The following is a 50,586-nucleotide window of genomic DNA, read 5'->3' on the forward strand; positions in this document are numbered from 1 at the left end:
CTTGGATACTCTCTGGTACTACCTTGTACTACCATGCACTTCCTCAGACTCTTATAGTTTGGCAAAGGCATTTTACCCTGACAAGTCGCCGACTGTTTTTACGCTTACGGATGTTCATGGGTTTCTCCTTCCTGGTGCTCTTTGCCTGATTTCTGTATCAATCAAAAAGGAAAGCGCATTACAACAATGCGAGAGTGTTTATATTTTGACTGCAACAGTTTCTGGATGAAATTATTCTTCAGCAAGATTTTGAAGCTATAAAAGTAAATTTTACTGTGAGCCGTTTTATTGCTTATCAATTGTTGTCCCTGACCAATCCCGGAGTTGATCCAACACAACTTGACAGTGTCCAGGATCCCATTGTTCTATAAATTGCTCCAGCGGACGAAGGTTTACCACATCAATTCTATCTTCGTTCCTTTGAACATCAACCACAAACAGTTCATTTATCAAGCTGGATAACGCCTTCCTCATCCCACTCGCCAGAAAACAGGTTCATAATGGCAGACTCGGTAAGACTATGATCTTTCCAGTAAGGAAACAGCTTCTCATATGTATCCTCGCCAGTGCGTTGAACCACGATGTCAAACCAAGTTCCCACCTGGGGTTTGCCTGTCTGCCAGATCCCATCAAACAGTTTATGGTGATGGAGCGAGGAGTAACTGCACCCATGCCCATTTCGCAGGCCATTTTGATACTCTCCCTCGTAGTCTGGCAGTCGAGCCCACCCCTCTTCCAACCCGACAGATCGACGTTGTTATCGTTCAAAACAGCATCACACAGCAACATTCCTTTTTCATCCCAGATCCGGGTTCGGCCGTTATCCATGACTTCTACGAGAGGATTTCCCTTTGTGTCCAGAAGCCGTTCCCCATCCACCGGCGGAAGAGATGTTTCCTTGGATGCCAACGTAGTCAGGACCGTCTGGGTCTCCTCGTTCAATGCTGTGCGGAAATCGCCGATCCGGAAGAACACATCTGAAAAGGGGCTACCCATAGCAGGAAGAAATGCTTCCCGAACCAGGAAACACAGATGACTTTGAAGGTAGTCAGCCGCCTCACCACTATCCTGCTCCACGGCTTGATGGGCCATTGTGATTAGGATATCAGTGATTTTAATCAAATGATGCAGCTGATTTGGTAGAAGATCCTTTTGAATGTCCGGAAGATAAGCAATCAGTAAATCGGAGAGAAGGCTGCTGATGCCGGCGGTGTTTCCTGCTTTGGGTTGGCGGACAATGTACTCTAGGCCAGATTCCAGTTCAGTTAGTAGGATACGCTTTGCATTTCGGCTCCGAGCTTTATGATCCCGGCGTTCCGAAGAAACTTGGAGGGAGTAGATTAGTAGTGCAATGAGTAGTGCAGCTTCCAAGTTAAAAGCAGCGACATACAAATTGACCATGACATCGGGGGAAAATAATGCTCCGCCGTTGATCCAGCACACCAATTGGGGCAGAAAGTGCAGTGTGGCTAAAACAAGAAAAACAATAAAGGTGATCCAAAGAATGACGGGGGCCATATGCGTTCCCTCCTAGTCACGCAAAAAAGTTTTTTAAAACAAGTTTTGAAAGCAGTTGCTTTCCAGGTCAGCCACGTCCTCCAGAGGAATACTCGTACCATCCAGCAAAATCAGGACCCGATTCATCTCATTAATCTTTTTTAGCCGCCCGGTAGTAGTGAAATAGGCCCCGCCGTCCTTCCGCTCATCCGGCTGGAACCAGGTAACCGTGACCTCTGGTTGCTCCGCGATGTGCTCCAGCAGAACCGCCTGTCGCCGGTCCAGCTCCGCCTTGGTGTCCTCGTCCAGCTCCATCTTCTGGTCCGTCAGCCGGGCGGTCTCCGCGATAGCCCCTGCGTGGCCGCTGAGAGCGGCGAAGGGGCTGAAGATGGCGGCCCGCTCTGCAATAGGCATTCGCGGGTGCCGGGCCGAGGTGGGATGGGGCAGATGGAGCATATCGTCATACTTCCCGCTCATGCCTGATGCCCTCCAATCGTCTGATTCCGCTCCCGGGCTGTGGCGCCCTCCTCCAGATTCATCCCCTTGAGGATGGCGTTCTTACCATACCGCTTTTTGATCCCCAGCATGGCCTCCTGGAGCTTCCGCTCTCTGGCGTGGGCGGCTTTATCTGCCTGCTCCTGCTGCTCCTTGGCGGCGTAGTCGGTAAATAGGTCCAGCTGCTCCGCCGGCTCCTCCTTAGAGGCACTGGCCTCGTCCAGCAGCTTGTTGGCGCTGATGCTCAGGCGGCGGATCAGCAGGTTTTTGTCTACAATGCGGTCATAGAGGGCCGTTACAGCTTTCAGCAGATCATTGGCGGAGGAGGTGTAGGAAAAATTCTCTGTCCCCACCGCGTGCTTGGGGATCTTCCGCCCATATCGGTCGGCGGTGACAGGGCCCTTGTACCGGGTAGCGCGGCTGGGATCGTCCAGGTTTTCCCGGTCATAGCCCACGGTGAGGACCAGCTGATTGGTCACCAGCCCCTTGTCCACCAGGTCCAGGGCCAGGGCGTCCGCCATCTCCCGCGCCACTAGGCGGGCTTTCTGAAAGTCGTACGGGCACTGGAGCACCTGGCCAGAGACGATGCTCTTGTTCTCCGGCTTGTACGCCTTCGCGTCCGCGATAGTGCAGGGTTCCCAGCCCCAGGCGTGGTCGATCAAAATTTCCGCGTTGATGCCAAACAGTTTATAGAGCAGCTCCTCATTGTGGTATTCTCCGGGTGTCCCGATGGAGCACCGGGCCACGTCCCCCATGGTGTACATCCCATGGGCCTCCAGTTTGCTCGCGTAGCCCTTGCCCACCCGCCAGAAGTCGGTGAGGGGCCGGTGGTCCCGGAGCAGCCGCCGGTAGGTCATTTCATTCAGCTTGGCGATGCGCACCCCGTCCTTGTCCGGGTGGACGTGCTTGGCCACGATATCCATGGCCACCTTGGCCAGGAACAGATTGGTACCCATGCCCGCCGCGGCGGTGATGCCAGTGGTTTTCAAAATGTCCAGGATGATGGTCCGGGTCAGCTCCCGGGCGGTCATCTGATAGGTGTCCAGGTAGTTGGTCAGGTCCATGAACACCTCGTCGATGGAGTAGGGGTAGATATCCTCCGGTGCCACATATTTCAAATAGACACTGTAGATCTTGGTGCTCCAGTCGATATAGTGGGCCATCCGGGGCGGGGCCACGATATAGTCCAGGGCCAGAGCGGGATCCTTCTGCACCTCCGGATCGTGCCAGGAGGAGCCGGTGAGCTGATGGCCGGGGGCATTCCACTTCCGCCGGGTGTTCACCTCTGCCACCTTCTGCACCACCTCAAAGAGCCGGGCTCGGCCTGCGATTCCATATGCTTTCAGGGAGGGGGAGACGGCCAGGCAGATGGTCTTGCCCGTGCGGCGTTTGTCCGCCACAACCAGATTGGTGGTCATGGGGTCCAGACCCCGCTCCACGCATTCCACACTGGCGTAAAACGATTTCAGGTCACAGCAGACATAGGTCCGCTCCTTCATGTTTCCCTCACCCCCCTTGATTTTAGTATATCACGGATGCAGTCCTGTTATTGGGGCCATCCCAGCACGGCGTCCAGCGTCTCCGGCGCAGCCTCCGGAAAGTTCTTTTGTATCTGCTCATAGACCGGCGCTTTGGACTCCCCTGGGGCCACGGAGTAGGCGGAGGCGATGTGGTCGTATCCCCACAAGGCCTCCGGGGTAGTGTAGACGGAGATGGGCCAGCCATAGGGCACGCTCTTCTTATTGATCCGCTGGCGGAAGTCCCGGATGAGCAGATAGCCTCCCATCTGGAGGTCTGTGACCGTGCCCTCAAAATTTTTCTCTCCGCCTTTTCCGAATCCGGCCTGCCGCTTCAAATCGGAAGAAAACCACTCCTCCTGCTCCAGGAAACGGTCCATGATCCGCTTCTGACGCATGGTGGCCCGCTCGTCCTCCCACCGGCTGTCGAAGTCATAGCCGTCCCGACGCCAGTTGGCGAAGTGTGGAAACCAGGCTTTGGAGATGAAACCGGCCCGTTTGCCGAAAAACTTGCCGTATGCCACCCGGCCGCTGCGGGCAATGAGTGCGCGCCACTCCCAGGGGTCCTGGTCCGGGTCTCCGGTCCACCAAGCGAGAGCCGCGGTGTTTTCCTCCACGGAGAAGCCGTCTATCTCGTTTGGGAACAGGGGCAGAAAGCCGATCTCATCGATCCAGCGGATAAGCTCCTCCCAGCTCCGGATGCGGGCAGGATTGTCCCAGTCCATGCCCCGCATGATCCATTCGCCGTTTTCCATGGCCATAGCGCAGTCCTTTCTTGATACGAAACATATTTTTGCTTCTAACAAGTTACATTATAGCACATTTGTTCGGTGACATCTACTAATTTCTGATCTCTATGCCTTCTAGACGGCACTCTGCATACTTAAAACAAATCACCAGCTTGCCTATACCGAAAAGCTGGTGATTGAAAATCCGTTATTTATTTAGTGCGCCTCGGACAGCACTTTTAATCCCAGTCAAGGCAACGATGTCTTTCTTCAGCCATATTCCAGGTTCTGGACAATACCAAAATTGATCCTTGCGCTTCTTAAAAATACGGTAGGGAGCGGTCAACGAGTTATCATAGATGTGACACACATCACAGACGGGGACCAGCTCTTTTACTAAATCAAGCGCTCTGTCATATCTGGAAATAATTTTTTCAACGGGCACATCATGGCCGCCAGCTGATACTCTGGAAGCAACCCGCGCTACATTGATTTGGGCATCTGCAGTGAGAACATAGTAACAGCGAATAAAGAAGTCTTCTTGCTTTGCACGTCTTAACAAGTTCAAATTGCGCGGAGTAGATAAAACAGTCTCAAAACAGAAGCTCTCATGCTTTTTTAAATGAAGTTCTCGACGTTCCTCCGCTAGTTGAGCCGCTTCAATATTTTCACATCCGAGCACACGTTGAATTTCATCCGCATTGATATATGACATTCCAGTCGGACGAAGTAAATCTGTGATGGTACTTTTCCCTGAGCCATTGGGACCTGCGAAAACAACAACCTCCGGTTTTTTAAGGGTTTCGTTCACTGTATCGTCCCTTTCTGGCCTCGCCGACTACCTCACTGGTGCCGTCGCTGTGAACCATATAGACTTTCCCTGTTTTGGGATCAAATTTAGCAATCGGCTGCTTGAGGAGCTTTTTCTTTTTCAAATCTGCTGCGACAGCCTGTCTTGCATACTGGACGACGATGCTGTCATCCGGCAATTTATTTTCTACCATCGTAAAGTTCACCTCCATAAAAACAGGCATACTTTCAGTGGTTGAGTAAGTTCACAAAATCATTATAGCCTCTTCTCTGGATAATGTCCAGTGCGAACGCTTTCCAATGCCAGCAAGCGGTATAAAATAATATATTTTGTTCTGAGGTATTTTCTCTCGTGAAGAACCAGAGAGGAAAAGTCAGCCCTTGGGCTGTCTTTTCCTCTCTGACCTTTCTCACAAGATCTGTACGATCTGCTCCCAGAGCAGGATGTGTTTCTGGTCCACCGAGCGGTTGTCATGGAAGTGTCCAAAGAACCAGTATTCGTATTCCAGTCGCCGGTCTACCATCTCCAGAAATTCCGTGAGATGGTCTGCCTCGTTGTGACGGTCCATAGACAGGGCGATGCTGGTGGAGGCACAGTGGGTGATCACATAGTCCACCTGCCAATTTGTTCGCTCCAATGTTTTCAATGCGGTATAGTATTCTTCATCGGAGGGCAGCTCCTCCGGCCACCAGGATTGGCCTAGTACCCGGAACCTGTTCCTGCCACTGCGCTTCAGGGCGTTCTGCTGGGCGCGGAAGTTCGGATCTGCTGGATCCAGGATGCCGTCCTCCACATCGTGGCTCTTGGCCCCGCCCATAGTGAAGAAGGTCTTTCCCATGATTTCATAGAGCTGACCGCGCATCAAATGTCAGGATCCACTTACCCCTGATGTTTCAACTGGGTCAGTAAGCGATCCTGACGGGTGATGTCTGCGATTTGATTGTTGAGTTCCACGATATCTGCACTCCAGAGCATCTTACCATTTTGGGCAGCCTGGAGATCGGCAGTCATTTTATCTAGAACAGATTTCCCACACTGTAATTTGTGGTATATACGAAGAAATGCTTCCTTGATGTCAATTTCACAAAGAGGTCGCATTTCGCATCTCTCTTTATTACGCTCGTGTACTCTGCACACCCAATACATGTTTCCTCGCACCCTCTTTTTCCTGAAAATGGTGCCACAAATTCCGCATACTATGTTTCGATTCAATGGAGAATCCTGTTCTCTACCGGGGAAATATTCCTCCCCTCTTCTTTTCAGTAGAGTTTGAACCGTCTCAAATATCTCGGGTGCTATGATGGGCACAGGTGTACTTTTTAAGTAATATTGCGTCACTTCTCCGTGATTATTTTTCTGTTTTGTAGGAAACCCTTTTGTATGATATGTTTTTTGCCATAATGAATTTCCTGCATATTTCTCATTTTTAAGAATTCGTGAAACTGCATGTGGAGTCCACCTCTGATGTGTCGGCAAACTATCCGTGGTATTACATTTATTGAGATTTGCTGCGATCTCAGCAATGCCAATTCCCATAAGGTAGTCAGAGAAAAATTTTTTTACAACGTTTGCCTCCTGCTCCACCACTACATAAGGCCGCTCTTTTTTTGTATAGCCGTATGGCATGGTAGCAGGAACAAACGTTCCTCGCCTCATCCGAATTTGGTAGCTCCACCGCATGTTCTGCGAAATGGATTCGCTCTCCTTCTGATCCATCATGGCAAAGATAGCCGTCAGCAGTTCCCCGGAAAGCTCCGCCGTGTCGATATTTTGTTCTTCAAAGCAGATACCAATGTTCAGGGCTTTCAATTCTCGAATCGTCTCCAGGCACTCCTTTGCATTCCTTGCAAATCGAGAGGAAGATTTAACTAGTATTTTATCGATCCGCCCCCGCCGACAGTCCGCCAGGAGCCGCTGGAAATCTTCTCGTTTCTCGGCGGAGGTACCTGTGATCCCCTTATCCGCATAGATGTCCACAAATTCCCACTCCGGATTGCTGGTGATGAGTTCCGTGTAGTGAGCATTCTGAGCTGCGTAAGAGTTCAGCTGATCCTCTGAGTTAGAACTCACTCGGGCGTATGCGGCTACCCGGAGCTTTCTGGTCTGCTCCGGGGCGTTGGCCGGAATCACCACAATGCAGGGACTTTTTAGGGCCAGGGAGCCGTTTATCTTTTTCTGCTCCTGCTGCTTCACAATACTTTCACCTCTTTTTGCAACACACAATACCAGAAACCGTTTAAAATATCTATATCCAAAGGACACAAAAATCAAAGAGAAACAATGACGTCCGCGCCAGTCTCCGCATTGAGACGAGCAGCAATCTTTCGGGCCTCCTTCCGGCTCACCAGGCCGGCGGCCTGGTGCGACCGGAGCAGATTTACCATTCCTAAGTAGTTGATATTTTCTTTTCTTGAGTATGTGTGAGAGGGGCGGAAAGTATGATCCCTCCGCCCCTCTCGTTCCGTTGACACAAGACAGCTCCGCAAATCAGTTACGTTTCTATTCTAAAATAGCCAGATGCGGAACATATCTTGCCGTCATCTTGTTGATTCTGCCGGCTCTATTTGACACTACTTCCCGAGCCCTGGGCGGCAACTGACGGACCGTGCTGGCGCACGTCACGGGAATCTCACCCCTCCGAGGATCTCTCCGAGCTGCCCCCATTGCTTGATCCCGATTTCACTCAGGGCTGTGGCTGGGCAGGAGTATCATGATAGGTTGACGGGGTCGTCGCGCTTCGAGTTGCCAGACTCGAACGCCGAAAATGGATTCACGCTCGCCGCCTTATTTAGCCGTCTTTTTATGGAGCTTTGCTCCACAGGCAGGTCTTGGCGCATTTTCGGCTTCGCTGTCCCCTCCTCGGGGCCCGTCAACTAACGTATCCCGTTGCCGGATATTCAGTTTTCAAAGTACCGTCGAGCGGCAGAACATTTTTCGGCCCTCACTTTCTATTGCAGAATTTCGGATGATTTAATAACCACTTTTTTAAATTTTTCAGTATTTTCTTTTTCTGCTTATGTACCGCAGATTGCGAAACCTCAAGTTTCTCCGCTATCTGGCTTTCCGTTTTATGCTCTTCCGCTAAATAGTAAGAGTAGATAATCTGATAGCTGGCGGGGTCCAGTTGGGATAATGCAGCGTGAAGATCATGGATTTCCGAGGACAGAATTGCATCTTCTTCTACATGGACTGTCTCGTCTGAAATCACATCCTCTCCCCTTCCCCTTTCTGAAATCTCATCGCTGTTCAGAGGCAAAATCTTGACTCCAATTTGTGACGCCTGATTCTGATGATAATTCTTCCAAGACTGCTCTCTACGCCATTCCTCATAAACTTCCTTTGGGGCCTCAATCACAACGTCTTCCATATCAATAAAAAAACACCCCCGGCCTGCGGGGGAAGTAATAAACTGATAGAATTCCTGGCCGCTCATCTCAATCCATTCTGGATTCGATTCCTGAGCTGCCAGGTCTTTTTTCTAAAATACCGTCTTGCCACAAGATAGCCTCCGTTTCTTCTGAAATTTGAAAATAAAATTTCAGAAGTCGGAGGAGAGCGGCAGTTTGGCAGTTGCCATTCAATAAACTTCTTGCATTTTCGGACCGCAAACAAGCAGATGGCTACAATTTTGTACCCACCGCATTGGTGATTTTTTTGCAGCCCACTTCCAATGTCCTTTTGTCACCCATATAGCAGAGCGACGTCCCCTATGGAGTTACGGGCTGGAGCGTCGCATATATCTGTATAGGTGACTCATAGTCTATTTTTTTGAAACAACATATTTTCTGCTTCAATTACTGGTACTTGTGATTATACTTTTATGGGTTAAGCCTCATATTAAATTAAAATATTCTGAATTTTAAGGAACTGAAATGTTCAATACGCTATCAACATTTTTATTAGCTGCTTGAAGACGCGTATTTTACACTTCTTTAGCAGAATACCAGAAAAAGCAGCAGAATAATATAGACTGTTTTCATACCCCAATCGGACCAGATATCTCCAGCATAATGAAAAATATTGGCACCAGGTTGCACTTCTACCAGAACTTTTGATGGATTCCCTTTGTATAAAAAGCCAGACGGCCACAATGACGTGGCCGTCTGGCTTTTCCGCTTTATTGATTGTATCAACGGCTTACCGTGAGGCGGCAGGTACCGGGAGTGCTGCTATCGGTGCTCATATAGATTTCGACGAGCTTGCCCTCAGTGCCCGCAGGAACATCAAACTCAACATCGTCGCCGCTGCGCATCCCAAAGGACCCCGCCACATACTGATTGTTGATCCGAATGGCAACGTTGACCGTAGACATGCCGTTCGTAAAATTGGTAACTCTCGCGCGGAAAGTTTCTCCAACGTCCGAAGCGGCAACGCCGGTCTTCCATACAACGATGGAATCAGCCCCCGTCATATTGCGCGGAAGGACAGGAGTAGTGGTGGAACCGCCCAGACGAGGGGATGCATCCATAGCAACAACCTGTCCATCAATCTCAGGTGCTGCTTCAGCAGCCAACGCCGCGGGGACAAGCGACACGGCCATCACACACGCCAAAAAGGCGCCAGCCACACGCTTAAATCCGTTGTTCATTTTCAACACTCCTTTAAGCTTTTTCTGTTTGTTTTATGTGCCGGCCAGCCATTAACAACCAGTTCATCTTATTAGACATATAAAATTACAAAACGCAACACATAATTCATCAATATTTCGACATGATTTTTCTAAAAAATTTGTTGCGCTTTTGCAAAAATATTGTCTTTTAATAAAAGAGGTGAATTTTATGAAAGCCACTAGGCATTCACTTATTTCGTCAATGATTTTTCCTTTCATACGACAAGCAACATCATACGCAATAATTGGTATGTTTTCTGCTGGTATAGATACGTTTATATTTATAGGATTATTTAAATGTCTTCTATGGAATCAATATTGGGCTAATGCAATAAGTGTAAGTTTCGGGATTATATGCAGCTTTTTCTTAAATCGTCGGCTTACATTTAAGGCCACTGATCACACATTAAAACGATTTTTTCTTTTTTATGGTACTGGATTGTTTGGGCTCTCAATTTCTCAATTAATCTTATGGTTAGGTAATATTTTGAGCCTAAATACACTTTTAGTTAAAATTTTTTCCGTATTTTTTGTTGCAGCAATCCAATTTTTTATCAACCGAGGAATCGCATTTAGAAAAAAGGTTTAAAGACACACACAGTTTAGGAGGAGTGCTTTATGTCTGATCAGTTGTATATTGTCATGCCCGCATATAATGAGGAATCCACTATTGAGGGTGTGGCTCGAGCTTGGCATGAAATTGTTAGCCAAGTCAGCTGTAACAGCAGACTTCTTATCGTTAATGATGGCAGTAAAGATCGTACACTCAAAATACTCACTGACCTTCAAAATGAGCTTTCTCAATTGCAAGTGTTAACAAAAGATAATGGCGGGCATGGTAGCGCTCTATTCTTTGGATATGAATATGCATTAGAACATAAAGCAGATTATATTTTTCAGACAGATTCTGATGGACAAACAGTTCCTCAAGAGTTTTGGGAATTCTGGAACAGCCGAAAACAATATGATTTTCAAATTGGTTATCGTAGACACCGCCAAGATGGGATTCAGCGCATAATTGTTACAAAAGTATTGCCATTTTCCTGTACTCCAGCGGGAGCAGGCCGGTGCTTCTTCGAAACAGTTCCGCAAACCGGCTGGATGTAGAATATCCTATCGTTTGAGCAATCTGACCAATTTGCAGATCGGTATGAGCCAGCAGATATTCTGCCTGACTCATGCGGCGCTGCTGTATATACTCTGTGATCGTGCAGCCATAGACCTTCTTGAAGCTGCTTTTGAGTTTTGTCGTACCCATGCAGGCGATTTGTGCCAGACGTTCTATGGGTACTTCACCAGCATAATGATCACTCAAATAGGCCGCTACGGTTTGAATCCGTTCCAAATCCTGAGAAACCAGTTTGTGATCTGAAACTGAACGCTTTTTTTGATATTCAACCACCAGAGAGAGCGCCTCGGCTACCTTGCTCTCATAATAGAGTTTAGCTGCAATTCCGGTTCCACGGTAGCTCTGTAGTTCTGATAGAAGCCGGTACATTTCCGGGAAATCTGTTGTTTGGTCGATTTCCCGAAAAGCCTCGATGGGATTCCGATATTCTTCCGGATACTGTTTTTTCAAATAATCCTCATAATATGCGGGGGTGATTTCGATGCCTATGGATCGAACCGGTATATTTTTGTGGACGATTACTTGATATGGCTTGTATCCGCCCACATAGGTCTTGATACATCCGGCTGACAACCGGCGATACGGAGACAACTCTTCACCGGAGATGGAATCGTAACGGGTAATACTGAGACATTCCGGGAGATCAAATTCCAGCATAAAATCCTTATTGAAAGAGAAGTTGTGTATCTTGATGTCGAACAGATCCCTTTGCCCGTAGGTCCAATAGGAACCTTCGCCAACTTCCGGAGATAGCTTCCAGCAAAGCCCCAGAGGACCATACTGATCATTATCTGGTTCCGGTACAAAACCGTGCTTTTTCAGTAATGGCGCATAGTATTGCTCAATGATACCGGTCATTACAATAGATACGCCTCCCTTGTTTTGCAATGATTAGACGAATTTTTGAAATGATAGGACGAACCTCGCTCCAAACGATTGAAAGTAGGTTGTGCATGGTGTAATTATATATAACGGTTAGCCATATCTAACCAAAGGATAGCATACCTATCTCATAAAGTCAACGCATTGCAAAATAGGAGGATCAACATGAGCAATCAAATCAATCCCGCAAAAAAGAGTCTCACTATCAAGGATCTTGTGACAACCGGCATTTTCAGCGCAATTTTCTTGGTGTTTACCATGATCGGCGGTATTTTCTTTGCACCAAACCCGGTTTTGACATTCTATATGCCGATGGGTGCAGCATTGCTGTGCGGCCCTGTATATCTTCTGATGATCGCCAAGGTGCAGAAGCGGTGGAGCGTCACCATTCTTGGTATCATTATGGGGATCATCTGGTTCGTTACCGGAATGCACTGGGCTTTTTCTTTAGGCTATATCGGAATGGGAATTATCGCCGATCTGGTAGCTGGCGCGGGAGATTACCGCAATAAGGCGGTCAATCTGCTGTCCTATATACTGATGTCGCTGGGCGGCGTTTACACCTATGTGGTGTTTTTTATTGATCCGCAAGGCTGGGCCAGCACGATGCTGGAAAACGGCACGGAACAGTCCTATATTGACACAATGAGCGCGTCTGCTCCCTCCTGGCTGTTGGCTGTCATCATTATCGGAACGCTGGCGATTGCTGCGTTCAGTGGTTGGATTGGTGGAAAGCTGCTGAAAAAGCAGTTTGAAAAGGCTGGGATCACCGCATGATTGGCGGAGCGTTATCCACGCGCGGACTGTGGCTGGACCCCAGAACGAAGATATTACTGCTTCTGTTGTGTATCTTTTCTGCCATGATGGCTCCATCCTTACTCTACGAACTGGGCCTTGTGGTGCTGATCGGGCTGCTCGGCATTTGCTTCGGAAAGTGGAAGTATGCCTGGAAGGGAGTACTGTTCTATGCGCTGATCGTTCTGCTCACCATCTGGATCATGGATACCATGACCGGAACTTGGCGCACCATGTTTATCGCTTTTTTAGGGTTATTCCATAAGGTCTATCCCTGCGGGATGCTGTCTGGCATTGTCATTTCCACTACAAAGGTCAGCGAATTCCTCTCGGCGATGAATCGCATCCATGCCCCGCAAAAGCTGGTAATCCCCTTGGCGGTCATGCTGCGTTATATCCCTACCATTCAGGAGGATTGGCGGTTTATCAAGGACGCAATGCGGATGCGGGACGTCTCGCCCTCGCTTAAGGGGTTCCTGACACATCCCGGAATAACGGTGGAGTGTATCTATGTTCCGTTGATGATGGCGGCATCCAAAGCGGCGGATGAACTGTCCATCGCTTCTATCACCCGCGGCATTGAAAACCCAAAGCCTCGAACTTGTCTGGTGCAGATCCATATCGGGTTGATGGATATTGCGGCAGTCTTTTGCTTTGCAGGCGCACTGGCTGTCGGGCTTTATGGAAAGGGGATGCTGGGATGATCGAGCTAAAGCATGTATCATTTACTTATCAAGGACAAACAGGAGACGGGCTGCATGACATCAACCTGACCATAGAGGACGGAGAATGTGTTCTGTTCTGTGGTCGGAGCGGCTGCGGAAAGACCACCATCACGAGGCTTGCAAACGGCTTGATCCCACAATTTTACGCAGGAGAGCTGGCGGGCAGCGTACTGGTGGATGGTCAGGAAGTCCGTGATTTTCCTATGCACCAGATTGCCGCAAAGGTTGGATCGGTGTTTCAAAACCCAAGGACACAGTTTTTTAATGTGGATACAGACAGCGAGATCGCTTTTGGTATTGAAAATCAAGCACTTCCAGTTTGCCAGCTGAGAGAACGCGTGGATCGGACATCGGCAGAACTTCACATTGAAAATCTCCGTAATCGCAACATTTTCGAGTTATCCGGTGGAGAAAAGCAAAAGATAGCGTTTGCCTCGGTCTATGCGATGAATCCTCAAATATATCTTTTGGATGAACCGTCCTCTAATTTGGATATGCGTTCCATTCAAGAATTGGGAGAACATCTCAGGCTGATCAAATCACAGGGAAAAACCATATTGATTGCAGAACATAAGTTATACTATTTGATGGATCTGGTGGACCGGATTGTGTATTTGGAACACGGGAAAATCATGCAGGTCTTTACGCCGGAAGCATTTCGACAGCTGTCGGAGGATACCCGGGAACAAATGGGCCTTCGAGCGATCGATTTGCATCGTGTTCTCCCACTGCAGAATCATTCCCTTGCGCCTGTTTCAGATCCTATCTTGGAACTTAACAATGTAGCCCTTCACTATAAGAAGAGGACCATTTTGCACGACATCAGCCTTACAGCAGCAAAGGGAGAGGTAATTGGCGTCGTTGGCCACAATGGGGCCGGAAAAACGACCTTTTCCCGTGCTTTGTGCGGGCTTCACAAGGCCTGTGATGGTCAATTCTTTTGGAACGGTCTGTCCATGGATCACAAAGATCGCCTGCGGCATTCCTATATGGTCATGCAGGATGTGAACTACGAGCTTTTTGCGGATAGTGTGGAGTCAGAATGTACATTCGGTATCCGCAATCCGAAACAGACGCTCGTTGACGCAACACTGGAAGAGTTGGCCCTGGCCCCATTCAGAGACCGCCACCCCAATACCCTGTCCGGAGGTCAAAAGCAGCGGGTGGCGGTAGCGGTTAGCATGATTTGTGGGAAAGACCTGCTGGTGTTTGACGAACCGACCAGCGGGCTGGATTTTGATAGCATGACACAGGTTGCGGGTCTGATCCGGCGGCTGTCTGATATGGGAAAAGTCATCTTTATTGTCACACATGATTTTGAATTTGTCAGTCGTACCTGTTCCCGCATCCTCCACTTTGATGAAGGAGAAATGCCTGACGATGTGCCTGTTACCATGGACACTCTCCCTACATTGAGAGAATTGTTCTCCATTTCAGAAAGCAGGCCGGAAGGACAGAACACAGGAAAAGCCGATTCTGTTCTGCCGATTGCTGACGATTGAAAAAGCCGCATGGCGGGATGTTCCCCATGCGGCCTCTTGGGTTCTATTAAGAATCTTTCCTTTCCATATCGTTTACCTCCGTGAAGGAACTCCAGCATGCTCTGCGGTATTCCGCCGGGGAGCGTCCGGTGTTTCGCCGGAAGATCTCCGCGAAACGGCTGGGATTCTGATACCCAACAATGGCCGCCACCTGACTCACCGGCAGGTCAGTTTCCCGCAGCAGCCGCCCAGCCTGCTCCGTGCGCTGCCCCTGAATGTACTGGGTAATCGTGCAGCCATATCGGACATGGAAGGCATCCTTCAGCTTGGAAATGCTCATGCAGCCAATACGGCTGAGCCGTTCCAGCGGCAGTTCATCCGCACAGTGGGCCGTGATGAAGGCTGCCACATCGGCCAGCCGTACCATATCCTCCGCACTGACAGAACGGCGGTTCTTGCGTTTCAGGTGCCGCTCTGCCACCAGCGCCACCGCCTCCGCCACCTTCCCATCATAAAACAAACGGGCGGGAAGCCCCTCCCCCCGGTAGTCGCGCACCTGTTTCAAGAGCTGCACCATTTCTGGGAAGTGTTCTGTCTGATCCAGCGTTTGAAAAGACTCCAGCAGGCTTTGATACTCCTGGGGAAACTGGCGGCGCAGATAATCCCGGTAGTAAGCCGGGGTGATCTCCACGCCAATGGAAACGATGGGGATCTGCCTGTGGATGAGCGCCCGGTATGGTTCCCGACCTCCGATAAAACTTTTGACACAGCCTGGAACAAGACGGCGACAGGGGGAGAACTCCTCCCCGGAAATGGATTCATACCAGGTGACACTGAGACTCTCCGGCCAATGGAACTCCAGCAGCTGCTCCTCATGGAAAAAGAAATCATGGATCTTGATGGTATAGAGATCCTGCTGCCCGTAGGTCCAGAAAAAACCGCCGCCCTGCTGGGAGGTGTGCCGCCAGCACAGCCCCATGGAGCCGTAACGCCGGTTCTCCGGATCTGGAAGAAACCCGTGTTCCTCCATCGCCCGACCATATTGCTGCTCCAAGTCTTTATTTACCGCCATAACCTGTCACCACCTCGATCAGCCATATCTCCACCCCAATCAGCCGGAACCGCGCCCAAAGCCTTGCGATACCGCTGTTTTGCCGGTAGGATGGATGTTGATTAGTATCTGCTAGCTAAAATATCACTTCCCGGCGCTCTCGTCAAGCCGGGGGAAGGAGGAACAGACGATGAAAGAAAAACGGCCATCACCGGTGATGCGGCTGCTGCAGTGGGCCGGGCCGGAACGGAAATGGCTGATCCTGTCCGTTTTGTGTGCCTTTGGCAGCGGTATTCTGGTCATCACATCGTATATCGGCATTTACCGGCTGATGGATGCGGTGCTCTCCGGCGCCTGTACCAAAGCAGTTATCGCCGACTGCGCTTTGCTGGTCACGGCGGGCACCGTGGGGAGACTGGTGCTGCTGGGTACTTCGGGTGTGCTGTCTCACAAGGGAGCCTACCTCCATATAAAACTCCAGCAGATTGTCGTTCTGAATGATCTCGTCAGCGAAGGAGTTGTCCTCGGCGCAGAGCCGCCGACTGCCGGAGAGGCATTCCGATTCCGGCTCCTGGTTGAGCGTCCTCTCCTCCAGCCGGTCCAGGAAGATCCGCCACCTTTCGTCCGGCGCAGCGATGCCTTTCTTCATAGCGAAGTAGGCGGCGGTGCTCACATCCCGGATTCTGAACCGCTTCCAGCCATCCATGATGCTGACGGCCCCCATATCGCCGCTGTCGAGGTCGATGTGGTAGGCACCCACCACCCGGCCGGTGTTGTCCAGCCGCTCCGACACATAGGGGTTGAACTCCTCCTGAGAGATCCGCTGGGTGCGCAGCAGCGTTTCGACAAAGCGGTGGGGCGCTTCGTCGGGTGGCTTGCGGATGTAGCTGCGCAGACGGCGGGCGGTCGGGAGCAACTCAAGTTTTTCCTCGGCCAGAATATAATCGGAGCTGCCGTTCTCCGTGACATGAAAGACGGCGAAGCGCCGTGCGGCCTCCCGAGCCTCCTTCTCCGCCTGCCGCTCTGCCCAGAGCTCATGGCTGATGCGCTCGTACTCCCGCTGAGGAAGCTGGTTGCACATTTCATCAAGGATATTCTCCAGATGCTCCTCCAGCGTTTCCCCCTTCAGTTGTTTGCTCAGAGCGTCGTACCACCGCTCGTCGAGCCAGAGTGTGACCTCACGGCCCCTCATTGCATTCCTCCCATTTCCGGCCCACACTGCTTCATCTCAGGGTACTCGGTCAGGAGGTACCACACGCCGTTTGCGTAGTTGGCGCTGTTGACCGTCTGACCAAGAAGATCGTCGGCAGAGAGCGACATCGTGATGCCGGGCACGCCGGGATGCGCCGCGGCACTCTGGCCGCTCATCAGTCCTTCCGCCTGGGCTGCGGTCAGGGGCAAAAAGCCGCACGGGGTCATCAGGGAAAAGACGCCGCCAACATGGGTGGCCAGGAAATCACGAACCGTGCGTGGGCCTGCGTCATCAGTCAGATCCTCCCGAAGTGTCCAGACGCAGTGGAGCAGCTCCTCACCATGGGAGGCATCCAGACCATTCTCCGCAATCCAGCGGTCTGCCAGCTCATCCAGCGGCTCGTCCAGCCCCAGCAGAAATCTGGCGTCCTCCTCATTGATGGCGTCCTCGATATTGTCACGGATCAACCGTGCGGCGGTGATCTCCTCAGCGGCATCGATCAGCTGAGAGGGATCGGCCGCCATCCACTGCTTGACCCGGCGCTCATAGTCGGCGCTGATCCGCTTCTTCAGCTCCTTCTTGTAATCCATGACGATCTCATCTTTGTTCACTGGATCACCTCCGGTTCCTGGTCGGGCTTCGGTGCGGCGGCTCTCGGGCTGCGCCGGGGCTTGCTCGGAGCGGCGGCGCTTACATCGCTCTCATCGATATACTCCCGCACAGGGGCGGGCATATATTTTTCATAGAGCTTCACCAGCGCATCCGTCATCTCACGGTCCAGGTCAAGCTCCTTCTTGCCCATATAGCGTTTGAGCGCAGAGAGCTTCTCCTCGTCGAAGGTGATGGTCAGGTTCACTTGCTTCATTGGCACTTCCTTTCTCAGTCGTAGTTGATGTATTCAATCTGCAGCCAGTGTGTCCAGCCCCGACCCTCCAGCTTTGTTTTTACCACACCTTTTTTGGTATTCATAGACCCAGGTGACATTCTTGCTATTCTCCGGTTCCTGCCGAGAGGATATCCCGACAGCAGTCATATCGGCCTCATAGTGGTAGCAGGGCAGGTGTTTTCCATCATAGAGCTGTGAAAGCTGCATGCCGTTGTCATAGACCACTCCGTAGCGGGTGATAGTCCCCTCATTGTCCTCAATCAACAGGACAGCGGTTTCCACTCCGTCCAGCTGTTCCAGTTCTTCCATGCTGGCACACCCGCCATGGATGTTCATGTAGTGATCACGGCCAACCTCTTTCAAATTTGTGAAGTCCGTGATCACCGTCGCCTGCTGGCAGCAGAAGGTCAGGTTGATGAGATCCTTCATGCTGGTGAGATTCAGCTTTTCAGCCATCGCCTGAAATTGCGAAAACTCGCCCACAGTAAAGCTGTCCAGCCGCTTTGCCAGATAGTCCAACTCATCAAGGTTGACCTTGGTGCATACCAGCCGATTCAGCACAGGCCAGGCACTGTCGAGCGAGTCCAAGCGGCAGTCGGCTTCAGAGGCATCGCCGATCTCCAGTGCCTCCAACAGCGAAACGCAGTGGTCGTACTGATTTCTGGGAATGGGAAGAGGGATCGTCGCAACACCGTATTCCGGGTGGTCGGCGTTGCTCAGAACTGCTTCCATCATCACATTGCATCACCTTACTTTCCTTCAAAATTCAAAATCGCATCTCCGTACTTGGCCAGAAGCAGAGCGCAGACAATCAGGTGGAACGCCTCATCTGTGACCAATTCGGGGGATGCGAGATCGGCAAGAGTGATATTGGGGCTGCCGGTGGAGATGGCTTTGGCCGCCTGATAAACACTGTACAGCTCCGGTTGGATGCCGGCGAGCTGGACAGATTGAAAGTCAAACCCACTGGCATCAAATTTCCAGATCATCCTGCGCCAGATATCCTCATACGCCGTGAGAAGAAACAGTGCGGCCAGGTTACGGTTCGGCATTCGAAAACAGCGCTCACGCCAGTGCTGCCAACGCTCCCGATGACTATCGCTCAGGAAAAATCCAATGGAGCAGCCATTGAAACTCCTCTCTAAGCGGGCCTGAAGCTGCACTCCCGCTTCAGGGAAGAAGCAATCCCTGACAAACTCGTTGAGGTCAATTGCACCGGCCACGATCCGTTCATCCAGACAGACGCACTGCTCCAAAGGGCAGGGATGATTGCGTCTGAAGTTCATGCAGTATGGGCACTCCATGTCATCTCTGCTATATTGAAAACCGGGATAGTATCGGCCATGGCCTCTGGGCTTGAAATAGGGCGGGGTCATCATCTGCTGTTCCATCTGGCACAGCGGTGTATCCTGCATGAAGTAGCGTGTCATTGGTGGTGTGCTCCTTTCAGTAAAGCAAAAAAGCGCCGGAGTCTTATTTCTAAAACTCCGGCGCCTGAATATTACATGATCGGTTCCTGGTTGTAGGGTTCCATGGGGTGCTGCTCCTGCTCCCTTATGCGCTCCAGAGCATCGGGAGCTGCAATGGCAATCTGCTCCTGAACGCCCCGGATGCACTTTTCCTGCTCGGCAGTCAAGTCATAACCAGCGTCTAAGGTGTCAGAGCAGCACCGGTAGATTTCGATAAGCTGCTCCTGCTTGAAGATTTGCTGTTTGGAAATGAGGCCGGCGCGGATGGCGAAGTCCTGCTTGGCACCTGCATAGTTTTCCTGAAAGTAATTGCCCTGATTGAGACCTGTGCGGTCGAAGCTCCAGTCCCATGTGACGAATTGGACGCCAAGCCGGGTGGGATGGGCAGCCAACACGGCTCCGTTGAAGTCAGCCAGCAGACGGTAGTCACCGGTCAGACTTTGGGCTTGCAGGAGCGGAGCCTGTTCCAGCAGCGTCATGTACTTCCGCACGGTGCAGGCCAGATCGGTGGCTCGCTCACAGGCTCGTTCCCGTTCCGGCGTCGCTACATCCTCTTGCCAGTAGCGAACGCCTCCGTCCGCTGTGATCCGGCAAAGGGGGAGACCATCCCACTCCACAGGAAGCAATTCATCCTGTTCCGGCTGCGGAGTGAACCCCTCACGGTGGAGAGCGGTGCGAAGCTCCTGAAAAAACTGTTCTCGGTTCATTTACTACCTCCTGACATTCAGTGCCCTTTTTGAATTTATCTGAAAACAAAAAGGGCGCCAATTCGATGGCCCGTCGTGACCAACAAATTGACGCCTCAAACTTTGTGTATTCTATTGATAGAAAAATAGCGCCCTTTTTGAAAATAACCGCTTCAAAAAGGGCGCCACATGGTTTCGGATTTGCCAATCACCGAAAAAAGGGGGTTCGAATCCCACCAGTTAGGGGGAAACAGCGGTTGGCATCTATGGAATCATCCGTGAATTTTTGAGCTGAAAAAGCCCGGAAACGGTTGATGCCACTGGCTTTTCGCCAGTGGCATCTATACCGTTTTGATTTTATGGTGACCCAGCGGAGATTCGAACTCCGGACACCCTGCTTAAAAGGCAGGTGCTCTGCCAACTGAGCTACTGGGTCATAAAAAATTGGCAGGGATGGCTGGACTCGAACCAGCGAGTGAGGGAGTCAAAGTCCCTTGCCTTACCACTTGGCTACACCCCTATCTCGCAAGGGAAAAATGGCGAGGGCCGGAGCCGAAGCTCCGGCCCTTCCGCCTTGTGTGGGGTGGGTAAAGGGACTCGAACCCTCGACACCCGGAACCACAATCCGGTGCTCTAACCAACTGAGCTACACCCACCATATCTGACTGTCCATGAGGGAAACCAGCGGCAGCCACACAGAAAAAAGTGGCACGCCTGAAGGGATTCGAACCCCTGACCCACTGCTTAGAAGGCAGTTGCTCTATCCACCTGAGCTACAGGCGCATATGGAGCGGGTGATGGGAATCGAACCCACGCGACCAGCTTGGAAGGCTGGGATTCTACCATTGAACTACACCCGCATGGATGGCTTGTTCCTCTCACGTCAGCCATGAAATAATACCACATTTTACAGGGAGTTGTCAATCCCTTTTTTCACATTTTCTATTTTGGCCGCCCCTGAAATAGGGGCGGCCATGAAAAGCCTATCAGGCGCTCTCCTGCTCCTCAGTATCGTCGGGCAGCTTACGGACCAGGACGGAGCGAATCCGGTGGTCCTCCACCTTCTCCGCCTGGAGCTCCAGGCCGTGGACCTGGACCAGGGGGCGGCTGCCGTCCTCGGGGATGGTGCGCAGGCAGCTGAGCAGCATGCCGCCCACCGTGTCATAGTCCTCGTCCTCGGGCAGCTCCATATCCAGCTCCTCGGCCAGATCCTCCACGCTGAGGGAGCCGCTCACCCGCCACAGGTTTTCGCCCAGCTGCTCCAGCTCCTGGGGCTCGGCGGGGTCGAACTCGTCGTAGATGTTGCCCACGATCTCCTCCAGCAGGTCCTCCACCGTGATGACGCCGGCCAGCTCGCCGTACTCGTCCAGCACCACGGCCAGATGGATCTTCTTGATCTGCATATCCCGCAGCAGATCGTCGGCGGACAGGCTCTCCGGCACCAGATAGGCCGGGCGCATCAGATCCCGCACAGATTTGGTCCCGTCGGAGACCCAATCCACCAGGAAGTCCCGGGTGTTGAGCACGCCCAGAATGTCGCTCTCATCCTCCCCGTACACCGGGAAGCGGGACAGGCCGGTGGAGCGGATGGTGTCCAGAACCTCCTCCCGGGTGGCGTCCACGGAGATGGACTCCACGTCCGCCGCGTGGGTCATCACATCGCTGACGGTCTGGTCCGAGAAGTCGAACACGTTGTGCAGCAACTCCTTCTCGTCCTCATTGATAGAGCCGCTCTCGTTGCCCAGGTCGATCATCATGCGGATCTCATCCTCTGTGACCTGCTCTTCCTCCACATCGGTCCGCATGCGCAGCAGGCGGAGCACCCCATTGGTGGACAGGGACAGCAGCTTTACCACCGGCTTGGCGATGGTGGCGATGGCAGAGACCACGCGGCAGGACAGCCGGGCCATCTCCATGGACTTCTGCATGGCGATCCGCTTGGGGACCAGCTCGCCGAATACCAGGGTGAAATAGGACAGGATGATGGTTACCACCACCAGAGAGATGGTGTCCAGCACCGACGCGGGAATGCCCACCCCCAGGCTCAGGAGCCAGGCGGTTAAGTACTCGGCGAAGGCGTCCCCGGCGAAGGCGGCGCCCAGGAAGCCCGACAGAGTGATGGCAATTTGGATGGTGGATAAAAAGCCGGAGCTGTCCTCCACCATGTGCAGCAGTTTGGGCGCCAGCTTGTCGCCCTCTTCTTCCAGTTTTCGCAGTTTATTGGCGTTCAGCGAGATCACCGCGATCTCCGTCGCGGCGAAAAATGCATTGATCAAGATCAGAATGATCTGGACCAGCAGCTGAAACACAATGGTTTGCACGGTACTCGTTCCTCCTAATAAAATCCGTTACCTGAAAAAAAGCGCAAAAAAGCACGGCCTGCCCCGGCCGGATCGGTCGGGCAGACTATGCTTTTTCAAAACAGTTCTATTGTCTCCAGCAGTCGTTTCGTCGCTGTCGGAATCCATAAAACAGGCGTCTCCTTCTCAAGCGGCGGGACCTTTCCCGCCTTCTTCCACACGGCACTTTACAGCCGCTTTCCTATAACTATACCTGTGATCCAGCTTTCTGTCAAGATGTAATTTTATTCCTTAACACAACATTGACAGGAATCCTGCATTTCAGAGCCTCACTCCAGGGGGGCGTCACAGAAGCCGCAGCAGTCCGCTCCGCCGATCTTTTTGATCAGGGGGGGGAGGTAGCGTTCCATCTGGGTGATGCAGCGGGGGTTGCGGCAGATGGGCTTGGTGCCGATCTCCACCGGAGCGGGGTGCTCGTCCCGGGGCTGGAGGGCCAGATGCTCCAGCAGGGCCATGCGGGCGAACATGCCGTAGCGGGCCTGCTGGAAGTACACCGCCCGGGGGTCGTCGTCCACGTCCACGGCGATCTCATCCACCCGGGGCAGGGGGTGCATCACCAGCATGTCCTTCTTGGCCCGCTCCAGTTTCCGGCGGGTGAGCACATAGATGCCCTTGTTCCGCTCGTACTCCAGGGGGTCCACAAAGCGCTCCTTCTGGATGCGGGTCATGTACAGCACATCCAGCTGGGGGATGACCGCCTCCAGGCCGGTGACCTCGGTGAACCACATGTTGTGCTCCCGCATAAAGACCCGCATGTAGTCGGGGACCGCCAGCTCCCGGGGGGAGATGAGGAAGAATTTAATGTCCCGGAACTTGGCCATGGCCTTGATGAGGGAGTGGACGGTGCGGCCGTTCTTCAAATCGCCGCACAGCCCCAGGCACAGCCCGTCCACCCCGCCCCGCAGGCGGGTGATGGTGGTCAGGTCGGCCATGGTCTGGGTGGGGTGCATGTGGCCGCCGTCCCCGGCGTTCACCACCGGCACATGGGAGTACAGGGAGGCCGCCTTGGCCGAGCCCTCCCAGGGGGTGCGCATGACCACCACGTCGGCGTAGTTGGACACCATCCGCACCGTGTCCTTCATGCTCTCCCCCTTGGCCACCGAGGAGGAGTTGGGGTCGGCAAAGCCGAACACCGACCCGCCCAGCCGCATCATGGCGGTCTGGAAGGAGAAGTTGGTGCGGGTGGACGGCTCGTAAAACAGGTTGCAGGACACCTTGCCGTGGCACACGTCCACAAAGCGCTCCGGCGCGTCCATGATCTCACTGGCCCGGGCGTACAGGGCCTCCCACTCCTCACGGGTCATATCTCCAAAGTCGATCAGATGTCGCATCACGGACCTTCCTTTCCCCGGTACAGCTCTAAAATTCCCGGCGGAGCACGCCGGGAGAATCTCTTGTCATTTCACATCATTGTATCACAACGAGAGGGGTCCCTTCAACACTAAAAAACAGATTTTTCTCCACACGGTTGCAGCCCTTGGCAGGAGGAGAAACAGGTGGACAAGATCGGAGTTTTTTTGTAGAATATACCTATCCACAGGGCCCAGGCAGCAGTTTTAGTTGGAAAGGGGACGTTTTCGTGGACGGAAGACTGAGAAAATTTTCCGCAGTGCTTCTTTGCGGGCTGCTTGCCGGCTGTGCCGGGGAGGGGGCGGCTCCGTCGTGGGCGGACCTGCCCTCGGACTATGAGTTGACATGCGTATCAACCGCATCCCCCTTGTCCCTGCGTATTTCCACCGATTCCCCGGAGGAACTGGAGGGGCAGGTGGTGTTTCAGGAGGACGGATGCAGCATCACCGTCGGCCAGGTCTCCAGTTCCGGTGAGGGGGAATATACCATCCGATTTCAGGCCGCCGGGGGCAGCGACGATTCCGGCCGCCGTTCCCTGATCTCGGCCGCAGTTCCCGGCCAGGGGGAGTACAGCGGGGTAATCCGGAGCGCCGATCTGTCGGTAGAGCCCGCCGATCTCTATACGGCCTATTACTCGTATCAGACCAGCGAGTTTACAGAGACCGGAAATGAATTTGAGGTCACCGTGCTTCAAATGCAGGATGCCCCGTCCAGCGGGACCCCTCAGGACATCTCCCTGACCATTCCAGAATTATACCGCATTGACGCGGTTCCCGGCGATGTGAAATAACAGGTCCCCCGGCTTTTGCCGGGGGACTGCTGTATAGCTTCGCTAGTTTTCGCGCACCTGCGCCAGGCACAGGTCCAGGTCTCCGCGCATTTTTTCCTGCACCTCATACAGATAGTCGCTGACCGCGTATAGTCCCTCTCCATAGGCGTGGTCCTGGGAAATGGCTGCCGAAACGGCCCTGGCCGCCTGGACGCCCCAGGTGAGCCGCTCCAGGTCCTCATCCAGGTCCAGCAGCTTCGTGCGCAGATCAAACATGATAAAACCTCCTTGTATTTTCCCGGGAGGTGTGGCATAATCAGATTTACCAGACCTTCGGGTTATGGGAAGAGAGAACGCTCATAGTGTCTTGCTGGGACGGTGGGCGTTCTCTTATTTCACCTTTTCGTAGACCTCTCGGATTCCCTGACGGATTACCTCTGCTTTTGTCATGCCAGTCTTTTGGCAACAGATTTCCAGAAGGCGTATATCCTCATCTGACATACGGATGCGGGTTTCGTGGGTCTTGGGGTCCGATGTTGGCCTCCCACGCGGCGGCAATAGACTCACCTCCTTTTGTGTCACCAAAAACATTATAAATTATGGTGACACAAAAGTCAAGATCATATTGTGTAAAAAACATCCCCCGGCGGCTGCCGGGGGATGTTTGATCTGCAAGGTGAAAATTAGTTGGAAGCGGTGTCCAGGTCGGTGTCGTCGCCCCAGAGCATGTTCTTCCGCAGCTCGGCGCCCACGGTCTCCATCTGGTGCTTGGCCAGCTGGGCCCGCTTGGAGTTGAAGAAGGTGCGGCCGTTCTTGTTCTCGGCGATCCACTTGCCGGCGAAGGTGCCGTCCTGGATGTCGGAGAGGACCGCGCGCATATTCTTCTTGGTCTCCTCATAGGGCAGGACACGGGGGCCGGAGACGTACTCGCCGAACTCCGCGGTGTCGGAGATGGAGTAGTTCATGGCAGCCACGCCGCCCTTGTTGATCAGGTCGATGATCAGCTTCATCTCGTGGATACACTCGAAGTAGGCGTTCTCGGGCTCGTAGCCGGCCTCCACCAGGGTCTCGAAGCCGCAGCGCATCAGGTCCACCACGCCGCCGCACAGAACGGCCTGCTCGCCGAACAGGTCGGTCTCGGTCTCGTCGTGGAAAGTGGTCTCCATGATGCCGGCGCGGGCGCCGCCGATGCCGGCGATGTAGGCCAGGGCGATCTTCAGCGCATCACCCGTGGCGTTCTGCTCCACGGCCACCAGGCAGGGCACGCCCTTGCCGTTCACATAGGTGGAGCGGACAGTGTGGCCGGGGCCCTTGGGGGCAGCCATGAACACGTCCACGCCCTTGGGGGGCACGATCTGCTGATAGCGGATGTTGAAGCCGTGGGCAAAGGCCAGGGCGTTGCCATCCTCCAGGTTGGGGGCAATGTCCTTCTTGTACACATCAGCCTGGACCTCGTCGTTGATAAGCATCATCACGATGTCGCCCCACTTGGCGGCCTCAGCGATGGTCATCACCTTCAGGCCGGCCTCCTCGGCATTCTTCCAGTTCTTGGAGCCGGCGCGCAGGCCCACGCACACGTCGCAGCCAGAATCCTTCAGGTTCAGGGCGTGGGCGTGGCCCTGGGAGCCGTAGCCGATGATGGCGATCTTCTTCCCGTTGAGGTAGTTGATATCGCAGTCCTTCGCGTAGTACATCTTTGCCATGATAATACACTCCTTTTTGCTGATGGCATTAAGATTTCAAATTCAAAACCCCAGGAGGCCGATTCTCGGTCCTCTTGGCGGATTGACAGGGTAAACTGGCTCTCCCTTTGCGAGAAAGCCCGGCGTGCAGGGGCGGATATGATCCGCCCGAACAAGATAGCAGAATCCTGCGGGCGGCTGATAGCCGCCCCTACGGGCATTTTGCAGGGGCAACCCTCGCGGCCGCCCGCCTCTGTTACAGCACGTTCTTGCCGTAGTTGTACTCCTCCCGGAGCTTGCTGTCGTCGTAGATGGAGCTGCGGCCCCGCTCGATGGCCAGGGTGCCCGTCTTGGCCATCTCCAGAATGCCGAAGTCGGACAGCAGGTTGATAAGGGCGCCGGTCTTGCTCTTGTCCCCGAAGATGGCCACGGTGAGGGTCTCCCGGCTCACGTCGATGATGTTGGCCCGGAAGATGTTGGCCATCTGGATGATCTCATCCCGGGTGGTGCGGTCCACCGCCATGACCTTGATCATGGCGAACTCCCGCTGGATGGAGGTCTCCTCGTCCAGGATCTTCACCACCTGCACCGGAATCAGCTTCCGGCACTGGGCGGCGATCTGGTTGACCATCAGCTCGTCCCCCAGGATCACGATGGTGATGCGGGTGAGGCCGGGCTGGCTGGTCTCGCCGGAGACGATGGACTCGATGTTGTACCCCTTGCGGGAGAACAGCCGGGCCACCTGGCTGAGCACGCCGGGAATGTCCTGGACCAGCAGGGAGAGGGTGTAGAGCTTCTTTTCCGTGTCAAAGGTCTTTTTCATCGCTTCACGCCCTCCTTACTTCAGCAGAAAATCGGTGATGTGGGCGCCGCCGGCCACCATGGGCCGGACCATCTCGTCCATGTCCACCTGGCAGTCGATGACATAGCCGCAGCCGCAGGACAGGGCCTCCTGAAGGGCCTGCTCCATCTCGGCCCGGTTGGTGACCCGCTTGCCCTTCAGACCGTAGGCCTCAGCCAGCTTCACAAAGTCGGGGCCCCGGTCCAGGGTGGTCTGGGAGTAGTGCTCGTGGTAAATGAGGTGCTGCCACTGGCGCACCATGCCCAGGGTGCCGTTGTTGAACACCACCGTGATAATGGGCAGATGGTAGTGTTCCACCGTGGCCAGCTCGTGGCAGTTCATGCGGAAGCAGCCGTCGCCGGTGGTGTGGACCACCACCTTGTCCGGGTTGCCGATTTTGGCCCCAATGGCCGCCCCCAGGCCGAAGCCCATGGTGCCGAAGCCGCCGCTGGTGAGCAGCTGGCCGGGGTAGTTGAAGTGGAAGTGCTGGATGGACCACATCTGGTGCTGGCCCACGTCGGTGGCCACGATGGCGTCCCGGGGGACCGCCTTCTCAATGGCGTCCAGAATCTGGCCGGGGGTCAGCTTGTCCCCCTCCTCCACCACCTGGGGCTCCCGCAGGGGGAGGATATGTTCCTTCCAAGACTGGTGGTGATACTGGGGCAGGCGCTCGTTGAGCAGCTCCAGCACCCGCTTGGCCGACCCAATGATGTGGTGGTCGGTGAGCACGTTCTTGTCGATCTCCGAGCGGTCGATGTCGATGTGGACGATCTTGGCCTGGCTGGCGAAGGTGTCCGGCTGGAGGGCCACCCGGTCGGAGAACCGGCAGCCCACGGCAATCAGTAAATCACACTCGTTGCAGGCCACGTTGCTGGCCTGGGAGCCGTGCATGCCGATCATGCCGGTGGTGAGGGGGTGGGCCCCCGGGAAGCCGCCGCCGCCCATGACCGTGATGGCCACCGGGGCGTCCAGCTTCTCGGCAAATTCCCGGAACTGCTTGTCCGCCCGGCCCCGGACCACGCCGCCGCCGCAGATGAGCAGGGGGCGCTCCGACTGGGCGATCATCTCCACCAGCTTGTCCACGTCGCCCAGGTCGGGCTCGGGGGCCTTCAGGCCGTGGCTCACCGCCAGCTGACGGATGCTGTTGGTCTCCCGGTTCTGGGTCCAGGGGATGAACTCGTAGTCGATCTCCACGCTGGGGGCGGTGACGTTCTTCAAAAAGTCGATGAGCACTGGGCCGGGCCGGCCGGTGGCCGCCACGGCGAAGGCCTGGCGCATCACGTCGGGGATGGTCTTGGGGTCCCGGACCAGATAGGTGGCCTTGGTGATGGGCATGGCGATGCCGGTGATGTCCACCTCCTGGAAGGCGTCCTTGCCCAGGGTCTCCTCGGTGACGTTGCAGGTGATGAACACCACGGGGGAGGAGTCCATGTAGGCGGTGGCGATGCCGGTGGTCAGGTTGGTGGCCCCGGGGCCGGAGGTGGCGAAGCACACCCCCACCTTGCCGGTGGAGCGGGCATAGCCGTCGGCGGCGTGGGAGGCACCCTGTTCATGGGCGGTCAATACGTGGTGGATTTTATCTTGATAATTATACAGTTCATCATAGAGATTCAGGATGGTTCCGCCGGGATAGCCGAAGACGGTATCCACCTCCTGCTCCAGCAGGCACTCCAGGATGGCTTGGGTCGCTCTTACTTTCAAACTGCTGCCTCCTTTGGTTCAGATAGGAGTGATGAGATAGGAGATAGGAGTTATGGTGTCCGGCTGCGCCGGACTTTTTCAATCGCGCGCCTCTGGCGCGCACCTTCACTCCTATCTTCTATCTCCTATCTCCTAACTCAAAATCAAATCTTCCCTCCGCCCTTCTGCACGGCGATGACGCCGGTGCGGGCCACCTCCAGGATGGAGAAGGGGCGCATCATGGACTGGAAGGTGTCCAGACGCTCCGGGGTGTCGGAGAGCTCCATGGTCATGGAGCTGGGGGAGATGTCGTCCACCTTGGCCCCCATGATCTCACAGATGGTCATAATGTCCTGGCGGGTCTTGTTGTTGGCGTTTACCTTTAAAATCATCAGCTCCCGGCCGATGAGGTTGTTCTCCTCCAGGGTGCGGACCTTGATTACGTCCACCAGCTTGTTGAGCTGCTTCTCCACCTGCTCCACCACGCTGTTGCCGCTGTCCACGATGATGGTGATGCGGGAGATGGTGGGGTCGTCGGTGACCCCCACCGCCAGGGAGTCGATGTTGAAGGCCCGGCGGGAGAACAGCCCGGTGATGCGGTTGAGCACGCCGGCCTGGTTTTCCACCAGAATGGAAATGGTCTGCTTCATAAAATCTCCTCCCCTCCTTTAGTCGTTGGTGCCCACGTCCGGGTGGACCTTGACGATGAGCAGGCAGCAGCCCTTGGTATGCAGGAACTGGTCCAGCACCTCGTCCACCTTGTCCTCGTCGTCCACAGTCAGGCTGGGGATGCCGTAGGCGCCGGCCACGGCGGAAAAGTCCGGGGAGCCGTCCAGCGCCACGCCGAAGGGGCCGTGGTAGGGGGCGGTCTTCTGGATCTGGTGGACCAGGCCCAGGGTGTTGTTCTGGAACAGAACGATCTTCACGTCCAGGTCCGCCGCCTTGATGGCGGCAAGCTCGTTCATGGCCATCTGGAAGGAGCCGTCGCCGCACACCACGATGTTCTGGCGCTCCGGCGCCGCAACCTTGGCCCCGATGCCCGCGGGCAGGGCGTAGCCCATGGTGCCCAGGCCGCCGCTGGTGAGCAGCCGCCCATGCTTCTGGGGCAGGTACTTACAGGTGAAAATCTGGTTCTGGCCCACGTCCACGCTGACCACCGCGTCGTCGTCCAGCTTGGCCCCCAGCTTCCGCAGGAGGGTGCCGGGGAACACGGAGCCCTCCCGCCGGGGGAAGACCCGGTTCAGCTCCGCCCGCCGGTAGTCCTTCAGCTGGTCCAGCCAGGCGGTGGAGTCGGTGACCGGCACGCCCCGGTCCAGAATCTGTCTCAAAATGACCTTCACGTCGCCCACCAGGGGGATGGCGGCCTCCATGTTCTTGCCGATTTCCGCCGGGTCCACGTCGATGTGGATGGTGGCCATGCGCCGCTGGATCTCCTTGGGGTCCACCATGGCCCGGTCGGCGGCCCGGGTGCCCACCATGATGAGCAGGTCCGCCTTGGCCAGCGCCTGGTTGGCGCAGTGGTTGCCGTGGGCTCCGATCATGCCCATGTTCAGGGGGTGGTCGGTGGCCATCAGGGAGATGCCCATCATGGTCTTGACCACCGGGATGGCGCAGCTCTCCGCCAGCTCCAGCAGCTCGTCCCGGGCGTTGGCCAGCCACACGCCGCCGCCGGCGCAGATGAGGGGCTGCTTGGCCCGGGCGATGGCCTCCACCACCCGCTTGATCTGAAGGTCGTTGCCCTTGACGCTGGGCTTATAGCCCCGGATGTTCACCGTCTCCGGGTACTGGAACTTTTTCAAGGTCTGCTCCTGCACGTCGATGGGGATGTCGATGAGCACCGGGCCGGGGCGGCCGGTGGAGGCGATGTGGAAGGCCTCCTTCACCACCCGGGGGATGTCGTTGGCGTCCTTCACCAGATAGCTGTGCTTGGAGAAGGGGGCCACGGCCCCGGTGATGTCCACCTCCTGGAAGATGTCCCGGCCCAGCAGGTTGCTGGGCACCTGGCCGGTGATGGCCACCATGGGAATGGAGTCCATGTAGGCGGTGGCGATGCCGGTGATCAGGTTGGTGGCCCCCGGGCCGCTGGTCACCATGCACACTCCCACTTTTCCGCTCATGCGGGCGTAGCCCGAGGCCATGTGCCCCGCGTTCTGCTCGGTCCGCACCAGGGTATACGCGATCTCCGGGTGCTCCTTCAGGGCGTCCACCGCCGGGCAGATGGTCGCCCCCGCGTATCCAAACATGTGCTCTACATTCTCTCGCTTCAAGCTCTCGATCAAAGCCTGCGCTCCATTCATCACACCGTCACCTCCGCAAATCACAAAACAAACCGGCCTCTTTCTCTGTGCCCCCGTCCGGCGCCGGACCCGGCGGGGAAAAAACAAAAACGGCCTCGTCCCATCTCATTTGATAGGACGAAGCCGTACGTTTACTCCGTGGTACCACCTAACTTCACAGGCAGGGCCTGTGCGCTCATTGCCCCGATAACGGTGGGCCTCCGTCCCCGCCTACTCAGGACTCGAAAACGTCCCGTTCAGTGGGGCGGCTCACGGGCGATCTTCAGACTTGGGTCCTTTCCTGGAGCTTTCACCAGCCGCTCCTTCTCTGTGCGTCCAGACCCGCTTACTTCCCGGTCATTGCCGTGGTATCTGATTGAACCGCCGGACGGTACCGGCAAAATGTAACTTGCAACTATCTTACTCCCAACCTCGGGGAATTGTCAATTCTTTTTTTCAAACCAGATCTTCTGATGTGGTAAAATATTTTTTAACATAGCGCGCAACATTTTGTCCCCCTGCGGGGTGTTTGGGGTGAAAGGAGGAGAGAACATGGACCCAACTCAGGACAGAGACAGCCCGGAGGCGGTCATCCGGCGTTACTCGGACATGGTCTACCGCCTGGCCTTCGCCCGGACGGGGAACCGGAGCGACGCGGAGGACCTGTACCAGGAGGTCTTTCTCCGGTATCTCACCCGCGCCCCCGCATTCACCTCGGAGGAGCACCGAAAGGCCTGGCTGCTGCGGGTGGCGGTGAACTGCGCCAACCGCTTCCACACCGCCCCGTGGCGAAAGCGCACCGAGCCCCTCAGCGAGGCCCTGTCCGTCCCCGCGCCGGAGGGGGAGGACCTGTGGGAGGAGCTGCGGCGGCTGCCGGAGCGGGACCGCACCGTTCTGCACCTCTACTACTACGAGGACATGACCACCGAGGAGATCGCCCAAATGCTCGGCCGGAACCCGGCCACGGTGCGCTCCCAACTGCTGCGGGCGAGGGCGAAACTGAAAAAGCTGCTGGTGGAGGAGGGATGACCCATGCGTAAGGAGTATAAGCAGATGATGGACCAGCTCTCCCCCCGGGAGGAGCTGGTGGAGCAGGTGCTGGCCCAGGCCGGTGTCGGCGCGGAACTGAGACAGAAAAGGAGGAGACCCATGCATAAAAAGAAATTGATTCTGGCCCTGGCCGCCGCCCTGGTGGTGCTCACCGGGTCGGCCATGGCGGTGGGGAGTCAGCTGGGCCTGCTGAATGTGTTTTTCCAGGGGGACACCAGCGGCTTGGAGCCCTACGTCCAAACGGAGGTGGGCAGCGCGGAAAACGAGGATTACCGCTTTACGGTGAACAGCGCCTATTACGACGGCATGACCGTCTATGCCACCGTTACCGTGGAAGGTCTGAATGAACAGGCGGTGGAGGATTTAAAGAGCAACAAGGTCATCGCGGAGTACCATCTGGAGAACTGGGGGCAGGAGATGGTGGACGGACTGATGACCAGTGGGAGCACCGGACCGGATACGTTCCAGGCAAATCAGGGGGAGATCACCGAGAAGGCTGGATATGAATACACCGGGTCAGCTGGAGGCGGCGGCTATGAATTGTCCGCGCCCTCAGATGCCAGCCGCTCCTGGTCGATAAGCCTGGTCTTTCAGCGGTGGCTGGGGCCGATGGACACCCCCATGGAGCTGTGGGTGGGTTTCATGGGACGGGAATGTTCCGTGGAAATTCCACTGGATACCGTAGTGGGTTCCGCCCACTTGGAACCGGACCAGGAGTTTTTGTTCAATCCCCTGAATGGCCAGCGTGCCATTCTGACAGAGGCCACCCTTACCCCCACTCAGCTGTACTATGAGATCCAGACCATAGGAGAAAGAAAACAGGACATGGGCTGGGATGCCGTTGATTACAGGTTTATCTTGAAGATGAAGGATGGCTCTCTCATTACCTCGGAACAGTTGGGGGTATCTGGAGGTACAGGTGCTGATAGAGACAACGATCTTATTACGTTCCGAGTAAATTTTGCGGAGGTAAAATTTACCGATGTAAATGAGGTGGCGTCTATTATCTTTGGGGATACTGAATTCCCACTGGATGGCTCCGAACCCACCCTAGCGGAGGAGGATGAGCGCCTCTACCCCTTCTTTGTCCCTCGCTATGGCGAGGAGGGGCCGTTCTACACCAATATGGAGGCCCTGTGTCAGGGACTGGGGGCGGAGTACATCTGGGATGCGGATACTCAGACAGCCACTGCCACCTACCGGGACGTGACCGTAGAGATGACCGTGGGCAGCAGCCAGGTCCTGGTGAATGGGGAGCCTATGGAGTTGATTGGCGATCTGTGGGACGAGATGAATCAGGAGATCGTGGAGGATGTTCCCCTATTTATTAAGTTAAAGGACGGGGTGCTCATTGCCCCAACGTACCTATTTTCCAATGGGAGTACGACCGGCGGTGTGTGGGACATTGGTATCAGCATGGTCCATTTGGCCGGCGGTATGGAACAGGACCCCGACCATCTGGTGGTCCTGGCCTAGAGCAGAGACGAAACGAGCCCCTGGGCCGCATGAACAGGCTCGGGAGAACGGACAGTGACAGAGCTTCCCCTCTGGTGCGGAAAAAGAAGCTGCATCAGGGGGGGATTTTATATGCCGGGAAGATATCAAAACGTGCAGAGGTTTCAATACGCTTTCGGAAAGCCGCGGAAGGGCGTGCTGGGCCGTCCGGGCCTGGGCGGCTGTCGAAGCGCTCACAAAGCCGCTGTTTGAGAACCTTCCGCCCATGTTTCGGAGGAGAGGCCCGCCTCTCACGCCATTTTCATGCCTGCCGCCTGAACAGCGGAAAAATAAACGGGTCCCGCTTTTAAAATCAAGCGGGACCCGCATAAAACCAAATACGATAAAGAAAGAAAATCGACGATTTTCCAAGAGGCGAAATGAAGTTTCGCATAAAGTTCTTTTGCCTACTTTTCTTTCAAGAAAAGTAGGTCAGCCTTTGAGGGTCTCGGCCCAGGCGGCGTACTTGGCCACCTTCTCGTCGCAGGCGGCCTTGCTTTCGCCGTTGGCCAGGATGTAGACCTTCACCTTGGGCTCGGTGCCGGAGGGGCGGACGATGAGGCTGGTGCCGTCGGCCATCTCGTACCGCAGCACGTTGGAGCCGGAGAGCTCCATGGTGCTCTTGGCGCCGTCGGCCACATTCACCACGCTGCCGTCCTGATAGTCCTTCTGCTGCTTCACCGCCACGCCGGCAATCTCCGTGGGAGGATTCTGGCGCAGGCCCGCCATCAGGTCGGCCATCTTCTTCAGACCGTCCAGGCCGGGCATGACCAGGTTCATGGTCTTCTCCCCGTAATAGCCGTACTTCTCAAACAAAGCCTGGAGGGCGTCGTACAGGGTCATGCCCTGGGAGGCGTACCAGGCGGCCATTTCAGAGAGCTCCACGCTGGCGGACACGGCGTCCTTGTCCCGGACGTAGTCGCCCAGCATATAGCCGTAGGACTCCTCGTAGGAGAAGATGACCTTGTCCTCGCCGGAGTTCTCCAGCTTGTCCTTCTTCTCCGCCAGGAACTTGAAGCCGGTGAAGGTGTCGTAGCACTGCAGGCCGTTCACCTCGGCCACCTTCCGGGCCATCTCGGTGGTGACGATGGTCTTCAGAGCCACCGGCTTCTCGGGCATCTTGCCGGTGCGGCGCTTGGCCCCGATCAGATAGTCCAGCAGGAGCACGCCGGTCTGGTTGCCGGAGATGACCACAAAGTCGTCGTCCTTGGTGCGCACCATGATGCCCACCCGGTCGGCGTCCGGGTCGGAGCCCAGGATAAAGTCGGCGTTGTTCTTTTTGGCCAGGTCCACCGCCAGATAGAACCCCTCGGGGTTCTCCGGGTTGGGGGAGACCACGGTGGGGAAGTTGCCGTCAATGACCATCTGCTCGGGGACGCAGATCACATGCTTCATGCCCAGGCGCTTCAGGGCCTCGGGGATGAGCTTGTAGCCGGTGCCGTGGAAGGGGGTGTACACCATGGTGAAGGTGTCGGCCATCTTCTCCACCACAGCCTTGTCGTTGACCTGCTCCATCACGTTGGCCAGGAACTTCTCGTCGGTCTCCTCCCCCATAAGGGTGATGAGCCCCTTGGAGACGGCCTCGTCGTAGTCCATGGTCTTGACGCAGCCGAACACGTCCAGCTCCTTCATCTTCTTGGCCACCTCGTCGGCGTGCTTGGGGGGCAGCTGGGCGCCGTCCTCCCAGTACACCTTGTAGCCGTTATATTCCTTGGGGTTGTGGCTGGCGGTGACGTTGATGCCGGCGATGCAGTGATACTCCCGCACGGCGAAGGACAGCTCCGGGGTGGGGCGCAGGGACTCAAACAGGCGGGCGGGGATGCCGTTGGCGGCCATGACGCAGGCGGCCTCCCGGGCAAAGACGTCCGAGTTGTTCCGGCAGTCGAAGCACACGGCTACCCCCCGGGCGGCGGCCTCGGCCCCCTCCTCCAGGATGACCTGGGCAAAGGCCTGGGTGGCGTGCCGGACCACATGGACGTTCATCCGGTACAGGCCCACCCCCATGGTGCCCCGCAGGCCGGCGGTGCCGAAGGACAACTGGTCAAAGAAGCGGCTCTCGATCTCCTTCTCGTCCCCCTGGATGGACTCCAGCTCCGCCTTTTCCGCCGCGGAGAGGGCGGGACTGTGCAACCATTTCTCGTAATTCTCCCGATAAGACATACTGAATGACCTCCTGTGTACTGTACATGAAGATTCGCTGGAGCTTTGCTGTTGGGGTAAGTGTACCACAGACGGCCGAAAATTTCCAGCGGATTTCCGTCATTTTTACGAAAAAAGCGGGGCGCGGTGAAGTGAGGAGGCAATAAAGACCGGCTTTCCAAAACGGGAGGAGTGTGCTATACTACTCTTTACGCAGAAAAGGAAGTGGTATCCTGTGGAACAGACCCGTCACAGCGATGAGATCCTGGCCACCGCCCCCATTGGGAAATTGATTTTGAAGCTGGCGGTGCCCTCTGTCGCGGCTCAGATCATCAACATGCTCTATAACATTGTGCACCGCATCTATATCGGCCATATCCCGGAGATCGGGGACGTGGCCCTCACCGGCGTGGGAGTCACCTTCCCCATCATCACCCTGATCTCCGCCTTTGCCGCCTTTGCGGGGCAGGGAGGCGCGCCCCTGGCCGCCATCCAGCTGGGGGCGAAGCGGAGGGTGGAGGCGCAGCGCATTCTGGGCAACTCCCTCACCATGCTGTTGGGCGCAGCGGTGGTCTTGACCGTGGGATTCAGTCTCTTTCAGGAGCCTATTCTGTACGCCTTTGGGGCGTCCGACGCCACCATCGGCTACGCCAAGGAGTATATCGGCATCTATCTGCTGGGCACCGTCTTTGTTCAGCTGGCCCTGGGCCTCAACCCCTTCATCAGCGCCCAGGGGAGGGCCACCACCGCCATGCTCAGCGTGCTCATCGGGGCCATTTTGAACATCGTCCTGGACCCCATCTTCATCTTTGTCCTGGGCATGGGCGTCCGGGGCGCCGCCCTGGCCACCATTCTGTCTCAGGCGGTGAGCGCCGCCTGGGTGGTGAGTTTCCTGTGCAGCCGCCGCAGCAGCCTGCGCCTGCACCGGGTTTTCCTGATTCCCAACAAGCGCATCATCGGCCGCATCGCCGGTCTGGGCGTGGCCCCCTTCATTATGCAGTCCACCGAGAGCCTGGTAACCGTGGTGCTCAACACAGGGATGCAGACCTACGGCGGAGACCTGTATGTGGGCTCCATCACCATCATGCAGTCCATCATGCAGATGATCGTCATGCCCGTCCAGGGGATCACGCAGGGCACCCAGCCCATTATGAGCTACAACTACGGAGCCCAGAACTTCCGGCGGGTGCGCCAGACCTTCAAGCGGCTGCTCACCATCACCTTGTCTGTGACCTGCGCCGCCTTTCTGTTCATTGCCCTGTTCCCCGGCCTGCTGGCCCGGATCTTTACTCCCCAGCCCCAGCTGATCGATCTGGTCTCCCGGGTGATGCCTCTGTTTTTCGGCGGCATCTGGGCTTTTGGGGCGCAGATGGCCTGTCAGACCACCTTTATGGCCCTGGGGCAGGCCCGGACCAGCCTGTTCCTGGCCCTGCTGCGGAAGGTGATCCTGCTGGTGCCCCTGGCGCTGATCCTGCCCCGGGTCACCGGGAGCGTCTTCGGCATCTACGCCGCCGAGCCCATTGCGGACATTCTGGCCAGCGCCACCACCCTGACCCTGTTCCTCACCCGGCGGAAGAAGCTGCTGCCGGTGGAGGAGTAAACGGCAGCCTTCTGGGGCGGCTGAGTCTGCCAGACGGGCGGCACCAGTGAGACCGTGAAGAAAAGCTCCGTCCCGCACAGCGGAACGGAGCTTTTGCGCATCAACAGGCCTCTGTGGAACAAAATTCGCCTGAGTTCGGAGAAAACCTTCTTTACGGCGTTTGCCCAAAGACCGCGTGGAGCATCTGGACGGTCTCCTCCCGGGTGGCAAAGGCCCGGTACCGCTTTGTTCCGTCGGGGCTGCCGGCCACGATGCCGGCCCCCTCCGCCCAGGTTCTGGCCGCCTGGGACCAGCCGCTGGGGGGCAGCTGCTCCCGCTGTCTCAGGGCCTCCTCCAGCATGGCGTTGAACTGTTCCTGTGTCACGGCGTCCTCCTCCTTCTCTTCCAGCCGGTCCCGTATTGCCCGGCGAAAGTCATCCATGTCCACCCCGTGCCTGGGCCACCAGTGGAGCACGTCGGCGTGGTTGCTGGCGATTCCCTGCTGGAAGCCCTCCGCGTGGCAGAGCACTACCCCCGGTTCCAGGGGGTCCAGGGCGTAGTCCCGGCACAGCCTGGCGCACAGGTCCACGGCGTTTTCATAGATTTTCTTAAAATACCCCTGATTTTTTTCCGGGTCGTACCCCACCATGGTCCCGCCCTGATAGGTGTGGCCCGCCGGTTCGCAGCATTCAAAAGAGATGTGGGTGTTATTGGCGCTCCCCAGCGTCCCCCTGCCCGCGTGCCAGCCCCGCCAGTTCCAGGGCAGGGTCTGGACGATCCGGTCCTCCGCCACAAAGGCGTGGACGCAGGCGTCCACCCCTGGGCGATCCCACTGGCGGCAGAACGCCTCCGGGTCGGGCTGCGCCACGCCGGTGGAGTGGACCATAATCCCCTGGGGGACGATGGTCCGGCCAGCCTGATAACAGTCGCTTTTTGTCAAAATCCACCTCTCGATGGGTACCAAAGCAGCGCCTCCTCTCTGCGGCCTGTGCCCTGTTACAGACTATGCGGCGGACCTGGTTCCGGTTCACGGTCTGTTTTTTCCAGGAAAAGCTGGTTTTTCATTGACACCGGGAACTATTTTTCGTATGATAAAAGGTACTGCGTGGGCCTATTTTATGTTGAGAGAGGAAGGATTTCGGGATGGACGAAAACCAGCGCTCCGTTCGGAGCAATCCCATTGCCCTGCTCCCCATCATCGTCTTTTTGGTGCTTTACCTGGGGTGCGGGCTTTTGTTTGAGTATGGACTGAAAATTGAACAGGGGTTCTATCAGACCCCGGCCATCGTGATCTTTTTGATTGCCCTGGCGGTGGCCAGCTTCCAGAACCGGAAGCTGGACTTCAATGCCAAGCTGAAGGTGATGGCCAACGGGGTGGCCGACGAGAACATCCTGACCATGTGCCTGGTGTTCCTGGCCGCCGGCGCCTTCTCCGGGGCCATCTCCGCCGCCGGAGGCGCGGACAGTACCGTGTTCCTGTTCCTGGATTTTCTTCCCAGCCAGTTTGCCGTGGCCGGCCTGTTTCTCATTGCATGCTTCGTGTCCGTGTCCATGGGCACCTCGGTAGGCACTGTGTCCGCCCTGGCCCCCTTTGCCGTGTCTATGAGTGAGGCCACCGGCTTTGACATTGTGCTGTGCATCGCCGCCGTGGTATGCGGGGCCATGTTCGGGGACAACCTGTCCATGATCTCCGACACCACCATCGCCGCCGTGCGCACCCAGGGGTGTGAGATGAAGGACAAGTTCCGCATGAACTTCCTCATCGTCCTCCCCGCCGCCATCATCACCCTGCTGATCTTCGTGGCCCTCACCTGGGGCGGCAGCGGCCAGGTGGAGGTAGGGGAGTACAGCTTCTGGAAGGTGCTGCCCTATCTGGTGGTGCTGGTGGGCGCCCTCATCGGGGTGAACGTGTTCGTCATCCTCATGCTGGGCGCCGCCCTGAGCCTGGTGGTGGGCGTGGCCTCCGGGGCCTTTGCCTGGACCCAGGTGTTTGCCGTCATGGGAGACGGCGTCACCGCCATGTACGATATCACCGTCATCTCCATCATTGTGGCCTGTATCGGGGCCCTGGTGAAGGAGCACGGGGGTATCCAGTGGCTCATAGAGTTCATCCATCGCCGGGTCAAGTCCAAGAAGGGGGCCCAGCTGGGCATCGCCGGCCTGGTGGCCGCCGTGGACGTGGCCACCGCCAACAACACCGTGGCCATTGTCATGTCCGGCTCCATCGCCAAGGAGATCAGCGAGGAGTACCATATCGACCCCCGCCGGTCCGCCTCTCTGCTGGACATCTTCGCCTCGGTGATGCAGGGCATCCTGCCCTACGGGGCCCAGCTGCTGTACGCCTCCGCCGGGACCGGGGTGGCCGCGCTGGCAATCGTGCCCTATATGTTCTACTGCTATCTCATGGCGGTGTGTGCCATCGTGTTCATCCTGTTTTTCTCCGGGCGGGAGAAATAACCGCATCTGTCAAACAGCGCCGGATGGTTCCTGAGAAGGAGCCGTCCGGCGTTTTAGCTTCTTTGGAAAAGACGTGGGGCTGGTGCGCCCCGGAGGAAGCCATGATCCGCCAGGAAGTGTACAATGGCGCCTTCCGTGGAAAGGCATGGCGGGAGGGCTGCGCTTCAGGCGAGACCGTTCGCCCAAAAGAGGCATGAAGTCCCGCCTCCTTCTTTACCTGCAAGACAAAGAAGGAGGCGGAGACCATTCGGCCTCCGCCCCAATTGGGTTTGCTTGTATCCAGAACACTCAGCACATCTTCGCGCCGGCGGGAATTTTATCGTCGATCATCAGCAGGTTCAGGCGCTCCTCGCCCTTCTCGGTGTGGACGGCGGAGATGAGCATGCCGTTGGACTCCAGCCCCATCATCTTCCGGGGGGGCAGGTTGACGATGGCCACCAGGGTCTTGCCCACCAGCTCCTCGGGCTTATAGTACATGGCGATGCCGGAGAGGATCTGCCGGTCGGTGCCGGTGCCGTCGTCCAGGGTGAAGCGCAGCAGCTTGTTGGACTTCTTCACCGGCTGGCAGTCCTTCACCTTGACGGCCCGGAAGTCGCTCTTGCAGAAGGTGTTGAAGTCCACCTGCTCGGTGAGCTGGGGCTCCACCTCCAGGTCGGGGAGGGCGGCCTTCTTGGCCTCCTCAGCGGCCTTGTCCAGCTCCTCCAGGGCCTTGGCGGCGTCGACGCGGGGGAACAGGTTGTCGCCCCGGACCACGGTGACGTCCCCACGGAGGGAGCCGTACTGGGCGGCGCTCTCCCAGGTGGAGCAGGCCTCGCAGGCGCCGATCTGCCGCAGAATTTCCTTCGCGGAGCCGGGCATGAAGGGGGTGAGGAGGACGGCGGAGATGCGCAGCACCTCCAACAGGTTGTACATGACGGTGGCCAGGCGGGTGCCGTTGGCCTCCATGTCCTTGGCCAGCACCCAGGGGGCGTTCTCGTCAATGTACTTGTTGGCCCGGCCGATGACCTTGAAGACCTCCGCCAGGGCGTTCTGGAAGGCGTAGTGCTCCATCTGCTCCTCATAGCGGCCCCGCAGTCCGGAGGCCAGGGAGATCAGCTCCTCGTCCAAAGCGTCCGCCTGACGCGCCTCAGGCAGGGTGCCGCCGAAGTACTTGCCCACCATGGACACGGTGCGGCTGAGCAGGTTGCCCAGGTCGTTGGCCAGGTCCACATTGATGGTGTTGATGAGGGACTCGTTGGAGAAATTGCCGTCGGAGCCGAAGGGGAAGGTGCGCAGCAGGAAGAAGCGCAGGGCGTCCACCCCGAACTTCTCCGCCAGGATATAGGGGTCCACCACATTGCCCTTGGACTTGGACATCTTGCCGCCGTCCAGGAGCAGCCAGCCGTGGCCGAACACCTTCTTGGGCAGGGGCATGTCCATGCTCATGAGCATGGCGGGCCAGATGATGGAGTGGAAGCGGACGATCTCCTTGCCCACGAAGTGCACGTCGGCGGGCCAGTACTTGTCGTAGTCGTCGTACTGGTCGTTGAGGAAGCCCAGGGCGGTGGTGTAGTTGAACAGGGCGTCCACCCACACATAGACCACATGGCCCGGGTCGAAGTCCACCGGCACGCCCCAGGTAAAGGAGGTGCGGGAGACGCACAGGTCCTCCAGACCGGGCTTGATGAAGTTGTTCACCATCTCATTCACCCGGCTGCGGGGCTCCAGGAAGTCGGTGTCCTCCAGCAGGTGCTGGATCTTGTCCGCGTACTTGGACAGACGGAAGAAGTAGGCCTCCTCCTCCGCGTTCTGAACCTCCCGGCCGCAGTCGGGGCACTTGCCGTCCACCAGCTGGGACTCGGTCCAGAAGGACTCGCAGGGCTTGCAGTACTTGCCCACATAACGGCCCTTGTAGATGTCCCCCTTCTCGTACATCTTCTTGAAAATCTTCTGAATGGCGGACACGTGGTAGCCGTCGGTGGTGCGGATGAAGCGGTCGTTGGAAATGTTCATCAGCTTCCACAGGTCCTTGACCCCCCGGGGGCCCTCCACGATGCGGTCCACAAACTCCTTGGGGGTAACGCCGGCCTCCTTGGCCTTGTCCTCGATCTTCTGGCCGTGCTCGTCGGTGCCGGTGAGAAACAGCACGTCGCAGCCGGTGAGCCGCTTGTACCGGGCCATGGCGTCGGTGGCTACGGTACAGTAGGTGTGGCCGATGTGCAGCTTGTCGCTGGGGTAGTAGATGGGGGTGGTGATATAAAACTTTTTATTTTCCATGGGTGATGCTCCTCCCAAATTCAATTCCAAATTATTCTTCCGCAGGGCCGGACTCCGGCTGGGGCATTCGCGGGCCGTCCGGCGTCTGGACCGGCCGGGCCGGTCCAAAGCGGTTCCGGGACAGGGCCATCAGAGCTCCCAGGGTGCACAGCACAAAGGACAGAGTGCTGAGGATCTGGAACAGGCCGGGGCGGTCCGCCAGGGATGCAAGCCCCAGAGAGATGCCCATCACGGCAAAGAAGGTGAAGCGGACGGGGTGAGGGCGGCGGTAGAAGAAGGCCGCCTGCTGATACAGGGCCAGCAGCAGGAACACCGCCGCAAGCAGGGGAATGAATACCCGGATCAGAATGGGGTCCCGGGAGTCCTCCTGATAGAGAGCCATCAGCCAGGGCAGGGCCGCGTAAGCGGGCAGGGCGGCGGGAGCCCGGACCTGGAGCCCGGTGACGCCGCGGTAGTTGTTCCGCCCGGAGACCAGAGCTCCGATGGAGCCCGCCAGGCAGAACAGCACCGACAGCCCGAAGGCCACGGGGAGCATGTTGTGCTGGGGGTCGATCTGCCAGGCCTGGTACTGGTACATCAGCTCAGGCACGCCGGCTGCGGCGGAGAGCAGGAAACACATGCCGCCGGCGGTCATCACCGTCATGTAGCCGGTGCCGGGGCAGAGAAAGGACTCCTCCGGCTTCTCCGCCGCCGCGCCGCCCCGGCCCAGCAGCAGGGCCAGCGCACCCATCAGCACCGTCCAGACCACCAGGGCCAGAGAGGCGGGGGCGCCGTGGGCAAAGAGCTCGGTGGCCGGATCATAGGCGGAGGCATACTGCCACAGCCGCAGCAGGAATCCCACCGCCCCGCCGGCCAGAGCCAGGACGGGCAGGAAAATGTCTTTTCGCATGGTTCAGAAACCTCCTCGGGGAAAACGGGGCCGCGTGCGGCCCAACAGGCGTTTATCATAATGGGTGCGGAACAAAGCCGAAAGCCGAAGCGTTCAAGGCGTCCGGCTTTGTTTAAGTGAAAAGTCGCGCAGCCGTGCCGCGCGGATCAACCGCAAAGCGGTTGATTCAGCAGACATTATCATAGCCTATTTTCCCCAAAAACGCAAGAATAAAAGGAGAAAGATCCCAGCGGCCGCCGGGATCTTCCTCTGCCGCGCAAGTTCTGCCCAGATTATCTCAGCCGGGGGGCGTTGACGCCGGACTGTCCGCCGCCGGTGGGGTCCCGGAACTGGAACCACAGGGCCAGGATCAGCAGAATGATGCCCACCAGAGAGAGAATGTTTGCCAGAGCCTGTCCCATGATGTCCATGTTGACCAGGAGATTGACCGCCGCCACCAGGACCAGGGACAGGAGCAGGAGGTTTCGGGAGGTGCGGTTCATGCGCTTGCGGCGGCCGTCGGAGGCGAACTCCGACTCCATGGCCGGGGCGCTGGCCGCGTTTCTTTTCTGCTGGGGATGGCGCTTTTTATGTTTCTTCTGACTCATGGAATGTCTGCTCCTTATCTAAAATCAATCTCAATTTCTTTCAGGAATCCAAGGCTTCCTGGATGACGGCTCCGCCCACCACCAGATCGCCGTCGTAAAAGACCACCGACTGTCCCGGGGTGATGGCCCGCTGGGGCTGCTCAAAGGTGACCCGGGCGGTGTCCGGGCCGGTCTGCTCCAGCACGGCGGGCTGGGGGGCCATGCGGTAGCGCACCTTGGCCCATACCTTCAAGGGGGCGTCCAGCCGGTCCACGGGGATCAGGTTCAGCTCCCGGGCGGTGAGGGTTTTGTGAAAGAGGGAGACGTTGTCCCCCAGCACCACGGCGTTGTCCTCCGGCCGGACCTGCTGCACATACAGCCGCCCCTGGCTGGAGGACACCCCCAGCCCCCGGCGCTGGCCCACCGTGTAGTGGATGATCCCCTGGTGGGTCCCCAGCACGTTCCCACTCGTATCCAGGAAGGGGCCGGAGGGGTACTCCCGGCCGGTGTGGTGCTGGAGAAAGGCGGCGTAGTCCCCGTCGGGGACGAAACAGATGTCCTGGCTGTCCCGCTTCCGGGCGCTGACCAGCCCCTGCTCCTGGGCGATGCTCCGGATCTCCTCCTTGGAAAGCCGCCCCAGGGGGAGGCGCACCCGGGCGAGCTGCGCCTGGGTGAGGGACCAGAGGACATAGCTCTGGTCCTTCTCCGGGTGGAGGGCCTTTTTCAGCAGGAAACGGCCGGAGCTCTCGTCCCGCTCCGCCTGGGCGTAGTGGCCGGTGGCCAGAAGGGGATAGCCAAGCTTGTCCGCCTCCTCCAGAAGGGCGCCGAATTTGATGGTCCGGTTGCACACCACACAGGGGTTGGGGGTGCGGCCCGCCTCATACTCCGCCGCGAAGGGGTCCATAACGCATTGGGCAAAGCGGGCCGACAGGTCCAGGGTGTAGTGGGGGATGCCCAACTGGGCGGCCACCGCCCGGGCGTCCTCCGCATCCTGAAGGGCGTGGCAGGCTTCTCCCCGGCCCGGGGGCAGGTCCTCCGGCTGAAACAGGCGCAGGGTGACGCCGGCGGTTTCCCAGCCCTCCTGCCGGAGCAGCCAGGCGGCCACGGAGCTGTCTACTCCGCCGCTCATGGCTACGGCAATGGTGTTGTGCAAAGGGGGTCCTCCTTTCCGGCAAGGCCGAACGCGATTAACTGAAAGTATACCACACTTTACGATCCGGCGCAACCGCCGGAGCCCCTTGGCTTTTCCCGCCCTCTGCGGCGGAGGGCGGCCGGGAGGTGGATATACATTTAGTATTGAATGAAAACTTGCACCGAAAAAAACACAAGATATAGTGGACAAGGGGGGCGGCATGTGCTATAATCAGGACCCGTGAACTGCGGCCGGCCCCGCCGGCTTGATCATAAGACCGAGAGAAGGAGAGAGCGACCAATGAAAGTGATCAAACGGGACGGCTCTGTTGTGGATTATGACCGCAGCAAGATTGCCACTGCCATTGGAAAGGCCAACGCCGAGGTCCCCGAGGAGGACCGCCTGTCCCAGGAGGGCATCGACGCCATCATCGACCGCATCGAGGGATTGAAGCGCCCCCGCATGCTGGTGGAGGACATCCAGGACCTGGTGGAGCAGGGCCTGGTGGCGGAAAACAAGTTCCACTTGGCCAAGACCTACATCATCTACCGCTATAACCGGGCCCTGGTGCGCAAGGCCAACACCACCGACGAGTCCATCCTCTCCCTGCTGCGCAACGAGAACAAGGAGCTGGCGGAGGAGAACTCCAACAAGAACACCATGATCGCCGCCACCCAGCGGGACTACATCGCCGGCGAGGTGAGCCGGGACCTGACCCGCCGCATCCTCCTGCCCGAGTACATCTCCAAGGCCCACGACGAGGGGGCCATCCACTTCCACGACGCGGACTACTTCATCCAGCCCATCTTCAACTGCTGCCTCATCAACATCGGGGACATGCTGGACAACGGAACCGTCATGAACGGCAAGCTCATCGAGTCCCCCAAGAGCTTCCAGGTGGCCTGCACCGTCATGACCCAGATCATCGCCTGTGTGGCCTCCAACCAGTACGGCGGCCAGAGCGTGGACCTGCGTCACCTGGGTAAGTACCTGCGCCGCAGCCGGGAGAAGTTCCGCAAGCACATGTCCTATGAGTGCGCCGGCCAGGTGGACGAGGCCACCCTGGAGCGGCTGGTCAATGACCGGCTGAAGGATGAGTTGAAGAGCGGCGTGCAGACCATCCAGTACCAGATCAACACCCTGATGACCACCAACGGCCAGTCCCCCTTCGTGACCCTGTTCCTGAACCTCCAGGAGGACGACCCCTATCTGGAGGAGAACGCCATGATCGTGGAGGAGGTGCTCCGCCAGCGTCTGGAGGGTATCAAGAACGAGAAGGGCGTGTACATCACCCCCGCCTTCCCCAAGCTGGTGTATGTGCTGGACGAGCACAACTGCCTGAAGGGCGGCAAGTACGACTACATCACCGAGCTGGCCGTCAAGTGCTCCGCCAAGCGGATGTACCCCGACTACATCTCGGCGAAAAAGATGCGGGAGAACTATGAGGGCAACGTGTTCTCCCCCATGGGCTGCCGCTCCTTCCTGGCCCCCTGGAAGGACGAGAACGGGAACTACAAGTTCGAGGGCCGCTTCAACCAGGGCGTGGTCTCTCTGAACCTGCCCCAGATCGGCATTCTGGCCCGGGGGAACGAGGACAAGTTCTGGAAGCTGCTGGACGAGCGCCTCCAGCTGTGCTTCGAGGCCCTCATGTGCCGCCACAACGCCCTGAAGAACGTGCGCTCCGATTCCAGCCCCATCCACTGGCAGTACGGGGCCATCGCCCGCCTGCCCAAGGGGGCCCCCATCGAGCCCCTGCTGTACGGCGGATACTCCTCCATCTCTCTGGGTTACATCGGCCTGTATGAGGTGACCAAGCTCATGCGGGGCTGCTCCCACACCGAGCCCGGCGGCCGGGAGTTCGCCATGCAGGTGATGAACCGGCTCCGCGCCGCCTGCGACGGGTGGAAGAAGGAGACCAACATTGGCTTTGCCCTGTACGGCACCCCGGCGGAGAGCCTGTGCTACCGCTTTGCCCGCATCGACAAGGAGCGCTTCGGCACCATCCCCGACGTCACCGACAAGGGCTACTACACCAACAGCTATCACGTGGACGTGCGTGAGCACATCGACGCCTTCGACAAGTTCACCTTTGAGAGCCAGTTCCAGAAGATCTCCACCGGCGGCTGCATCTCCTATGTGGAGATCCCCAACATGCGCCACAATCTGGAGGCTCTCAAAGAGGTGGTCCGGTTCATCTACGACAACATCCAGTACGCCGAGTTCAACACCAAGAGCGACTACTGCCAGTGCTGCGGCTACGACGGGGAGATCATGATCAACGACGACTTCCAGTGGGAGTGCCCGGTGTGCCACAACAAGGACCAGAACAAGATGAACGTCACCCGCCGCACCTGCGGATACCTGGGTGAAAACTACTGGAACGTGGGCAAGACCAAGGAGATCAAGTCCCGGGTCCTGCACCTTTAATTTGAGATAGGAATTAGGAGATAGAAGATAGGAGATAGTTGCGTCTCTCCCGATATCTTCTATCTCCTATCTCATATCTCCTATCTTTTTTGGCGGTGATTTTGATGAATTATGCGGATATTCGTCCCATCGACGTGGCCAACGGGCCGGGCATCCGGGTCTCGGTCTTTGTGTCCGGCTGCACCCACGCCTGTCCGGAGTGCTTCAACCCGGAGGCCTGGGATTTTGAATATGGGAACCCCTTCACCCAGGAGTCGGTGGACACGGTGCTGGAGGCACTGGGGAAATCCTACGTCAAGGGACTGTCCCTTCTGGGGGGCGAGCCCTGCCACCCCCGGAACCAGGGGACGGTGCTGGACCTGGTGCGCCGGGTGCGGGAGCGCTTTCCGGAGAAGGACATCTGGTGCTACACCGGGTATCTGTTCGAGGACCTGGCCGCCGGGAAGGTGGGGGAGCACGGCCGGGCGCTGCTGGAGCAGCTGGACGTGCTGGTGGACGGGCCCTTCGTCATCGCCCTGAAAAACCTGGGCCTGCGGTTTCGGGGCTCCTCCAACCAACGAATCATAGAGGTACGGCCCTCCCTGGAGCGGGGGGAGCCGGTGCTGTGGGACGAGACCTCAGTGGAATAAGAAAAAATAGAGACGGCCGTTGGCCGTCTCTATTTTTCAGCTTGTCGAAAAACCTCTGTTTAGACGAATCCGCCCGAGTATTGGCGGGGGAGCTCGAGGGGGCGGCAGCCCGCCTCGAGTGGGATCAAATGCCCTGAACACCTTGCAGAGCAAGGCGTTCAGCGAGCGCAGCGAGGACTTTTCCGCCGCGCGGCGGCGGGAAAGTAACGGCATTTTTTCAGGCTGTCGGAAAAGTCCTTGGACTTTTTCGACAGCCTGAAAATAGAGACGGCCGTTGGCCGTCTCTATTTTTGCGTTTTGGCCCAGGCGCGCAGGCAGCCCAGGGCCTGGGGGGACAGGAGGAGCAGGGCGGTCAGATTGGGCAGGGCCATGAGGGCGTTGCACAGGTCCACCAGCTGCCACAGGGGGGAGACGTCGGAGACGGCCCCCAGCACGATGCACCCCAGAAAGACCGCCCGGTAGAGGGGCAGAAACCGGTCCCCGCCGGTGAGGTAGCGCAGCCCCTGCTGTCCGTAGCAGCTCCACCCCAGAATGGAGGAGAAGGCAAAGAGAATGAGGCTCAGGGCCACCACCCACTCCCCGGCGGGGCCCAGTACCGAAGCGAAGGCCCGGGCGGTGAGGGGGACCCCCAGGCTGGAGCCGGGGACCTGGCCGCTCTGGAGTTGAAAGAGAGCCTCCTCCGGCACGTACACTCCGCTGACCAGGATGACCAGAGCGGTGACGGAGCACACCAGGAGGGTGGAGACGAACACCTCGAAGATGCCCCACATCCCCTGACGGGCGGGGTGGTCTGCCCGGGCGGCCCCGTGGGCCATGGCGGAGGTGCCCAGCCCCGCCTCGTTGGTGAACACCCCCCGGGCCACCCCGTGGCGCAGGGCGGCGGACAGGGCGTAGCCGCTCCCGCCCCCCAGGGCGGCCTCCGGGTTCAGGGCACAGGAGAAGATGAGGGCGAAGGCCCGGGGCAGCTCCTCCGCCCGGACGAGCAGTACCAGGGCGCCGCTCCCCAGGTACAGCAGGGCCATGGCGGGCACCAGCCGCTCCGACACCCGGGCAACCCGGCCCATGCCCCCCACCATGACCAGCCCGGCCAGCAGTGCTGTCCCCATCCCCACCAGCAGCCGGTCCCAGCCGAAGGCGGACTGGAGGGCGGAGGCGATGGACCCCGCCTGGACCAGATTTCCCCCCGCCAGGGTGGCGGGGAGGCAGGCCAGGGCGAACCAGACGGCCAGTCCGGGGGCGCGGAGGCCGTCCCGCAGGTAGAACATGGGGCCGCCCTGCCGCCCTCCCCTGGGGGCGGCGGTCTGATACTGCACGGACAGCAGTTTTTCCACACACCCTGTGGACATTCCCAGCAGGGCGGACGCCCACATCCAGAACACCGCCCCCGGCCCTCCCAGGTAGATGGCCATGGCCACCCCGGCGATGCTGCCCGTGCCGATGGTGGAGGCCAGGGCGGTGGCCAGGGCCTGGAGGGAGGAGATGCCGCCGCCGTTGGAGGCGCGGCTGGTGTGGAGCAGGCTCCCCGCCGTCACCCGCCACCACAGCCGGAGGCGCCGCAGGGGGAAGAAGCCGCTCCCCACCGTCAGCACCAGTCCTGTAAACAGAAACAGCCCCAGCAGCCAAGGGTTCCAAAGATCATCCGCCAGCCGGCCCAGGAGAGACACGGAACACCACCTCCCAAACAAGAGCGCCGGGGACCGCCCGCAGGCGGTCCCCGGCTGTTTCAGCTTATGAGGGGCGGGGGAGAGGTAGTCCTGATTTCAGCTCTCCATCCGGTCGGTAATATTATAAATCAGGAACAGAACCGCGATCAGGACCACGGCGATGCCGGCGTGGAGGGAGAAGAGGACCTGTTTGAGCAGGTAGCTCAGCAGGAACACGGTGGCTATCCCCACAAAGACGGCGATGATTTGGAGCCGGGTGGGGTTCCGGTCCTCAAAGGAGGTCCGGCAGATATACTCCACCAGTCCATAGGCGAAGGCAATGATGAGCACGCCCCCCAGCAGCTGCCCCAGACGCACCGGCAGCCAAAGGGTAAAGGGGCCCTGGAACACGGCCTCCAACAGGCCAAAGACCAGCCAGATGGCCGCAAGCACGGCGGCGGAGAGGCTGACGACGCTCAGACCGTAGACCGTCTGCTGTCCGGCACTGCGCCGGGGCAGCTCCGCCAGGATCTCGTCGCAGAAGGTCTGGTAGTCCTCCCCGATGACCTGCGCCGCGGTCTGGCCCCGGGCCTCCCCCTCCTGGAGCATGTCCAGAATGTCCCGGTGGACCAGCTCCTGCTGGTAAGTTGAGGCGGAGGAGCCCCGCAGATAGGCGACGATATCCACCAGAATTTTTTGGTTTTCCGGGGTGAGCTGTTCGCCCCGGCGGTTGTTCTCCTCCAGCAGCTGTTTGGTGGTCTTATTCATGGTCAGCATCTCCTTTCAGGGCGGAGAGCAGATTGCCCACCGCGTGAGACAGCTCGGCATAGTTTTGAATGAATTGTTGGAGCTCCGCCTCCCCCACCGGGGTGAGGGAGTAGTATTTCCGCTTGGGCCCCAGCTCCGAGGGGCGGAAGGCGGCGGACACCAGGCCGTTTTTCTCCAGCCGCAGCAGCAGGGGGTAGATGGTGCCCTCTGGAATGGTCCCGAAGCCGTAGGCGGCCAGCTGGCTGGAGATCTCATAGCCGTAGGTCTCCTTTTGGGAGAGAATGCCCAGAATGCACCCCTCCAGGGTCCCCTTGAGCATTTGGGATGGGATCATGGGCCGGCCTCCTATCTATCTTGCATTACAAAGTACCTTGTGGCTATATTGTAAAACAAGATAGCTGCGCTGTCAAGGACAAAATCAAATTCCGCCAAATTTTTTGCGCACTGGGGAGAGAAGGGCGCAAAAAGCGGACCCGAGTGATTCGGGTCCGCTTTTCAGCTTGTCGAAAACCTCTGTTCAGATGAATCCGCCCGAGTGTTGGCGGGGGAGCTCGAGGGGGCGGCAGCCCGCCTCGAGTGGGATCGAATGCCCTGAATGCCTTGCAGAGCAAGGCGTTCAGCGAGCGCAGCGAGGACTTTTCCGCCG

47 protein-coding genes, 5 tRNA genes and 1 other annotated feature are annotated in these 50,586 nt (G+C 57.4%); of the genes, 12 read left to right on the forward strand and 40 right to left on the reverse strand.

Translation table 11 applies throughout. The features are described 5' to 3' along the window. A partial coding sequence (locus B5F19_RS17690) for a hypothetical protein (RefSeq protein ID WP_204248315.1) occupies positions 1–229 on the forward strand: 229 nt, incomplete at its 5' end. Positions 230–495: 266 nt separating this feature from the next. Here the strand turns inward: B5F19_RS17690 and B5F19_RS09295 are convergent. The 10 genes from B5F19_RS09295 to B5F19_RS09340 all read right to left on the reverse strand — a co-directional run bounded on the left by B5F19_RS09295 (position 496) and on the right by B5F19_RS09340 (position 9,636). Next, on the reverse strand, positions 496–1,518 hold the full coding sequence (locus B5F19_RS09295; protein WP_087289846.1) for a hypothetical protein: 1,023 nt from the start codon (positions 1,516–1,518) through the stop codon (positions 496–498). Between the two features lie 33 nt (positions 1,519–1,551). Continuing rightward, on the reverse strand, positions 1,552–1,974 hold the full coding sequence (locus tag B5F19_RS09300) for a hypothetical protein (RefSeq protein WP_087289848.1): 423 nt from the start codon (positions 1,972–1,974) through the stop codon (positions 1,552–1,554). Continuing rightward, complete coding sequence (locus B5F19_RS09305) at positions 1,971–3,491, reverse strand: DNA methylase (protein ID WP_087289850.1); 1,521 nt, start codon at positions 3,489–3,491, stop codon at positions 1,971–1,973. The genes B5F19_RS09300 and B5F19_RS09305 overlap by 4 nt, the downstream gene beginning before the upstream one ends. A gap of 47 nt (positions 3,492–3,538) precedes the next feature. Next, positions 3,539–4,270: a hypothetical protein gene (locus tag B5F19_RS09310; protein ID WP_087289852.1), complete on the reverse strand. Its 732-nt coding sequence runs from the start codon at positions 4,268–4,270 to the stop codon at positions 3,539–3,541. Positions 4,271–4,445: 175 nt separating this feature from the next. Beyond that, positions 4,446–5,048: an ATP-binding cassette domain-containing protein gene (locus B5F19_RS09315; RefSeq protein WP_087289854.1), complete on the reverse strand. Its 603-nt coding sequence runs from the start codon at positions 5,046–5,048 to the stop codon at positions 4,446–4,448. After that, entirely contained in the window at positions 5,032–5,241 is a 210-nt protein-coding gene (locus B5F19_RS09320; protein ID WP_087289856.1) for a hypothetical protein, read from the reverse strand. Before B5F19_RS09320 ends, B5F19_RS09315 begins: the two co-directional genes overlap by 17 nt. A gap of 216 nt (positions 5,242–5,457) precedes the next feature. Then, entirely contained in the window at positions 5,458–5,910 is a 453-nt protein-coding gene (locus B5F19_RS09325; RefSeq protein WP_087289858.1) for a hypothetical protein, read from the reverse strand. Between the two features lie 17 nt (positions 5,911–5,927). Beyond that, on the reverse strand, positions 5,928–7,241 hold the full coding sequence (locus B5F19_RS09330) for a recombinase family protein (RefSeq protein WP_162612554.1): 1,314 nt from the start codon (positions 7,239–7,241) through the stop codon (positions 5,928–5,930). A 748-nt stretch (positions 7,242–7,989) separates the two neighbouring features. Beyond that, positions 7,990–8,481 carry a sigma-70 family RNA polymerase sigma factor gene (locus B5F19_RS09335; protein ID WP_087289862.1) on the reverse strand — a complete coding sequence of 164 codons (492 nt, stop codon included), beginning with the start codon at positions 8,479–8,481 and terminating at the stop codon, positions 7,990–7,992. A gap of 696 nt (positions 8,482–9,177) precedes the next feature. Then, positions 9,178–9,636, reverse strand: a complete 459-nt coding sequence (locus B5F19_RS09340; protein WP_087289864.1) for a hypothetical protein — start codon at positions 9,634–9,636, stop codon at positions 9,178–9,180. A gap of 639 nt (positions 9,637–10,275) precedes the next feature. Here B5F19_RS09340 and B5F19_RS09350 point away from each other — a divergent pair. After that, a complete protein-coding gene (locus B5F19_RS09350) occupies positions 10,276–10,764 on the forward strand; it encodes a glycosyltransferase family 2 protein (protein WP_087289868.1) in 489 nt (162 codons plus the stop codon). Here the strand turns inward: B5F19_RS09350 and B5F19_RS09355 are convergent. After that, positions 10,679–11,644 carry an AraC family transcriptional regulator gene (locus B5F19_RS09355; protein WP_087289870.1) on the reverse strand — a complete coding sequence of 322 codons (966 nt, stop codon included), beginning with the start codon at positions 11,642–11,644 and terminating at the stop codon, positions 10,679–10,681. The two genes, B5F19_RS09350 and B5F19_RS09355, sit on opposite strands and share 86 nt — an antisense overlap. Before the next feature lie 189 nt (positions 11,645–11,833). Between B5F19_RS09355 and B5F19_RS09360 the strand changes: the two genes are divergently transcribed. The 3 genes from B5F19_RS09360 to B5F19_RS09370 are packed head-to-tail and all read left to right on the forward strand — an operon-like array spanning position 11,834 to position 14,690. Then, positions 11,834–12,445 carry an MptD family putative ECF transporter S component gene (locus tag B5F19_RS09360; protein ID WP_087289872.1) on the forward strand — a complete coding sequence of 204 codons (612 nt, stop codon included), beginning with the start codon at positions 11,834–11,836 and terminating at the stop codon, positions 12,443–12,445. Beyond that, the gene (locus B5F19_RS09365; RefSeq protein ID WP_006572703.1) at positions 12,442–13,167 is read left to right on the forward strand and encodes an energy-coupling factor transporter transmembrane component T; all 726 of its coding nucleotides are present in this window, start codon (positions 12,442–12,444) and stop codon (positions 13,165–13,167) included. Before B5F19_RS09360 ends, B5F19_RS09365 begins: the two co-directional genes overlap by 4 nt. Beyond that, positions 13,164–14,690 carry an energy-coupling factor ABC transporter ATP-binding protein gene (locus tag B5F19_RS09370; RefSeq protein WP_087289874.1) on the forward strand — a complete coding sequence of 509 codons (1,527 nt, stop codon included), beginning with the start codon at positions 13,164–13,166 and terminating at the stop codon, positions 14,688–14,690. Before B5F19_RS09365 ends, B5F19_RS09370 begins: the two co-directional genes overlap by 4 nt. A gap of 46 nt (positions 14,691–14,736) precedes the next feature. On the opposite strand, the gene B5F19_RS09375 is transcribed toward B5F19_RS09370, so the two are convergent. The 14 genes from B5F19_RS09375 to pyrB all read right to left on the reverse strand — a co-directional run bounded on the left by B5F19_RS09375 (position 14,737) and on the right by pyrB (position 23,644). Next, positions 14,737–15,741 carry an AraC family transcriptional regulator gene (locus tag B5F19_RS09375; protein WP_087289876.1) on the reverse strand — a complete coding sequence of 335 codons (1,005 nt, stop codon included), beginning with the start codon at positions 15,739–15,741 and terminating at the stop codon, positions 14,737–14,739. A 187-nt stretch (positions 15,742–15,928) separates the two neighbouring features. Continuing rightward, on the reverse strand, positions 15,929–16,912 hold the full coding sequence (locus B5F19_RS17485; RefSeq protein ID WP_162612555.1) for a hypothetical protein: 984 nt from the start codon (positions 16,910–16,912) through the stop codon (positions 15,929–15,931). Beyond that, on the reverse strand, positions 16,909–17,523 hold the full coding sequence (locus B5F19_RS09385) for a hypothetical protein (protein ID WP_087289878.1): 615 nt from the start codon (positions 17,521–17,523) through the stop codon (positions 16,909–16,911). The genes B5F19_RS17485 and B5F19_RS09385 overlap by 4 nt, the downstream gene beginning before the upstream one ends. Further along, entirely contained in the window at positions 17,520–17,777 is a 258-nt protein-coding gene (locus B5F19_RS09390) for a DUF6103 family protein (RefSeq protein ID WP_087289880.1), read from the reverse strand. Before B5F19_RS09390 ends, B5F19_RS09385 begins: the two co-directional genes overlap by 4 nt. A gap of 33 nt (positions 17,778–17,810) precedes the next feature. Then, positions 17,811–18,533: a hypothetical protein gene (locus B5F19_RS09395; RefSeq protein ID WP_242972769.1), complete on the reverse strand. Its 723-nt coding sequence runs from the start codon at positions 18,531–18,533 to the stop codon at positions 17,811–17,813. A 14-nt stretch (positions 18,534–18,547) separates the two neighbouring features. Beyond that, positions 18,548–19,228, reverse strand: a complete 681-nt coding sequence (locus B5F19_RS09400) for a hypothetical protein (RefSeq protein ID WP_087289882.1) — start codon at positions 19,226–19,228, stop codon at positions 18,548–18,550. A gap of 71 nt (positions 19,229–19,299) precedes the next feature. Then, positions 19,300–19,974: a hypothetical protein gene (locus B5F19_RS09405; RefSeq protein ID WP_204248316.1), complete on the reverse strand. Its 675-nt coding sequence runs from the start codon at positions 19,972–19,974 to the stop codon at positions 19,300–19,302. Between the two features lie 339 nt (positions 19,975–20,313). Continuing rightward, a tRNA-Lys gene (locus B5F19_RS09410) sits at positions 20,314–20,389 on the reverse strand. Positions 20,390–20,398: 9 nt separating this feature from the next. Then, a tRNA-Gln gene (locus tag B5F19_RS09415) sits at positions 20,399–20,473 on the reverse strand. A gap of 59 nt (positions 20,474–20,532) precedes the next feature. Beyond that, positions 20,533–20,609, reverse strand: a tRNA-His gene (locus tag B5F19_RS09420). 50 nt (positions 20,610–20,659) lie between these two features. Then, a tRNA-Arg gene (locus B5F19_RS09425) sits at positions 20,660–20,736 on the reverse strand. 3 nt (positions 20,737–20,739) lie between these two features. Further along, positions 20,740–20,813, reverse strand: a tRNA-Gly gene (locus B5F19_RS09430). Positions 20,814–20,939: 126 nt separating this feature from the next. Then, the gene (locus B5F19_RS09435) at positions 20,940–22,274 is read right to left on the reverse strand and encodes a hemolysin family protein (RefSeq protein ID WP_087289884.1); all 1,335 of its coding nucleotides are present in this window, start codon (positions 22,272–22,274) and stop codon (positions 20,940–20,942) included. Between the two features lie 308 nt (positions 22,275–22,582). Then, positions 22,583–23,644: an aspartate carbamoyltransferase gene (gene pyrB, locus B5F19_RS09440; RefSeq protein WP_087289886.1), complete on the reverse strand. Its 1,062-nt coding sequence runs from the start codon at positions 23,642–23,644 to the stop codon at positions 22,583–22,585. A gap of 248 nt (positions 23,645–23,892) precedes the next feature. Between pyrB and B5F19_RS09445 the strand changes: the two genes are divergently transcribed. Further along, positions 23,893–24,453 carry a hypothetical protein gene (locus tag B5F19_RS09445; protein ID WP_140394204.1) on the forward strand — a complete coding sequence of 187 codons (561 nt, stop codon included), beginning with the start codon at positions 23,893–23,895 and terminating at the stop codon, positions 24,451–24,453. Between the two features lie 42 nt (positions 24,454–24,495). On the opposite strand, the gene B5F19_RS09450 is transcribed toward B5F19_RS09445, so the two are convergent. From B5F19_RS09450 to ilvB (B5F19_RS09475), 6 genes are all read right to left on the reverse strand, one after another. Further along, a complete protein-coding gene (locus B5F19_RS09450) occupies positions 24,496–24,708 on the reverse strand; it encodes a hypothetical protein (RefSeq protein WP_087289890.1) in 213 nt (70 codons plus the stop codon). A gap of 407 nt (positions 24,709–25,115) precedes the next feature. Next, on the reverse strand, positions 25,116–26,135 hold the full coding sequence (gene ilvC / locus B5F19_RS09455; protein ID WP_087289892.1) for a ketol-acid reductoisomerase: 1,020 nt from the start codon (positions 26,133–26,135) through the stop codon (positions 25,116–25,118). A 235-nt stretch (positions 26,136–26,370) separates the two neighbouring features. Further along, the gene (gene ilvN, locus B5F19_RS09460) at positions 26,371–26,937 is read right to left on the reverse strand and encodes an acetolactate synthase small subunit (protein WP_087289894.1); all 567 of its coding nucleotides are present in this window, start codon (positions 26,935–26,937) and stop codon (positions 26,371–26,373) included. A 15-nt stretch (positions 26,938–26,952) separates the two neighbouring features. Beyond that, complete coding sequence (ilvB, locus tag B5F19_RS09465) at positions 26,953–28,656, reverse strand: biosynthetic-type acetolactate synthase large subunit (RefSeq protein ID WP_087289896.1); 1,704 nt, start codon at positions 28,654–28,656, stop codon at positions 26,953–26,955. Between the two features lie 143 nt (positions 28,657–28,799). Next, a complete protein-coding gene (gene ilvN, locus B5F19_RS09470; protein ID WP_087289898.1) occupies positions 28,800–29,285 on the reverse strand; it encodes an acetolactate synthase small subunit in 486 nt (161 codons plus the stop codon). Positions 29,286–29,303: 18 nt separating this feature from the next. Continuing rightward, entirely contained in the window at positions 29,304–30,932 is a 1,629-nt protein-coding gene (ilvB, locus tag B5F19_RS09475; protein WP_087289900.1) for a biosynthetic-type acetolactate synthase large subunit, read from the reverse strand. 110 nt (positions 30,933–31,042) lie between these two features. Further along, positions 31,043–31,281 (reverse strand) — a binding site (T-box leader). 182 nt (positions 31,282–31,463) lie between these two features. On the opposite strand from ilvB (B5F19_RS09475), the gene B5F19_RS09480 reads away from it, so the two are divergent. Then, complete coding sequence (locus B5F19_RS09480) at positions 31,464–31,940, forward strand: sigma-70 family RNA polymerase sigma factor (protein ID WP_087289902.1); 477 nt, start codon at positions 31,464–31,466, stop codon at positions 31,938–31,940. Positions 31,941–31,943: 3 nt separating this feature from the next. Then, the gene (locus tag B5F19_RS09485) at positions 31,944–33,437 is read left to right on the forward strand and encodes a stalk domain-containing protein (protein ID WP_087289904.1); all 1,494 of its coding nucleotides are present in this window, start codon (positions 31,944–31,946) and stop codon (positions 33,435–33,437) included. Positions 33,438–33,887: 450 nt separating this feature from the next. Here B5F19_RS09485 and B5F19_RS09490 read toward each other — a convergent pair whose 3' ends face one another. Continuing rightward, the gene (locus B5F19_RS09490; protein WP_087289906.1) at positions 33,888–35,615 is read right to left on the reverse strand and encodes a phospho-sugar mutase; all 1,728 of its coding nucleotides are present in this window, start codon (positions 35,613–35,615) and stop codon (positions 33,888–33,890) included. A 214-nt stretch (positions 35,616–35,829) separates the two neighbouring features. On the opposite strand from B5F19_RS09490, the gene B5F19_RS09495 reads away from it, so the two are divergent. Beyond that, on the forward strand, positions 35,830–37,194 hold the full coding sequence (locus B5F19_RS09495) for an MATE family efflux transporter (RefSeq protein WP_087289908.1): 1,365 nt from the start codon (positions 35,830–35,832) through the stop codon (positions 37,192–37,194). A 151-nt stretch (positions 37,195–37,345) separates the two neighbouring features. On the opposite strand, the gene B5F19_RS09500 is transcribed toward B5F19_RS09495, so the two are convergent. Then, complete coding sequence (locus B5F19_RS09500) at positions 37,346–38,137, reverse strand: peptidoglycan recognition family protein (RefSeq protein ID WP_242972770.1); 792 nt, start codon at positions 38,135–38,137, stop codon at positions 37,346–37,348. 179 nt (positions 38,138–38,316) lie between these two features. Between B5F19_RS09500 and B5F19_RS09505 the strand changes: the two genes are divergently transcribed. Then, entirely contained in the window at positions 38,317–39,630 is a 1,314-nt protein-coding gene (locus B5F19_RS09505) for a Na+/H+ antiporter NhaC family protein (protein WP_087289909.1), read from the forward strand. Positions 39,631–39,918: 288 nt separating this feature from the next. Here the strand turns inward: B5F19_RS09505 and metG are convergent, their stop codons facing one another. From metG to mnmA, 4 genes are all read right to left on the reverse strand, one after another. Further along, positions 39,919–41,886 carry a methionine--tRNA ligase gene (metG, locus tag B5F19_RS09510; RefSeq protein ID WP_087289911.1) on the reverse strand — a complete coding sequence of 656 codons (1,968 nt, stop codon included), beginning with the start codon at positions 41,884–41,886 and terminating at the stop codon, positions 39,919–39,921. A 31-nt stretch (positions 41,887–41,917) separates the two neighbouring features. Continuing rightward, a complete protein-coding gene (locus B5F19_RS09515) occupies positions 41,918–42,775 on the reverse strand; it encodes a hypothetical protein (protein ID WP_087289913.1) in 858 nt (285 codons plus the stop codon). A gap of 272 nt (positions 42,776–43,047) precedes the next feature. Beyond that, positions 43,048–43,362, reverse strand: coding sequence for a hypothetical protein (locus tag B5F19_RS09520; RefSeq protein WP_087289915.1), 315 nt, complete (start codon positions 43,360–43,362; stop codon positions 43,048–43,050). A 40-nt stretch (positions 43,363–43,402) separates the two neighbouring features. Continuing rightward, positions 43,403–44,494, reverse strand: a complete 1,092-nt coding sequence (mnmA, locus tag B5F19_RS09525) for a tRNA 2-thiouridine(34) synthase MnmA (RefSeq protein ID WP_242972771.1) — start codon at positions 44,492–44,494, stop codon at positions 43,403–43,405. 279 nt (positions 44,495–44,773) lie between these two features. Between mnmA and nrdD the strand changes: the two genes are divergently transcribed. After that, positions 44,774–46,900: an anaerobic ribonucleoside-triphosphate reductase gene (gene nrdD / locus B5F19_RS09530; protein WP_087289917.1), complete on the forward strand. Its 2,127-nt coding sequence runs from the start codon at positions 44,774–44,776 to the stop codon at positions 46,898–46,900. Between the two features lie 104 nt (positions 46,901–47,004). After that, positions 47,005–47,529, forward strand: a complete 525-nt coding sequence (gene nrdG / locus B5F19_RS09535) for an anaerobic ribonucleoside-triphosphate reductase activating protein (protein WP_087289919.1) — start codon at positions 47,005–47,007, stop codon at positions 47,527–47,529. 284 nt (positions 47,530–47,813) lie between these two features. Here the strand turns inward: nrdG and B5F19_RS09540 are convergent, their stop codons facing one another. The 3 genes from B5F19_RS09540 to B5F19_RS09550 form a co-directional block, all read right to left on the reverse strand. Continuing rightward, the gene (locus tag B5F19_RS09540; RefSeq protein ID WP_087289921.1) at positions 47,814–49,193 is read right to left on the reverse strand and encodes an alanine/glycine:cation symporter family protein; all 1,380 of its coding nucleotides are present in this window, start codon (positions 49,191–49,193) and stop codon (positions 47,814–47,816) included. 96 nt (positions 49,194–49,289) lie between these two features. After that, on the reverse strand, positions 49,290–49,940 hold the full coding sequence (locus B5F19_RS09545) for a DUF1048 domain-containing protein (RefSeq protein WP_162612556.1): 651 nt from the start codon (positions 49,938–49,940) through the stop codon (positions 49,290–49,292). Continuing rightward, positions 49,933–50,274, reverse strand: coding sequence for a PadR family transcriptional regulator (locus B5F19_RS09550; protein ID WP_087289925.1), 342 nt, complete (start codon positions 50,272–50,274; stop codon positions 49,933–49,935). The genes B5F19_RS09545 and B5F19_RS09550 overlap by 8 nt, the downstream gene beginning before the upstream one ends. Positions 50,275–50,586: the final 312 nt, after the last annotated feature.

The organism is Pseudoflavonifractor sp. An184, assembly GCF_002160305.1.
Lineage (GTDB): Bacteria > Bacillota > Clostridia > Oscillospirales > Oscillospiraceae > Lawsonibacter > Lawsonibacter pullicola.

What these genes read in the sequence shown, in the direction of transcription:
- B5F19_RS09295 (WP_087289846.1), bottom strand. Translation starts at nt 1,518, where the DNA reads ATGGCCCCCGTCATTCTTTGGATCACCTTTATTGTTTTTCTTGTTTTA.
- B5F19_RS09300 (WP_087289848.1), bottom strand. Translation starts at nt 1,974, where the DNA reads ATGAGCGGGAAGTATGACGATATGCTCCATCTGCCCCATCCCACCTCG.
- B5F19_RS09305 (WP_087289850.1), bottom strand. Translation starts at nt 3,491, where the DNA reads ATGAAGGAGCGGACCTATGTCTGCTGTGACCTGAAATCGTTTTACGCC.
- B5F19_RS09310 (WP_087289852.1), bottom strand. Translation starts at nt 4,270, where the DNA reads ATGGCCATGGAAAACGGCGAATGGATCATGCGGGGCATGGACTGGGAC.
- B5F19_RS09320 (WP_087289856.1), bottom strand. Translation starts at nt 5,241, where the DNA reads ATGGTAGAAAATAAATTGCCGGATGACAGCATCGTCGTCCAGTATGCA.
- B5F19_RS09325 (WP_087289858.1), bottom strand. Translation starts at nt 5,910, where the DNA reads ATGCGCGGTCAGCTCTATGAAATCATGGGAAAGACCTTCTTCACTATG.
- B5F19_RS09335 (WP_087289862.1), bottom strand. Translation starts at nt 8,481, where the DNA reads ATGAGCGGCCAGGAATTCTATCAGTTTATTACTTCCCCCGCAGGCCGG.
- B5F19_RS09340 (WP_087289864.1), bottom strand. Translation starts at nt 9,636, where the DNA reads ATGAACAACGGATTTAAGCGTGTGGCTGGCGCCTTTTTGGCGTGTGTG.
- B5F19_RS09350 (WP_087289868.1), top strand. Translation starts at nt 10,276, where the DNA reads ATGTCTGATCAGTTGTATATTGTCATGCCCGCATATAATGAGGAATCC.
- B5F19_RS09355 (WP_087289870.1), bottom strand. Translation starts at nt 11,644, where the DNA reads ATGACCGGTATCATTGAGCAATACTATGCGCCATTACTGAAAAAGCAC.
- B5F19_RS09360 (WP_087289872.1), top strand. Translation starts at nt 11,834, where the DNA reads ATGAGCAATCAAATCAATCCCGCAAAAAAGAGTCTCACTATCAAGGAT.
- B5F19_RS09365 (WP_006572703.1), top strand. Translation starts at nt 12,442, where the DNA reads ATGATTGGCGGAGCGTTATCCACGCGCGGACTGTGGCTGGACCCCAGA.
- B5F19_RS09370 (WP_087289874.1), top strand. Translation starts at nt 13,164, where the DNA reads ATGATCGAGCTAAAGCATGTATCATTTACTTATCAAGGACAAACAGGA.
- B5F19_RS09375 (WP_087289876.1), bottom strand. Translation starts at nt 15,741, where the DNA reads ATGGCGGTAAATAAAGACTTGGAGCAGCAATATGGTCGGGCGATGGAG.
- B5F19_RS17485 (WP_162612555.1), bottom strand. Translation starts at nt 16,912, where the DNA reads ATGAGGGGCCGTGAGGTCACACTCTGGCTCGACGAGCGGTGGTACGAC.
- B5F19_RS09390 (WP_087289880.1), bottom strand. Translation starts at nt 17,777, where the DNA reads ATGAAGCAAGTGAACCTGACCATCACCTTCGACGAGGAGAAGCTCTCT.
- B5F19_RS09395 (WP_242972769.1), bottom strand. Translation starts at nt 18,533, where the DNA reads ATGATGGAAGCAGTTCTGAGCAACGCCGACCACCCGGAATACGGTGTT.
- B5F19_RS09400 (WP_087289882.1), bottom strand. Translation starts at nt 19,228, where the DNA reads ATGACACGCTACTTCATGCAGGATACACCGCTGTGCCAGATGGAACAG.
- B5F19_RS09405 (WP_204248316.1), bottom strand. Translation starts at nt 19,974, where the DNA reads ATGAACCGAGAACAGTTTTTTCAGGAGCTTCGCACCGCTCTCCACCGT.
- pyrB (WP_087289886.1), bottom strand. Translation starts at nt 23,644, where the DNA reads ATGCGACATCTGATCGACTTTGGAGATATGACCCGTGAGGAGTGGGAG.
- B5F19_RS09450 (WP_087289890.1), bottom strand. Translation starts at nt 24,708, where the DNA reads ATGTTTGATCTGCGCACGAAGCTGCTGGACCTGGATGAGGACCTGGAG.
- ilvC (WP_087289892.1), bottom strand. Translation starts at nt 26,135, where the DNA reads ATGGCAAAGATGTACTACGCGAAGGACTGCGATATCAACTACCTCAAC.
- ilvN (WP_087289894.1), bottom strand. Translation starts at nt 26,937, where the DNA reads ATGAAAAAGACCTTTGACACGGAAAAGAAGCTCTACACCCTCTCCCTG.
- ilvN (WP_087289898.1), bottom strand. Translation starts at nt 29,285, where the DNA reads ATGAAGCAGACCATTTCCATTCTGGTGGAAAACCAGGCCGGCGTGCTC.
- ilvB (WP_087289900.1), bottom strand. Translation starts at nt 30,932, where the DNA reads ATGAATGGAGCGCAGGCTTTGATCGAGAGCTTGAAGCGAGAGAATGTA.
- B5F19_RS09480 (WP_087289902.1), top strand. Translation starts at nt 31,464, where the DNA reads ATGGACCCAACTCAGGACAGAGACAGCCCGGAGGCGGTCATCCGGCGT.
- B5F19_RS09485 (WP_087289904.1), top strand. Translation starts at nt 31,944, where the DNA reads ATGCGTAAGGAGTATAAGCAGATGATGGACCAGCTCTCCCCCCGGGAG.
- B5F19_RS09490 (WP_087289906.1), bottom strand. Translation starts at nt 35,615, where the DNA reads ATGTCTTATCGGGAGAATTACGAGAAATGGTTGCACAGTCCCGCCCTC.
- B5F19_RS09505 (WP_087289909.1), top strand. Translation starts at nt 38,317, where the DNA reads ATGGACGAAAACCAGCGCTCCGTTCGGAGCAATCCCATTGCCCTGCTC.
- metG (WP_087289911.1), bottom strand. Translation starts at nt 41,886, where the DNA reads ATGGAAAATAAAAAGTTTTATATCACCACCCCCATCTACTACCCCAGC.
- B5F19_RS09515 (WP_087289913.1), bottom strand. Translation starts at nt 42,775, where the DNA reads ATGCGAAAAGACATTTTCCTGCCCGTCCTGGCTCTGGCCGGCGGGGCG.
- B5F19_RS09520 (WP_087289915.1), bottom strand. Translation starts at nt 43,362, where the DNA reads ATGAGTCAGAAGAAACATAAAAAGCGCCATCCCCAGCAGAAAAGAAAC.
- nrdD (WP_087289917.1), top strand. Translation starts at nt 44,774, where the DNA reads ATGAAAGTGATCAAACGGGACGGCTCTGTTGTGGATTATGACCGCAGC.
- nrdG (WP_087289919.1), top strand. Translation starts at nt 47,005, where the DNA reads ATGAATTATGCGGATATTCGTCCCATCGACGTGGCCAACGGGCCGGGC.
- B5F19_RS09545 (WP_162612556.1), bottom strand. Translation starts at nt 49,940, where the DNA reads ATGAATAAGACCACCAAACAGCTGCTGGAGGAGAACAACCGCCGGGGC.
- B5F19_RS09550 (WP_087289925.1), bottom strand. Translation starts at nt 50,274, where the DNA reads ATGATCCCATCCCAAATGCTCAAGGGGACCCTGGAGGGGTGCATTCTG.